This is a genomic window from Verrucosispora sp. WMMA2044 (genome assembly GCF_027497155.1).
GTDB lineage: Bacteria > Actinomycetota > Actinomycetes > Mycobacteriales > Micromonosporaceae > Micromonospora > Micromonospora palythoicola.
Map to the genome: position 1 here is coordinate 2,352,122 of NZ_CP114913.1, position 57,671 is coordinate 2,409,792.

Genomic DNA, 57,671 nt, shown 5'->3' on the forward strand with positions numbered 1-57,671 from the left:
CGTCACCCACGTCGTTCGGCGAGGCCCCACATGAAGACGAAACAGCCGGGAATGTGCGGCGCTCCGCTGCTCGCCCAGCGGCGCTGGAACTCACTCGGTGTCTCACCGACCACGGCGCGGAAACGGCTGCTGAACGAGCCGAGACTGGCGAACCCGACGGCGTAGCAGACCTCGGTCACCGTCAGGTTGGTGCTCCGCAGCAGGTCCTGGGCCCGCTCGATGCGCCGCCGCGACAGGTACGCCGCCGGGGAGCAACCGTAGGTGACGGTGAACAGGCGCTGGAAGTGGTACTTGCTGACGCTGGCGACAGCCGCGACAGCGGTGAGATCCAACGCCTCGGTGTAGTGGCGATCCATGTGATCGCGGGCGCGTCGCAGGTGAACCAGCAGGTCACCGGAGGCGCGGCGGGGTGGAGCGCTCATCACGGGCAAGCTTATGCCGTGGTCGGTCCGGATGCCTCGGCACAATCCGGCCTCGGCATCGGGAAGGGCTGCCGGATCAACATGAGCATGATCTTCGGTGTTGAGCGGGGGCCGACGACAGCAGCACCAACCGAAAGTGACGGTGACAATACGTGCTCGTAGCGCCTCCCACCACCTCGTCCCCATCCACGCTTTGCTCTGCTTCACTCCACGCACAACCGACATGAGCTGGGGTTGTACGGCGCCACCGCCCGGCACGTAGGTTGCGGAGCGCAATCAATGCGTGGGGTGAAGCAGAGCAAAGGACGTAGGCTTAGTCCTAGGTTGCGGCCGGAGTGTCACTGAGTGTGAGAGGCCGGGAGGTGGAGATCGTCACGGATCAGCGGCTCACCTGAGTGTCGCCGGTCGGCGGCGCGGACCCGCCTTCCGGGCCGCGTCAACGCAGCTGGCGGGCGGGGAACCTCGGCGGTGGGTCGGCGATCGCGGTCTGGGCGGCGACCAGTTGGAGTTCCCTAGTGCCGGCCGCCAGGGTGGCCTCCAGCACCGCGAAGATCGAGGCGGTGGTGCGTTCCAGCGCCGTGGCCGGCGATCCGGTCGTGGACAGGTGCGCCAGGTACAGGGCGGCGGTGACGTCGCCACCGCCGTTGGGGTTGATCGGCAGCAGCGGGGTGGTCACCGCCCAGGCACCGGCGTCCGAGACGGCTACCACCTCCAGTGTGTCCGCCGGCAGGTCGCCGTGCAGCACGCTGGTCACCAGGACGTGCCGGGGCCCGGTGGCGCGTACCGCGTCGACGGCGGCCAGCAGATCGTCGATCGTGTTCGTCGGTCGGCCGGCGAGAAACTCCAGTTCGAACTGGTTCGGGGTGACGATGTCGGCGCGGGGCACCACCACGTCGCGCAGGTACTCCGGGATGCCGGGCCGGACGAACATGCCCCGGCCGACGTCGCCCATCACCGGGTCGCAGCAGTAGAGGGCGTCGGGGTTGGCGGTCTTCACCAGGGTCACCGCGTCGAGGATCACCGCGCCCATCGCCGGATCTCCCTGGTAGCCGGAGAGCACCGCGTCGGCGTCACCGAGCACCCCACGGTCGGCGATGCCGGCGATCACCTCGGCGACGTCGGTGGGGGCCAGCAGCGGTCCGCGCCACGCGCCGTAGCCGGTGTGGTTGGAGAAGTGCACGGTCAGCACCGGCCAGACCTCGTGGCCGAGCCGTTGCAGCGGGAACACCGCCGCCGAGTTGCCGACGTGGCCGTAGGCGACCGAGGACTGGATGGACAGGATCTTCACCGTCCCATCATGGCGGTCGGCGGCCCTCGATGGGCCGGGGTCCCGCCACCAGCCGGTCGGCCCGGTGTGCCGACGCTGTCGAGCTGACCGTACGGACGGATCGCGCCGGATCCCGCTATCGCCCGTCGCGCAGGGTGAGCACGTACCTGGCGATGGCCGCGACGGTGCGGTCCGCGTCCTCGGACAGCTCGGTGAGGGCCCGGGTGGCCGTGGCCCCGGGGATGTCGGCGAGCGCCTGCGTCAGCCGGCTGCGTACCGGCGGCCCGACGGCGCTGCCGGTGAGGCGCTCGACGAGCCGGGTGGCGATCTGGTCCGCCAGCGCGGGCTCACCGGCCAGCGCGGTCAGGGCGTCGGCCGCGTCGGCCTCGTTTGTCTCCTCGACGACCATCTCGATCAGGGTCGGGATCGCCTCGGACACGCCACGTGCCCCCAGCGCGAGGGCCGCGTACCTGCGGACGACGGGGTCGGGGTGGGTGAGGGCGTCCCGCAGCAGCACGGTCGCGGCACCGTCGGGGATCTCGGCGATGGACCGGACGGCGCGTTTGCGTACCTCGGCGTCGGGTGCGTCGAGGCCCACCGCCAGCAGGGCCGCCACATCGCCGGCCGACTGCGCCAGCGCCCAGCGCAGCGCACCGGCGACGTTCGGGTCCGACTCGCCCAACACCGCCTCGACGAGTGCCTCCGCCGGCATCGTCGGGTCACCGGTCGAGGACAGGGCGGCATGCTGACGGTGCCCGGCGTTCTCGGAGCCGAGCGCCTGGAGCAGGGCGACGACCTGGAGCACGTCCGCCCAGTCGGCGGGTTGCGCGGCCCCGATCCGCCGCAGCCGGGTGAGCAGCTCCGTCTGCGCCGCTATCCGCTCCCGGGTCTGCTGGATCAGGTCTGCCACGAGCTGCGCGGGGGTGAAGGCGGGATCGTCGAGCGCCCGCCTCACCTCCCGCAGCGACAGCCCCAGCGACCGCAGGCTCTCGATGTGGAAGATCCTCCGGATGTCGTCGCTCGAGTACTCCCGGTAGCCGACCCCGCTGCGGCCCGTCGGCTCCACCAGACCGAGCGACTCGTAGTGCCGGAGCATCCGGGCGCTGACGCCGGAGCGTCGGGCCACCTCACCGATCAGCACCGTCGGTCACCGGATCCGGTCGTTCTCGCCGAGGGCCACCACGCGTTTGGCCTCCTCGATCGCGAACTCGAAGCCGGCGTCCGGGTCGTCGAGCAGGCGTTGCGTGGCGATCGCGTGCTGCCGCACGCCGGGGTCGGGATGCGTCCCGGCCGCGTCCAGGACCGGAGTGATCACCTCGCCGAGCGCGACGAGTGCCCGGCTGAGGCTCAACCCCGTCTCCCGTCCGCCGCGCCCGAGCTGGGTCGCCAGCACGGCGGCCAGCGCCGGCCGGTCACCGTCGGGTGCCAGCACCACCGCCGCCCGCCAGGCGCTGCGGGCCACCTCGTCGTCGGTGTCGGTCAGTAGCGCCCGCGTGATCGCCGGCCACGCCCGCCGGTCCCCGATCTTGGACAGGGTGTGCAGCGCCTGGCTGCGGGCCTGGGCGGTTTCCGAGCGCAGCTCCGCCACGAGCCCGGGGACGGTCAGTGCGGCCGGGTGCCGGGTGAGGGCCCAGGTGAGCATCTCGCGTACGGAGAAGTCGGGCTCGACCGCGCAGCGCTCCACCAGCTTGTCGATCAACTGCGGGTCGGGGGTCGTGCCGGCCGCCAGCGCGGCCCGCAGCCGCACCGACGCATCGCCGTGCGCCAGCCCACGCAGTATCCGTGCCGTCTGCGTGGCCTCCTGTGACGTGTTCATCCGGATCACCTCCTCGACACAGTGAAGACCTTGTCACTCTGTCAAGGTCAAGCCGTGGGTGCCGGCGATTGGCCGGGCACCCACGGCCCGCGGAAGGCCCGTCGGTCAGCGCTTCGGTGCCTTGACCTTCTGCTTGTTGTGGTTGTTGCCCCGGCCGTCGGGCTTGTAGTTGCGCTCCACGTTGCCGGCCGCGTCCACGGAGAACCAGTGCACGGTCGTGCCGACGGGGATGGTGAGCGTCTCACCTCCCTCCCGGATGCCGGCCGAGCCGTAGAGCGTGGAGGCGTAGGTGGGTCGGCTCCGGTCGAGGGTGTAGAACACGGCCGCCGGTTCGCTGGTGGAGAAGGTGACGTCCACCATGCCCGGGGTGGCGCTCGCCCGCACCGACAGCGAGCTTCTCGGTCGCTTCCGGTCCGTGTCGAAGTCCCGGGCCACCCGCAGCATCTCGGTCAGGCCGTTGGCGAACTCCATCGTCTCGGCGTGCGCCTCCTGCCAGTCCGGCTGGAACGAGGTGCCGACCTCGAAGTTCCAGGCGTAGATGCCGTACTTGTACCAGAGCATGTCTCCGGAGTTGCCGGCCGCCGAGTAGAGCACGTCGGCGATCGGGCCGGTCCGGGCCGGGGTGACGGCCAGGTTGCGGTGCCGCTTGATGGCGGTCAGGATCCGCGACGACGCGCCCCAGAACAGCGACTCCTCGGCCAGCGTCGGCCGCGGTGCCGAGACCCGGCCGGGGAGGGCGTACGAGCCGGGCGACCACATGAAGTAGTTGCCGGACGAGTGCAGGTTCATCGAGAACCTGATGTTCGGTCGGGAGGCCAGCCAGTCGACGTTGCGGTTCTCCGGCTCGGACAATTCGCCTGGGCCGGCGTACGTGCCGCTGGTGCAGCTGGTCGACGCGCCCGCGTACCCGTCGAACAGGCTGTACTCGGTGTAGTTGCGGTTGTTGTCCACGCCCCACGAGTTGCGGCCGAGGAAGTCCGCCGGCGCCTGCGGGGCGCAGTGGTTGGTCATGTTCTTGCGCTGGGAGTTGAAGTCATAGAACGAGTAGTGCCCGCCGTCCGGGTTGATCGACGGAGCGATCCAGATGTCGAGGTTGTCGACCAACTCACGGGTCTTGCGGTCGTGCGCGTAGTTGCGCAGCAGCCGTTCGGCGGTCTCGATGGTGACCAGCGGCGGCACCCACTCCCGGGCGTGTTCCTGGGCGTACGCGAGCACCCCGAGGCGGGAGCCGTCGCGGTGCTTGCCGATGCGGATGGCGTACACCGGGTGCGGGTCGCGGGAGACCGACGCCGGCGCGGCGAGGCCGTCGGAGAGCGCGGTCCGCGCGGCCGGCGCGACCACGCCGGTGCCCGGGCTGCCCCGATAGGTGTACGCGGTCAGCAGCGTCCCCGCCTGCGCGTTGAGCGCGGCGACGACCTGCTCGGCGGTGCTGGTGACGGTGCCGCTGCCGTCGGTGGCGAGGTCGACGCGGACTGCGGTGCCGGTGACGGTCACCGCCAGGGGTGCGTCGGCAGTACCGGGATCGGCGAGTTCGACGGAGATGTCGTTGCCGCCCTGGTGACCCCAGGCCAGCGAGTCGACCGCGACCCGACTGGCGTCGACGGTGCCGAGCACCGCCTGCGCCTTACGCCGGTAGCCGTTGGTCCGGTGCGGCAGTTCGACGATCTCCGAGATTTTCGGGTACTGCGCGGACAGTGCCTTGATCCGGTCGTACAGCTCGGTGGGGGTCAGGTAGCTGGCCACGAAGTCCTTCATGTAGCCCGGCCCCTCGGGGTCCTTCGGCATGATGGGCAGCCACTCGTTGACCTTGGCCACCGCCACGTCACCGCTCGGACTGGTGATCCGCACGTACGCCGGACGGCTGCTGACCTGCGCCGCGCCCCGGTGGTAGAGGTAGACGCCGGCGTCGACGAACCGGGAGATGGTCTGGGTGCCACCGGAGCCGATCTCGGTGCCCGGCCCGCTGTCCCGCTCGACGGTCAACGGGCTGGCGTCGGCCTGTCCCTGCGCCCACTTCGCCTCGACCGAGAGGACCTGCGTGTCGCCGGAGGTGTAGTAGTCCGCCCGGATGATCCTGACGTCGGAGACTGTGGACCGGGCGGAGAAGTCGGCGGCGGCCGCGTACTCCCGGTTCTCGGCCAGGTGGGCGGCGATTGTCGCCTCCCGCTCGGCCACCCGCTGAGCCGCGTCCTGCGGTGTGTGCAGCACCTTGCCGAAGGTGAAGCCGGCCCGGGTCAGCGTGGTGACCTCGTTGCCGGTCACCACGGCGTGCACGACGATGCCGTCCCCGGTGTGGGTGATGTGATGGTCGAGGTCGACGCCGGTGGCCACCAGAGCGTCCAGCTCGGCGTTGTCGGCCAGGATCACCTCGACCACGCTGGCCCGCTCGTCGGCGAGCCGGCCGAGGTCGGCGGGCGCGGTCACCGGCGCGGCGGCCTGCGGCACGATCGCCGCAGCGGGATTGACAAGCAGCAGCACGGCCGCGAAGGCGGCCAGTGCGGTGGCGGCGGGCAGCTGGGGTCGCCAGCGCAAGCCCGTACGGACCTTCGACATGAGGCGGTCGCCCCTCTTCTCGGCGCGCGGCGCGGAGGCAGCGGGTTCAGCGCGGATCCACCGGGCCGCCCAGCCTGCGGGACAGCCACGGCGACGCGCTCGGCGGTCGACGCTGCCCGCATCGCCGATTACGCAGCGTCGCGCATCCGGGTCGTAGGAGTGATCGAGATGCCGACATCCTTCGCCCACAGATAGGGATCTGTCAATCATCGGCGGCCCCGCCCCCGGTGACCGCGCCCACCTCGCCCGACCGTCGCGGAACTCGTGTTTGACCTGCGTGCAGACTGGAGATCAAGAGCGTGAGGCTCGACTACGAGGGGGATCACGCGTGTCCGAGAACGCCACCGACCGGCACCACCAGACCGCCGACCGTCCGGCCGGGGTCACCGACCCGCTGCTGTGGCGGCTCGCCCTGGACGTCGCCGACGCGCACGCACCGGGCGAGGACGGTGGCTGCACCCACCTGCTGTGCGCCGGCCAGAACTGGCCGTGCGAGCCGTGGCAGCAGGCCCAGCGGGCACTGAACCTCGCCCAGGGCGGCACGGCCGACGAGACGTCGGCATCCGCCGCCCCGCAGGAAGGCGCCTGGGCAGCCCCGGCTGGCCGGTCGACCTGGTCGACGGAGCGGTCCCGCCACGAGTCCGCAGCTGCCTGAGCGACCGACCGCCCAGCAGATCGTTGGTCATGTCGCCGAAGGCCAGCACCTCCGGCGGCTGACCGACCGGACCGGGTTGCTGTCAATGTAGCGTTGACGCGTGGGTGACCCGCTCGATCAACTGGCCGGCGTCCCGGCCGCGCGGGACCGGCTCGACGAGACCGAACTCGATCTCATCGACCGTGCCCGGCTGGCCGGTGCGACCTGGGCCCAGGTGGCCGAGGCCCTCGGCCTGGCCAGCCGGCAGGCCGCCGAGCAGCGCCGCCAGCGCCTGGCCGCCGCACGTGCGGCCCGTCGAGCGGCGGCGGACCGGGGCTGGCCGGCCGAGGTCGCCGTGTTACGCGGCCTCCTCATCGACCTGCGGCGTTGGATCGACGCCGACCGTCGCTGGGATGCCCGCTTCGACCGGGCCGCGTTGACCCGCCGTACCACGATGCTCGCCCTGGAGGCCGAGCCCGGCGGCCTGTACGACCTGGCCAACCGGATCCGCGCCGACCTACCGACCAACGATCCCGAACTACCCGCCCCGGTACGCGCCGTCGCCCGCCATCTCGCCGAGGCATTGTCAACGCGGCGTTGACATCTACCCGGAGTATTGCCTCGAAGTAACTCAAGAATGGACGCTGTGAGCCTCCCTGACTCGTTTCCGGAGGGCCCATGCGGCGCAACGCGGTCCTGTTCGTGGCGGTGTCGCTGCTGTCCGGCCTCAGCGGCAGCGCGATGGCCCTGGTCACCGGCATCTGGATTCTCGACCTCACCGACTCCCCCGGTCTGGCTGCGCTCGCCGGCCTCTGCGCCTACGCGCCCACCCTCGCCGGCCCGTGGCTCGGCGCTGTCGTCGACCGGCTGCCCCGACGCCCGGTCGTCGTCGCGGCCAACCTGACCCTCACCGCCACCCTGCCCACCCTGCTGGCGGTGCGTGGCCCCGGCCAGGTGTGGCTGCTGTTCTGCGTGGCCACGGTCTACGGCATCGCGTACGTCCTGATCGACGCGGGCGAGAGCGCCCTGCTGCCGGCCGCACTGTCGGCTGTCCACCTCGGACGGGTCAACGGGTGGCGCTCCAGCGCCCAGGAGGGCGTCAAGCTGGTCGCCCCGCTGGCCGGTGCCGGCCTGTACACCTGGCAGGGTGGTCAGCTGGTCGCCCTGCTCGCCGCCGTCCTGCCGGCCCTCGCCGCAGCCGGCTACGCGGCGCTGCGCCTGACCCGCACGCCGCCGCCGGCCGCGCCCCGGAACCGGGGAGTCCGAGCCGGCCTGGCCGTCCTGTTCGGCTCCCCGTCCATCCGACGACCGGTCGTGCTGGCCGGGGTCGCCATCGGCATGTCCGGCTTCGTCACCGCCGCCGGCTACGCCGTCGTCACCGACACGCTCGGCCTGCCGGCAACGTTCCTGGGCGTGCTGCTCAGCGCCCAGGGCGCCGGCTCGGTCGCCGGTGGACTGGTGGTCGGCCGGATGATCGCCTGGTTCGGCCCGACGGCGGTGGCCCTGGCCGGGGCCGGACTCTTCGCCGTCAGCTGCCTGGGCAGATGCCTGCCCTGGTGGCCAGCGGTCGTCGCCGCGTCGGTGGTGACCGGTCTGGGGTTGCCGTGGGCGCTCGTCGCGGCCGTCACCGCCGTCCAGACACACAGCCCCGACGCGCTGCTCGGCCGGGTCGCCGCCACCGCCAACACGGTCTTGTTCGGGCCGATCGCGGCGACGACGCCGCTCGGCGCCGCCGCCGTGCTGCTCGGCCCCCGACCACCGCTGGTCCTCGCCGCCGCCGGCTGCCTCACCGCCTGCGCGCTGACCTGGCGACGTCGGCGCGACCGGACACCGTCACACCCCTTCCCCGTGTCGGCCGCCCCGGGCTGACGTCGCGGGCCGAGACGCCGGACGGCGTCAGTGCGAGAAGGGCTCCAGGCACCCCAGTTCGCAGCCGAGCCGGTGACCTCGACTATGACTCGCGTTCGTTGGCGCGCTGGTCGCCGGGTTGGAGCAGTACCTGCGAACCGCCGAAGCCGCCCCACCCGCGACCCGGAGACGTAGCAGCGCCGCTCGGAATGGATTTTGGAACGTGGATAGGGTGGGGCGTGACGACAATCCTGGTGCCCTACCACCAAGATGAGCGGCTGCGGGACGACGAGATCCCGGTGTCGGCAGACATCACTGTCCGGTCACAGGTGCTCGACGGGGATGCCTGGCGGCGCGTGGCGGGAGTGTGCTCCGCAACTGCGGCGGCAGTGTCGCCGGTGGTGACGGCCGGCGGCATACCGGTGGTGGTTTCCGGCGACTGCATGGTTGCCGGCGGCACCGTCGCCGGAGTGCAGGGAGCGGGAGTCGACCCGGCGGTTGTCTGGTTTGACGCCCACGGTGACATGCACACCGTGCAGACGAGCACATCGGGCTATCTGGGCGGTCTTTCGCTGCGGCTGCTGAACGGTGCACATCCCGACAGGTACGCCGACGTGATCGGGTTGCGGCCGGTGCCGGCGGAGCGCACGGTGTTGGTCGACGCGCGGGACCTGGATCCCGCCGAAATCGAGTATCTGGCCGGCAGCGCGACCCGCCGGATCCCGGTCCCCGAGGTTTCCGCGGACACCGTGCCGTCCGGTCCGCTGGTCCTGCACATCGACGTGGACGTCATCGACTCGGACGAGGTGCCCGGTCTGCGTTACCCGGCGCCGAACGGCCCGTCGGCGGATGCCGTCCTGGGCGCCTGCGCGCGGCTGTTCGCGACCGGCCGGGTGGTGGCGTTCGATGTGGCATGCCCATGGTTGCGGATTGAGGACGAGGGCCAGCGGGACATCCGTACGGAACTGCTGTCCCGGCTGACGGCTCTCGCCACCCGCTGAGCCGCAGTCCAGGCTTGTGGGCGGTAGAGGGCAGGTTGTCCGGCGGTGATCGGACGCCGCGATCGGCTCCGATGGCATCACCTGGGAACGTCGCGAAGCTCCTTGACCAGGAACAGACAGCGGTCGGCGACCTCGTGTCGGGTGCCTCGCTCGTCGATGTAGTGGTACCGGTCGAGGTAGCGGTAGCCGGTGTCCTCGTAACCGAGCCGAAGGTAGAGCGCACCCGCCCGGGAGTTGTCCTCGCCGACGCCCATCCCGATCCGGTGGTGGCCGCGCCGCAACGCGAGTTCCTCGGCGGCGCGGATGATCGTCGTTCCGACGCCTTGAGACCGATGGTCGGCGGCAACGGTCAAGCCGTTGATTTCCGGGCATTCGGGGAACCGGCCACGGACATCCGACTCTTTGGCTCCCTGCCACAGGATCTCGCCGCAGCCAGCCGGAACGCCATTGTGGTAGGCGATCAGAAAGGTGCTGGTGCCCTCGCTCTGACGGCGATAGCGGGCCTCGTGGTAGCGGCTCCGACCGGTGGGTACAGACTCCTCCAGAGCGGCGACGTCCCGCTGTCGGCATTCCCTGACGACTATCCGCGAAGGTCCGTCGCGCACAGCGGACACTGTAGTGACAGCGGCAAGCCCCGTCCCAGCTACCCGGCTGCTTCATCCGGACGCCCGCAGCGACATCGTCGATCGACCCTCGATAATGGCCGGTGTGGATGAGGTCACCGTCGTCGTCGCCCACAGTGAGCGCGCGACCCTGCGGGTCGGTGACGTGTTCCTGAAGGTCGACAGTGATCAGGCGCGCATCGATGTCGAGGTCGAGGCGATGCGGCTGGCGCCCGTCCCGACCCCCGAGGTCCTGTGGCGCAGGCCGCCGGTCCTCGCGATCGCCGCCGTACCCGGCCGGGCGCTCGGCCGTCTCGGTGAGCCGTCGCCCGCGTCACCGGCGGCGTGGGCCGCGGCCGGCGCGGTGATCCGGGAACTGCACGACGCGCCACCACCTCCGTGGGCCGGCAGGAAGCTCGTCGGGCTGAACGCGCAACTCGAACGCGAGTGCGCCTGGCTCGTCGACAGCGGCGCCCTGCCCGCCGACCTGGTCGAGCGCAACCGCGAGATCGCCGAGGCCGCGATTCGGCCGTGGACGCCGGTGTTCATGCACGGCGACCTGCAGATCACCCACATCTTCACCGACGGCGACGAGGTCACCGGTGTGATCGACTGGTCCGAGGCGGCGCCCGGCGACGCGCTGTACGACCTGGCCATCCTGACCCTCGGGCACGAGGAACGACTCGACGATCTCCTCGCCGGTTACGGCACCGACGTCGACCGGGACGTGATTCGCGCCTGGTGGTCGCTGCGCAGCCTGCTGGCGTCCCGCTGGCTGATCGAACACGGCTTCGACCCGTCCGCACCAGGCTGCGAGTTCGACGTCCTCAGATCGCGGATGTGAGGCGACATCGACCCGATGTCGGCGGGATGTACGGCGGCCGGCCCGGGCTCACTGCGGCGCGTCCTCGGCGTCCCGATCCGGGCAGCATACGGTCAGGGCGGCGGGCACGGCGCGCACCTTCAGTTTCCGGGCCGTGCCGCGGGCGCCGCCGTCAAGCTCGTACGTCTTGGCGTCGGCGAAACGGACCTTGACCTTGCGGCCCCGGGTGATCCGCACGAACTTGGAGTCCTCGGACCGACCGGTGGCCATCTTGCCGAGGGCGCGGGCCCAGTCGACGGCACCGCTGGCGGTGGAGACCCCGATCTCCAACGCGCGGCTGTCGGGGCGGGCGTCGTCGAAGGCCGGGATGCCGCCGGTGATGGTGCCGACGTTGCCGAACAGCACGCAACTGGCCTCACCGTCGAACCACCGGGCACCGTCGACGGTGATCCGGGTCCGGGTCAGCTCGCCACGCACGTGACGCAGCCCGGTCCACACGTAGGCGAGCCGGCCGAGACGCCCCTTCATCTCCCGGTCGGCCTCACGGATGAGGTCACCGTCGAAACCGGCACCGGCCATCACCGCGAAGTGCTCACCGTTGAGCTTGCCCAGGTCGAGCCGGCGGCGCCGCCCGTGCAGGCCGATCCGGACCGCCTCGCGCAGATCCTCGGGAATACCCAGGTTGGTGGCGAACAGGTTGGCGGTGCCGGCCGGCAGGATCGCCATCGGTACGCGGGATCCGGCGAGGGTGTCGGCGCAGCGTTGGACCATGCCGTCGCCGCCCCAGACGAAAACCAGTTCGGCACCCTTGTCGAGCGCCTTGCGGACCTTCTTCGGTGCCTTGCGACTCTTGGGCACCTCGTACCAGAGCAGGTGTTCGACACCCGCGCCGACGAGGGCGGCGCGCAGCTCGTCCAGGCCGCCACCGAGGTTCTTCTTCCGGTGGGCCACGACCGCGATGGTGCCCACCGCCACTGCGGGCGCAGGCCGGTCCGGGTCCACCAGCACACTCGCACTCATGTCGGCGATTGGTACCCGTCGGCCCGCACTTTCACGCCTTGGTTCCTGGCCGCTTTCGCCTCGCAGCCGTGCCGTAGGCGGCCAGCTGCCCGGCCGAACGGGGCCTAAAGGACGTCGAACTCGTTGCCCTCTGGGTCGGCCATCGTCACGTGGTCAGGCGTACCATCCGATTCGTCCACCCGGAGCACGGTGCCGCCCGCCGCCACCAGCTTGTCGATCACCGCCTGGACCCGTGGCCAGCGCAGCTCGAACGGCTCCTGCCGGCCGCCGCCGACGTGGATGTCGAAGTGCATGCGGTTCTTGACTACCTTCGGTTCAGGCACCTTGAGGAACGACACACCGGGCCGGGCGCCGTTCGGGTCCTCGATGAAGGCGCCGTCGTCCCACTCGTCCTCGGGAACCTTGAAATGGGTCCGCCATGCCTCCCAGGTGGCGAACCCTTCTGGTGGGGCGGCCGGGACGTACCCCAGCGCGAGGCACCAGAACGCGGCCAACTCGCTCGGGCGCGCGCAGTCGACGGTCAGGGACCATTGCTCGGACATCGCCACACCATAGGCCGCCGACGGTCACACCGAGGGCCGGGCGGGTCCGGTCCGGCTACGCACATTCGCCCGACGTCTCGAACGAGCCGCAGCCCCGACAGGTTCCTGACGCCCACCGCCACGGTCATGCCCGCTGCCGGGATCGAGTGGCGTCCGAGCCAACTCGATCCCGGCAGCGGGCGCGATTCCGACAGCCGGTGCGACTACAGGGTGCGGGCGAGGCGGTCGGCGAGGATCCGGGCGAACCGCGACGGGTCGGTCAGGTCACCGCCCTCGGCGAGCAGCGCGGTGCCGTAGAGCAGCTCGGCGGTCTCCGCCAGGGAGTCGCCGGTGGCGCCCTGCTCGTGCGCCTTGCGCAGGCCGGTGACCAGCGGATGGGTCGGGTTGATCTCCAGGATCCGCTTGACCTTCGGCACCTCCTGCCCCATCGCGCGGTACATCTTCTCCAGGGTGGGCGTGAGGTCGTGCGCGTCGCCGACCACGCAGGCCGGCGAGGTGGTCAGCCGCGACGACAGCCGGACCTCCTTGACGTTGTCGGCCAACACCTCGCCCATCCAGCCGAGCAGGTCGGCGTACTCGGTGCGCTGCCGCTCCCGTTCGGCTTCGGCCTCGGTGCGCTCCTGCTCGGTGTCCAGGTCGACCTGCCCCTTGGCGACCGAACGCAGCGTCTTGCCCGCGTAGCTGCCGACCCGCTCCACCCAGACCTCGTCGACCGGGTCGGTGAGCAGCAGCACCTCGTAGCCCTTGGCGCGGAACGCCTCCATGTGCGGGGAGTTCTCGATGGTGGTCCGGTTCTCGCCGGTGGCGTAGTAGATGTCCTGCTGGCCCTCGCGCATGCGTTCCACGTAGCCGGCCAGGTCGGTCTGCTCGGCCGGGTAGTTGGTGGAGGCCACCGAGAGGATCTCCAGCAGGGTGTCCTGGTTGTCGGTGTCCTCCAGCAGACCTTCCTTGACCACCGGCCCGAACTCGGTCCAGAAGGTGCGGTAGCGCTCCGGCTGCTCGGTCTTGAGATCCTTGACCGTGGCGAGGATCTTCTTGACCAGGCGACGGCGGACGGCGCGGATCTGGCGGTCCTGCTGGAGGATCTCCCGGGAGATGTTCAGCGACAGGTCGTGGGCGTCCACCACACCCTTGACGAACCGCAGGTAGTTGGGCATCAGCGCGTCGCAGTCGTCCATGATGAACACGCGCTTGACATAGAGCTGCACCCCTCGGCGGCCCTGGGGAGAGAACAGGTCGAGCGGCGCGTGGGTGGGGATGAACAGCAGCGCCTCGTACTCGAAGGTCCCCTCCCCCCGCATGTGGATGGTCTCCAGCGGGTCCGCCCAGTCGTGGCTGACATGCTTGTAGAACTCGTGGTACTCGGTGGGCTCGACCTCACCGCGCGGGCGGGCCCACAGCGCCTTCATCGAGTTGAGGGTCACCGTCTCGGTGGTGGCGGGGGCGTCGTCGGTGCCGGGCCGCTCGACGGTCATCCGGATCGGGTGGGCGATGAAGTCGGAGTAGCGCTTGACGATCCCCCGGATCGTCCACTCGGCGGTGTAGTCGTGCAGGTTGTCCTCGGCGTCGGCGGGCTTGAGGTGCAGGGTCACCGCCGTGCCCTGGGGGGCGTCGTCCAGCTCGGTGATGGTGTAGGTGCCCTCGCCGGTGGACTCCCAGCGGGTACCACCGGTCTCGCCGGCCCGCCGGGTGACCAGCTCGACCCGCTCGGCGACCATGAACGCGGCGTAGAAGCCGACGCCGAACTGACCGATCAGCTCCTGTGAGGCGCCGGCGTCCTTGGCCTCCCGCAGCTGCCGCAGCAGCTCCGCGGTGCCGGACTTGGCGATGGTGCCGATGACGGAGACCACCTCGTCGCGGCTCATGCCGATGCCGTTGTCCCGCACGGTGAGGGTGCGGGCGTCCCGGTCGACCTCGATGGCGATGTGCAGGTCGCCGGTGTCGACGGCGAGGTCCTTGTCGACCATCGACGCCAGGCGCAGCTTGTCCAGCGCGTCTGAGGCGTTCGAGATCAACTCGCGGAGGAAGACGTCCTTGTTCGAGTAGATCGAGTGGACCATCAGCCGGAGCAGCTGACGCGCTTCGGCCTGGAACTCCAACGTCTCGGCCCGGTCGTTCACACCAAGTCCTTTCCGGTCGTCGGCACGACGGTTCGCGGAAAGGATACGAGTCGTCGCGCTGCGCGTGCGTCGGGTGTCTGTCTCTGATCAGCGCGGATTGATCAACACGGCGTAGTCGGCAGCGGTGAGCGGTCCCGACGACAGCGAGCCGTCCGCCCGGGGGACGCTCAGCGGCGTGCCGCCTTCCAGGAACAGCACCGCCGTGACATCGGTGCGGGCGGTGAGCGTGCAGACGATCTGACCGTACGCCAGCCGGCCGTCGCTGCGGCCGGTGTCCACCGCCGTCAGCCCGACGGTGACCCGGGCCAACCCGTCGACCAGCTCGACCACCGCGCTGGTGAAGGCTCCCGGCAGGGCACTGGTCAGTCCGTCGTCGCGCTCGGTCGGGGTCGGCCCGGCCAGCAGCGCCCGCAGCTGCGCGTCGAGTGCGGGCACCTGGTCGGCCCGGCGGATCACCGGCACCAGGCGTTCGTCGCGGGCGAAGTAGAGCACCTCGGTCACCGCGCCGGTCTCCGCCGCCGTCGGCGCGGCCGAGGCGGTCGCCGGGAAGGGAACCGGCGGCGGGGTGACCGCGCGGGGTCGATCCTCGGCCGGCACTCCGCACGCCCCGAGCAGGGCGAGCACGGCGACGATCGCCGCGATCGCGCCCATCCGCGTGGCCTGGACGGTGCCGGGGCGGGTCATGGCAGGCTCCCGGGCAGGGTTACCCGGAACCGGGCACCGCCCTCCGGGCGGTCGCTGACCGACGCGTCTCCGCCGTGCGCGGCGGCGTGCTGGGCCACCAGGGCCAGGCCCAGGCCGGTGCCGTCGCCGCCACCACGGTAGTTGGCCGCCCGCCCCCGGACGAAACGGTCGAAGATCGCCTCGCGGTCCTCCATCGGCACTCCCGGGCCCTCGTCGTCGACCTCGATCACGCCCGTGTCCGCGTCGTGGGACAGCCGCACCGCGACCGGTCCCGCACCGTACCGCTCGGCGTTGTCCAGCAGGTTGGCCAACACCTGGGCGACCCGGCGACGGTCCACCCGCCACCCGGGTGGCGTCCCCGCCGCCAGCTGCACCATCGACTCCGGCAGGTCCCGGTCCCGGCACGCCTGCCGGGCCAGCTCGGGCAGGTCCACCGACTCCCGGTGCACCGGCTGGTCACCACGGGCCAGGTCCAGCAGGTCGTTGACCAGTTGCTGAAAACGGTCGATCTCGTCGGCGACGAGCCGGGCCGCGGTGGCGGTCCGCTCGTCCTGGTTCTCCCGGCGCCGGGACAGCACACTCGCGGCGGCGGCGAGGGTCTGCAACGGCGACCGCAGTTCGTGACTGACGTCGGCGGCGAAGCGCCGGTCCCGGTCGATCCGCCCGGCCAACTCGTCGACCATCCGGTTGAAGGAGGTGGACAGACGGGTCAGGTCGGGGTCGGTGTCGGGGGCGAGGCGGGTGGTGAAGTCGCCGGCCGCGATCCGCTCGGCGGCGTCGGCGACGGCGGTCAGCGGACGCAGCCCGTGTCGGGTGGCGTACCAGCCGAGGGCCGCCCCGGACCCGGCGATCATGATCGCGACCGCGGTGAGCGCCAGCGCCAGCACCTGGAAGGTCTGTTCCAGTTCCCGCAGCGAGGCGATCTCGTAGAAGGCGGTCGACTCGGACAGCGGCACGCCGACCAGCATCACCGGGGTGTCGTTGACGCGCACCCGCTGCACCGCCGGCTCCCCCGCCGCGACCAGGTCCTGAAGCCGGGCCGGAACGATCGTGGTGAGCCCGTTGTCGGCGCTGCGGGCGTACCACTCGCCGTCGAGCAGCACCAGGGGTCGCCGTCCGGTGCCGGTGTCCAACGCCCGCAACGCCTCCGCGACGTCCGGGTTGTCGGTGTCGAGCCCGGCGCGGACCACCGCCGCGTCGTAGTACGCCGCCCGCAGCACGGTGCGTTCCCGCTCGTCGAGCAGGGTGCGGCGGGTCAGCTCGTACGACACCAGGGCCATCGAGGCGGACAGCAGCAACGCACCGACCGCGAACGCGGCGGTGACCCGGGCACGCAGTCCGAGGCGTCTCATCGTTGCAGTTTGTAACCCAGCCCGCGCAGCGTCACCAGGTGTCGGGGGTTGGCCGGATCGGCTTCGATCTTCTGGCGCAGCCGACCGACGTGCACGTCGACAAGCCGTTCGTCGCCGCTGTCGTACCCCCAGACCCGGCTGAGCAGCTGCTGCCGGGAGAGCACCCGGCCGGCGTGTTCGGCCAGCTCGCACAGCAGCCGGAACTCGGTGCGGGTGACCGCGACCGGCTCACCGGCGCGGCGCACCTCCCCCGCCTCGGGGCTCACCTCCAGGTCACCGAAGGCGAGCACCGGCACCGGCTGCGGGCCGTCCGACGCGGTCGTGGTGCGCCCGCGTCGGCGCAGGGCGCGCAGCCGAGCGGTCAGTTCCTTGATCGCCACCGGCTTGACCACGTAGTCGTCGGCGCCGGCCTCGAGGGCGGCGACGATGTCGTGGGTGTCGTCGCGGGCGCTGACCACGACGATCGGCACGTCGTCGTCGCGGCGCAACTGGAGGATGCCCTCGAAGCCGTCGATGCCGGGCAGCATCAGGTCGACCAGGACGTAGTCGGCGGGATCCCGGCGCTGCGTGCGCAGCCCCTCCTCGGCGGTGGCCGCTCCCCGGGCCTCGTAGCCCTCGTCCTCCAGAGCGAGCAGCAACGCCAACCGGATCCGGTCGTCGTCCTCGATCACCAGTACCGCTGTCATACCGGAATCATCCCCAAGCCCTGACCGCCGGGCCAACCACGATCGACAACAGGGGGTTTTGTCACGCAACTGTCATCCGTCCGCGCGGTGGCCGCCAACCCCGCTGGGCAGGGTGAGAGCCACTCGGAGACCGCAGGAGAGGGGGCCTTGGCCGTGACCGCACCACGACGCCCCGAGTGCTCGGTGCCGCTGGTGGAGGTGTCCATCACCGAGTTCGATCTGAGCTGCCTGCCGGAGACCGGCGCGGTCCTCGATCAGCTCCTGGCCCTGCGTCCCGGTCAGGTCGTGATCGACCTGGCGGGTTGCCGGCACATCGACGCCGCCGCCATCGGTCTGCTGCTCGACGTGCACCGCCGGATGGTCCGTGCCGGTGGTGTGCTGGCCGTCCGCAACCCGAACCCGCGCATCACCCGCATCCTGCAGACCGCCCGGCTGGACCAGATCCTGCCGGTGCACACCGACGCCGCCTCGGCCCCGGTCGCCGAGGCGATCACCGCCGCGCCGGGTGTCCCGCCGGCCGACGGGACACCGGCACCGGGTACGGTCCCGCGCGCTGCCGCGTACGGCCGCGCCGCCGTCACCGTGCGCACCTGACACACCGCAGCCGACGCATCTGACCGCGAGCACGAGGAGCAGCATGACCAGCGCCGGGATCGTCACGGCCCTCGCCGTCGGCCTCGCCGTCGGCGCGCTCGGCCGGCTGGTCCTGCCCGGCCGCCCGGGTGCGCCGCTGTGGCTCACCATGACCATCGGTGCCGTCGCCTCGTTGCTCGGTGCCATCACCGCCTGGCTCGCCGGCGTACAGGGGTTCAGCATCCTGGGCCTGGTCGTGCAGGCCGGGCTCGCCGCGGTCGCGGTGGTGATCGTGGTCGCCACCACCGGCAAGGAACGCTCCGACTCCCTGTGAGGAGTCCGTACGGCGAGGGTGTCTCACCCGCCCCCGCCCCGAGTCCCGCACCGCGGCCGACCGGCCGCGGTACCGGAGAGGAAGCAGGATGACCGTCGTACCGGACGACAACCTGATGACCCTGATCTGCGACGTCTGTGGAGACACCACCACCGGCACCGCCTGCGTGCTGCCCGACGCCGAGGTCGTCTGGACGCTGGTCTCCGACCACGGATGGAGCGGGTCACCGTTCGCCACCGGCCCGCACCGCTGCCCCCGGTGCAGCGCGCTGCCGCCGGGCAGCTCCCTCGGTGACGGCGACCGGGCTGGATCGGGCCTCGCCGAGGCGGCGGTGGTGCCCGTCGACGGCAGCGGAGACCAGGACACCGGCGACGCGCTGCGGGCCGCGCTGCGCGGCGCGTTCGACGTGGCCGGGACGGTGGTGGTGGACCTGACCCAGGTGCAGGTCATCGACTCGCTCGGCCTGGGCATGCTCGTCCGGGCGCACCGCGACGTACGCGAGCGTGGCGGGCGGCTGTGCCTCGCCGCGCCGTCGAGGTTCATCCGCACCGTGCTGCACACGATGAAGCTCGACGGGGTTTTCCCGATCTTCGACAGCCTCGACGCCGCCCTCGATCAATTGCGGAACGCGGCGTCACAGGACGCCGTCTCGGCCGGCGTGTCGCCGGTCGACGTGACACCGTCCGACCTACCGCGTCCGGCCGCCGAGGTGCCGTCGATGCCCATGGCCCGCCGCCGTGCGGCCAGCCGCGTCACCGTCTGACCCCGGCTGCGTCAACGTCTGAACCCGGCCGCGCCGCCGGTCGGCCCACGGCTGCGCCGGCCACTCGGGACCGACGGCGTCGCGTCACTCCACCACCGAATCCGCCCACTGCCGCCACCAGGCACCGTCGGTGAGCTCACCGGCGGCGCGCAGTACCGCCACCAGCGCGCCGGTGGTGACGTCGGAGTCGCCGGGTCGCAGGTCGGCCAGCATCCGCTCCAGTTCCTGTTGTCGGGCTCGCATGCCCAGGCCGACGAGTTCCTTGCCGGCGACGGTCAGCCCGACCCAGGCAGCCCGACGGTCCGCCACCCGCTCGTGCCGTGCCACCAGCCCCTTGCGGACCAGTCGGTCGCACATCCGGGTGGCGGTCGACGACTGCACGCCGAGCAACTTCGCCAGGTCGATCACCCGCTGCGGGCCGGGCACCAGCACCACGAGCGTCCGGAACTGCTGGAGCGTCACGTCGGCGTCGATGCGCGCCAGCGTCCGCATGGCGACGGCCACCATGACCCGGCTCAGCGAGACGAGGGCGCCGACGAACTCGTCGGCCGGCTCACCGCGTACCTCGTCCGTCGACGCCATCGGGTCGGACTGGATGGTCATGTAGTCCATGCTGGCACAACACGGGCCGGATCGGGCCGACCGGTCCACATGGGGCACATCTACGGCACCGACAGTGACCGAGGGGATCGATCCGGGCCGGTCGGCGCGTGCCGGGGTCGCGGTCGCGTACGGGTAGTCGGATACCGATTCGAGAAACGGCGCAGCTCACGCCCGATCCAGCCCGCCGTCGACCTCAGTCGAAAGGCGATGGGCGGGCATCGCTCCCGATCCTAGCATTTCCGTGCGGCCCGGAGCGTTACGGAGAGATTGCCAGCAATTCACGGAACAATACGCTCGGTTAATTGCTGAAGTCGGGTCGGCCGCTGCGCCGTGCCGGCCTGGCGCGGACAGCGCCACCGCCCGGCGGATCCGACGACGCGGTGCGCGTCACCCGCGACCAGCGATCCGCCAAAACGGCATTGAGCTGCTGAAAGGCGATGGCAAGCGGTCCATTGGGGAGTACCGACGCCGGCCAGTTGATCACTTAGGGTGAGCCTAACATCCCACAGGGCGATCGGGCAACGCCCGTCGGCTGACTGACCGATCAGAGCCCACCAAATCGGTAGCAAACAGGGTGAGCTGCCCGGAGGCAGCAATTCATAACCACTTACCGAAATGAGTCATATAATTGACGGTTGTCACCCGGGAAGCACCCTTGTAGATTTCGGTGGTCGCCAATTCGCCGACGTTCTTCTCGTCTCGGGACAGCTCGGAGGTCGGTCATCCATGCCCGAATCCCGCACTGCCGACACAACATCCGCGAAACACCGCGGGACACTCGGATTCCTGCTCGGCGTGGCGTTGGTGACGGCCGGCGTGCTGTTCCAACTGCCCGACGTGAAGATGATGATCGACCATGCCCGGATGGGGTCGGCCGAGCCCGGCATGGACGACATGGACGACATGGACGACATGGAGAGCATGCCGGGCATGGAGGGCATGAGCCCCGGCGAGCCGATGGACATGTGGACGCCGACGATGATCCTCGGCATGCTGCTGCTCGTCGTCGGCCTGGTGGTGGCCGGGCGGGCGCTGTTCGCGGGGGTCCGACGACCGGACTCCGCGAGCGTCACCGTGGAGTCGATCGAGCACGGGCGGCTGCGACCCGCGTACTGGATCACCTGCGCGGTGCTGACCATCGCCCTGGTGGTCGACATCATGAAGCCGCTGACCCTCGGCTTCGTCATGCCCGGCATGAGCGACGAGTACGGCATGTCCCTCGAATCGGTCTCGATCCTGCCCCTGGTGGCCCTCACCGGCACCGCGGTCGGGTCGGTCGTCTGGGGCCTGCTCGGCGACCGGTACGGTCGACGGACCGCCCTGCTCCTGGCCACCCTGCTGTTCATCGCGACATCGGCGTGCGGGGCCATGCCCACCTTCGAGTGGAACCTCGTCATGTGCTTCACGATGGGCACCTCCGCCGGTGGCCTGTTGCCCCTGGTGTTCACGCTGATCGCCGAGCTGACCCCACGCCGGCACCGCGGCTGGGTGGCGGTGACCGTCGGTGGGATCGGTGGCCTCGGCGGCTACCTGGCGGCCAGCGAGGCGGCACGCCACCTGGAGCCGGCGCTGACCTGGCGCGCACTCTGGTTGATCGGGCTGCCCTCCGGGCTGCTGCTGTTGCTGATGGCGCCGTTGATCCCCGAGTCGCCGCTGTACCTGCTGCGCGCCGGGCGGCGTACCGAGGCGGAGGCGGTGCTCCGCCGCTACGGGTCCCACCTGGGTGCCACGCCCCCGGCCGCCGACACCGCCGCCGCCGCGACGCGTCCCGGCGTGGGGGCGATGCTGCGGGCGTATCCGGTCGTGACATCGGTGATCGGCGTGGTCGGTGTCGTCTGGGGCCTGGTGAACTTCGGCTTCCTGGTGATGCTGCCCGCGCAGCTGCGCGAGGCGGGCCTGGCCGGCGGTGTCGCGAGCGGGCTGCTGGCCGACTCGGCGCTCTACTCCACCCCGGCCCTGGCGCTGGTCGTGCTGCTCTACGCGGCCTGGAGCGGCCGCCGCGCGCTGGCGCTGTTCATCGCGATAACCGCGGTCGGGCTCGGCGGAGTGGCCCTCTGGACCACCGACAGCGGCGGGACGGTGCTGCTGCTGGCCTCCATCGGCCTGCTGGTGCTGTCGTTGTCCGCGGTCAACGCGATGCTGCTGCCGTACAGCGCCGAGATCTACCCGACCGCGATGCGGGCCACCGGTTCCGGCTTCGCCGGGGCAGCCACGAAGGTCGGTGGCATCCTCGGACCCTCCGCCATGCTGCTGATTCTCTCCCTCGGCGGCGGGCTCGTCGCGCCGGCCATCGCACTGGGTGTGCTGTGCCTGGCCGCCACCGTCCTGCTGCTGGTGTTCGGGCCGGAGTTGGGTGCCTCGGTCGGGCCGCTCGCGCGTCGCGGCGTCGGCACCGTGCCCGTGTCCCGGACCGGTCCCGCGCCAGGCACCGGCCCCACCGACACCGAAAGCCCGGCGTCGGTGGCGTGGTCGGCGACCGGCAACGGTGTGCCGGCGACCCGGCCGGCGGTCTCCGACGACGACGATCCGCGGGATGCCCGCACGCCCGCGACACCCAGCCGCACGTAGTTGCGCAACCACTGTCGGCACGGAAGCCTCTACCACGGCAACGGGCGTGACAACCAGAAAGAGCGAGGAGTGTCGATGGCCACTGAGGACGAAGGTCGACCACGGGGCGCCCGGCTGGTGCTGCTCATCCTCCTGGTGGCACAGGTCATGGCGACGATGGACAACTCCATCGTCGCCGTGGCCACCAAGACCATCAAGGATGACCTGCAAACCTCCGGCGCCGTTCTGCAACTGATCCTGTCCGGATACACGCTCATGTTCGCGGTGCTCGTGGTCACCGGCGCGCGACTCGGCGGCGACGTGGGGCACCGGCGGCTGTTCATGATCGGGCTGACCGGCTTCACCGCCAGCTCGCTGCTCTGCGGGATCGCCCCGACCGCGGGCACGCTGGTCGCCGCCCGCCTGCTGCAGGGGGCGTTCGGGGCCATGATGGTGCCGCAGGTGCTCTCGGTGATCCAGATCGTCTTCACCGGGTCGGCCCGGGCCCGCGCCATCGGGCTCTACTCGATGGTGCTGGCGCTCGGAGTTGCCGCCGGTCAGATCGCCGGCGGCGTGATCGTCAGCGCCGACGTGCTGGGCAGCGGCTGGCGGGCCGCGTTCCTGGTCAACGTGCCGATCGGGCTGGCCCTGCTGGCGGCGGCGCCGCGTTACCTGCCGGGGCACACGCCCAGCTCGCGGTTCCGGCCCGACATCGTCGGCATCCTGCTGCTCGCCGTCTCGATGGGCGCGGTGGTAGCACCGCTGGTCTTCGGGCGGGAACAGGGCTGGCCCGCATGGGCACTGGCCAGCATCGCCGCCGGCACGGCCGGGCTCGTCGTCTTCGTCCGGTACGAGCTGCGGCTGGGCGCCCGGGGCGGACAACCCGTGCTGGAGATCGACGCGCTGCGACCGCGAGGCGTCAAGTCGGGACTGCTTGCCTGCTGCATCCTCAACTTCGCCTTCGCCGGGGTGCTGTTTCCGCTCACCCTGCACGTGCAGAACGGGCTGGGCTACACACCGTTGCAGGCCGGGTTGATGTTCATCCCGTACCCCGTGGGTTTCGCGGCCGTCAGCCTCACCTGGACGCGGCTGCCGAAACGTTTCCACCGCCCGCTACCGGTCGCCGGCCTGCTGGTGTTCGCCCTGGCCCTGGCCGCACTCGCGGTCGTGGTGGCCGGCGGCTGGCCGATCGCGGTGGTGTCGGCGCTGCTGCTGCTCGCCGGCGCGGGGATGGCGGCCGGTTTCAGCACGCTCGTGGAGCAGACGGCCGCGACCGTGGGCCCCCGCTACGCCGCCGCCCTGTCCGCCCTGGTCTCGACCGGAACGCTGCTGGCCAGCGTGGTGAGCGTGGTCGTCGTCGGCGGCGTCTACCTGGCGACCGCCGAGAACGACCCGAGCCGTTCCGCGCTGGGGTTGAGCCGCAGCCTCTGGGTCGACGCCGGTCTGCTGATGCTGGGATTCCTGCTGGCCTACCGGACCTGGCGGCTGTCCACCCGGGTGTCGGCCGGGCCGGCGCCGAACGGCGACGCCGCCGAGCAGGTCGAGGCCGTGGCGGCGCCGGGCAACGCACCTCCCGGTGAGGTCGAGGTCGAGCCGGCAACGGGCCCGGTCGAGGAGTCGTCCGCGCCGACCGGAGCGCGTTCCGCACCGAGGTGACCGGGCTCGCCGCCGGTGACGATGCTCGCCCGGGGCCCGCCCAGCCGATGGTCTGGGCGGGCCCCGGTGCCGGTCAGCCGAGGTCGAGCACCCGTGCCACCTGGCCGTCGATGAGGGCTGCCAGCGCGGGCAGGTGCTGCGGGGACCACATCGAGTAGTGGTCGCCCGGCAGCGTCACCACCTCCATCGCCGGACTCCACCGGCGCCACGCCGCGCGGCTGGCCTCCCGCTCCGCCTGCACCAGCACCGTCCGGCCGGCGTACGGTGCCGGCTGGTAGCCGTAGATGGCCCGCATGTTGGCGCGGAACACCGCGTACCGGTTGGCGACGAAGTCGGCCCGCACGTCCGACGGGATCAGTCCGTGCCGGACCAGGAACCCGGTGAGCGCCGCGATCGGGTCGGCCGCGTCGACCACCTCGGCGTCCAGCGGCGGTGCCGGTGCCGCGGAGAGCCCGGCCAGGTCGGCGACGAAGGTCTCCATCACCTGTCGCTCGCTCGGCAGCGGCAACGGGCCGGGCTCATTGGAGTCGATCATCACCACGAGGTCCGGTGCGGCACCCACGGCGGCGAGCTGCCGGGCCATCTCGAAGCAGAGGAAGCCCCCCATCGACCAGCCGGCGAGCAGGTACGGCCCGTGCGGCTGCCGCTCGCGCAGCGCGGCGACGTACCGCCCGGCGAGCGTCACCAGGTCGTCGACCGGCTCGATGCCGCCCTCCAGTCCCGGCGCCTCGAAGCCGTCCACCGGCTGCTCCGGATGCAGGGCCCGGCTCAGCGGCAGGTACCAGTACGGCGAGCCGGAGACCGCGTGCGGGCAGTAGAGCCGGGGCCGCGAACCGGTGGCCTTGAGCGTGACGAGTGGCGAGGCGTCCACCACCGGCCCGTGCTCGACGAACCGGGCCACCGCCCGGACGGTCGGGGTGGCGTAGAACTGCTTGAGCGACACCGACGTGCCGATCCGTCCGGCGATGCGGGCCAGCACGTGCGCCGCCTGCAACGAGTGCCCACCGAGGTCGAAGAAGGACGTCTCCGCGCCCACCCGCGCCACCCCCAGCACCTCCGCGAAGATCTCCGCGACCTGGCGCTCGGCACCGGTGGTGGGGGCCGCGCCGGTGTCGTCGGTGTCCGCCGCCTCCGGTGCCGGCAGCGCCCGCCGGTTGACCTTGCCGCTGGTGGTCAACGGCAGGGCGGGCAGTCGGACGAACCGGCCGGGCACCAGGTGGGCGGGCAGCTCCGTGCTCAGGTGCGTGCGCAGGTCCGCGTCGCTGGCCGGCTCGGCGGCGTTCACCACGTACCCGACGAGGCGCTGCACCCCGTTGCCGTCGCGGACCACGGTCACGGCGGCGCGGGCCACCCCGGAGTGCCGGCTCAGCAGTGCCTCGATCTCGTCGAGTTCGACGCGTAGGCCGCGCAACTTGACCTGGCCGTCCAGCCGGCCGCCGAAGTGCAGCCGGCCCTGCGCGTCCCAGTGACCACGATCGCCGGTGCGGTAGACCCGTCCCTGCGGATCGAACGGATCCGCGGTGAACCGGCGTCCGGTCAGCTCGTCGTCGTTGAGGTAGCCGGTGCTCAGCGCCGCGCCACCGACCAGGACCTCCCCCGGCACCCCGACCGGCACCGGGTTGTCCCAGCGGTCGACCAGGTAGGTGCGGCGGTTCGGCATCGTCGCGCCGATCGGCGGTGGGGTGGCTGCCGACCAGTCCGTGCAGTCGTGGGCGAGGCAGCCCACGGTGGCCTCGGTCGGGCCGTACAGGTTGACGAACCGACGCCGCCCCGGGCGCGCCCACCGGGTCACCAGGTCGGCGGGGCAGACCTCGCCACCGACCAGCACCTCCCGCAACGCGTCGAACCGGTCGGTGTCGTCCTCGACCAGACCGAGCGTGGTCGGGGTCAGGAACAGGTGCGTGATCCGTTCGGACGCCAGGACCTCGGCGAGACCGCCCGGCGAGAGCAACCGGTCCTTGCCGATCACCACCACCGTGGCACCGGAGGTGAGCGCCGCCAGCACCTCACCCGCCGCCAGGTCGAACACCGGCGCGCAGCCGTGCAACACCCGGTCACCGGGCCCGCAGCGCCACTGGTCGCGCATCCAGTCCAGGTAGGTGACGAAACCCCGGTGCGGCAGCTGGACACCCTTCGGGTCACCCGTCGTGCCCGAGGTGTGCAGCACGTACGCCAGGTCGTCCGGGCCGGTGGACGGCTCCGGGGCGAGACCGGCGGCGGAGTCCAGGTCGCCGGTGTCGAGCAGGAGGGTCCGCCACGGGCCCTCCGGCACCCCGGCGGCGTGCTCGGTGCGGGTGAGCACGAGCCGGGCGGCACAGTTGGTCAGGATCCGGCGCAGCCGGTTCGGCGGGGCGGCGGTGTCCAGCGGCACGTACACCCCACCGGCGTGCCAGATCGCCAGCGGCGTCAGCACCTCGTCGACGCCCCGGTCCAGCAGCGCCGGCACCCGGTCGCCGGGTCGCAGGCCCGCGTCGCGCAGGCCGGCCGCCCGCCGCGCGGCCCGGTCCAGCAGCTCCCGGTAGGTCAGCTCGTGATCGCCGTGCCGGACGGCCACCGCGTCGGGGTTGCGTTCGGCCTGCGCCCGGACCAGCTGGTGGACGGTGGCCGGGGCCACGTCACGTCGTTCGCCCGCGCCGAGGGCCAGGACCCGCTCGCGTTCGGCGGGGTCGAGCATCGGCAACCGCGACAGCGTCGTAGCCGGGTCGGCCAGGCCCGCGTCGAGCAGCCGGGCGACGTGGTCGAGCATGGCGCGTACCCGCCGGGCGTCGAACAGGTCGGTGGAGTACTCGGTGAGCACCGAGTACCGGTCGCCGTGGTCGACGAGGCTGACCATCATGTCGAAGCGGGACCGGTCCAGCCGCAGGTCGACCGGGGTGCTGTCGGTGCCGGGCAGCGTCGGTCCGCCCCAGGTGGAGCCGTCCAGCAGCTGCACGGCAACCTGGAACAGCGGGTTGCGGCCCGGGTCGCGGGGTGGGGCGAGTCGCTGCACCACCCGCTCGAACGGGGCGTCCTGGTGCTCCCACGCGCCCAGGCAGGTGTCCCGGGCCCGATCGACCAGGGTGGCGAAAGTGGGGTCGCCCGAGGTGTCCAGACGCAGCACCCCCATGTTGGCGAAGAACCCGACCACACTCTCCAGCTCCGGGCGACTGCGCCCGCTGAAGGTGGTGCCGACGGCCAGGTCGTCGGTGCCGGTGTAGCGGGCGAGCATCGCCGCGAAGGCCGCCACCAGCACCATGAACGGGCTCGCGCCGGTTTCCTTGGCCAACGCCTGCACCCCGGCGTGCAGCTGCGGATCCAGTGGTTGCTCCAGCAGCGCACCCCGGAACGACGCGGTGGTCGGCCGGGGTCGATCGGCCGGCAGTTCCAGGGTGGGCAGGTCGGCCAGCCGCTGCGCCCAGTACCTCAGGTGGTTGTCCAGTTCGGCGGTGGCCAGCTGCTGATGCTGCCAGCGGGCGAAGTCCGGGTACTGGAGGGCGGGCGGGTCCAGCCGCGCTCGCGTGCCGTGCCGGTGGGCGTCGTACGCGGCGGCCAGTTCCCGCAGGATCAGGCCCATCGACCAGCCGTCGACCACGATGTGGTGCGCCGCGACGGCGAGAGCGTGCTCGGTGGGACCGAGCCGGACCAGCCGGGCCCGGAACAGCGGGCCGGTGGCCAGGTCGAACGGGCGGTGCACCTCCTGCTGCTGGAGCAGGGTGAGCGCCGCCGGCCGACGCTGCTGCTCGGGCAGCCGGGACACGTCGTCGACGACCAGGCTGGCCGGCCCCGGCGGCAGCACCCGCTGGTACGCCACGCCGTCGACGCTCTCCACGACCGTGCGCAACGCCTCGTGCCGGGCGACCACGCCGTCCAACGCCCGCCGCAGCGCGGCGGGGTCCACCTCGCCGGTCAGGTACGAGGCCTGCACCAGGTTGTACGTCGGCTCGGCCGGCGCGAGCTGGGCGAGGAACCACAACTGTTCCTGGGCCCGCGACAGCGGCACCCGCTCGTCGCCGGCCGGGCGGGCGCCGATCGTCGCCGGTGGCTGCCGGCGCTGTTGCCGCATCCGTTCCAGCAGCAGCCGCCGGCGCTCGTCCAGTCGGGCTACCCTGCCGTCGAAGGTCTCGTCGGACATCTCACTCCTTTCAGGACACCGCCGGCCCCGCCGCGCACGGCGGCGGGGCCCGCGGACGCGACCGGCGATCAGTCCGCCGCCAGCAGCCGTTCCACCTCGTCGTCGCTGAGCTGCTCGATCTCGTCGAGCAGTTGCCACTGCGCCGCCTGCTCGGCGGCCCGTCGGCGTCCGGCCAGCTCGGCCAGGGCCGCGACGGTCGGTGCCGCGTAGAAGTCCCGCACGGTCAGCGGCACACCGAGTGCGTCGTTGAGCCGGCCCACCGCCCGGATCGCCTGCAGCGAGTTGCCGCCGCTGAGGAAGAACTCGTCCTCGCGGCCGGCCCGTTCCAGACCGAGCAGGTCGGCGAAGACCCCGGCGATGAGCCGCTCGTCGTCGGTGCCGGGCGGCACGTACGCCGCCTGCCCGGCACCGGACTCGGGCGCGGGCAACCGCTTGCGGTCCACCTTGCCGGTGCGGGTCAGCGGCAGCTGCGGCAGGCGCAGCACCACGTTGGGCACCATGTACCCGGGCAGCTTCCCGGCGAGCGTCGTCCGCAGGGCCTCCGCGTCGTCGTCAGACAGCTCGCCGACCACGTACCCGACCAGGACCGCCTCGGCGCCCGTGCCGTGCACCGCCGCGGCGGCTCCGGACACGCCGGCCGCCGTGCGCAGGGCATGCTCGACCTCACCCAGCTCGACCCGCAGCCCACGCAGCTTGACCTGCCCGTCGCGGCGGCCGAGGAACTCCAACTGGCCGTCCCGGTTCCACCGGGCCAGGTCACCGGTGCGGTACGCCCGTCCCTCCCCGGCCCGCTCGTCGGCGCCGAACGCCGAGTCGGTCAGCTCGGGTCGGTCGAGATAGCCACGCGCCACCCCGTTGCCGGCGACGACCAGCTCACCGGGCACACCGACCGGCGCCAGGTCGCCGCTGTCGTCGACGACGTACACCCGCCGGTTCGGCATCGGACGACCGATCGGTACCGTCGCCGCGGGTGCGGTGCCGGCCGGGCACTCGTACCAGGTGCAGCCCACCGTGGCCTCGGCCGGACCGTACAGGTTGAGCACCCGCCGACCGTCGACGTGCCAGGCGGCCACCAGCGACGGCGGCGCCGGCTCGCCGGCCATCATCACCGACCGCAGTTGCGGCAGTTCGGCCGGATCGAGCAGACCCAGCACGGTGGGAGTGGTGAAGATGTGCGTCGCGCCGGTCTCGCGGGCCAGCGCGGTCAACGCACCCGGGCGGTGCACGTCGTCGTGACCGGCCACCACCACGGTCGCACCGGCGGTGAGGGCACCGAACAGTTCACCGACGGCCAGGTCGAACACCGGCGCGCAGCAGTGCATCATCCGGGACCGTGGCTCGATGCCGAAGTCCGGCACCATCCACTCCAGGTAGCCGGCGACCATGCCGTGCTCGATGAGCACGCCCTTGGGCTCGCCGGTGGAACCGGAGGTGTACAGCACGTACGCCAGCGAAGCGGGGGTCAGCTCGGCCAGCCACGGCTCGTCGGCCGCCTCCGGCAGCTCCGCCGCCGGGTCCACGATGGTCACCCCGGCCACGGTGCCGAGCCGCGCCGGGTCGCCCACCACCACCCGGGCACCGGTGTCGCCTACCTGGAAGGCCAGCCGGCTCGGCGGCGCGGCCGGGTCCATCGGAGCGTACGCGGCACCGGCCCGCAGCACGGCCAGCACGCTCACCACCTCCGCGAGGCCGCGCTCCAGCAGCACCGGCACGACGTCCCCGGTGCCCACCCCGGCGGCGCGCAGCCGCGCGCCGAGCCGACGGCTGCGCTCGTCGAGTTCGGCGTAGCTCAGCGTGCCCTCGGCGGCGATGACCGCGGTGGCCTGCGGGGTGCGGGCCACGCTCGCCGCGAACAGCTCCGGCAGGGTCGCCGGCCGGTGGGGTCGTCGCTCCCCCTGGGCCAGCGCCAGCAGTTCGGTTCGCTCGGTGTCGTCGAGCAGTGGCAGGGCCGACAGCGGCGTCTGCGGTGCCGCCACCGCGGCCCGCAGAACCCGCTCCAGGTGGCCGAACATCGCCTCGATCCGGGCGGTGTCGAACAGATCCGTGGCGTACTCGATCCGGAAGGTGATGCCGTCGGTCTCCTCGTACGCGTTGATCGCCATGTCGAAGCGGGAGACGCCGGGATCGACGTCGAGGAACTCGGCGGCCAGCCCGGGGAACCGGAAGTCCACCAGGTCGCCGCTGAGCAGGTCGATGGAGACCTGGAAGACCGGGTTGCGGCTGGCGTCGCGGCGTCGACCGAGCCGCCCGACGACCCGCTCGAACGGCGCGTCCTGGTGGTCCCAGGCGGCCAGCAGGGTGCCCATGGTGCGGCGGACCGCCTCACCGAAGCTCGGGTCGCCGGAGAGGTCGGTACGCAGGGCCAGCATGTTGACGAAGAAACCGACCAGATCCTCCAGCTCCGGACGGCCGCGACCGGCACCGGCGGTGCCGACCACCACGTCGTCGACGCCGGTGTAGCGCATCAGCACCGTCTTGAAGCCGGCGAGCAGCACCGCGTACGTGCTGGCCTGCTCCTGTTGGGCCACCCGGCGCAGGCCCTCCAGCACGTCGGCGGGCATCCGACGCACCAGCAGGGCGCCACGGTTGGTGGCCGTGGCCGGGCGGGGCCGGTCGCTGGGCAGGTCCAGGGTGGGCGCGTCGGCCAGTTGCCGCGCCCAGTACGCCAACTGCGACTCCAGGTCACCGGCGTCGAGCTGCCGGCGCTGCGCCAGCGCGTGGTCGGCGTACTGCAACCGCAGGGCGGGCAGCTGCGGCTGCCGGTCGTGCCGCAACGCGTCGTACAGCTCGGCGAGATCACGCACCAGCAGCCCGGCCGACCAGCCGTCGGCGCAGATGTGGTGCAACACCATGCTGAGCACGTGCTCCTGGCCGTCAAGGCGGATCAGCCGGGCCCGCAACATCAGGTCGCGACCCAGGTCGAACGGTTCGGTGGCGTCGCGTTCCAGCTCGACGCGGAGCGCCTGCTCCCGGTCGTCGGCTGCCGTCGCGTCCAGCTCGTGCACCGGCAGCGGCACCTCACCGACGGGTGACACCAGTTGGTACGGGGTGTCGTCGTCGGTGCCGAACGTGGTGCGCAGCGCCTCGTGGCGGGCCACCACGGCGGTCAGCGCCCGACCGAGCAGGTCGACGTCGAGCGGTCCGGTGAGCCGTACCGGCACCGGGATGTGGTAGGTCGGCTGGCCGGGTGCGAGCTGTTCGAGGAACCAGAGCTGCTCCTGCGTCGGTGACAGCGGCAGCCGTTGTCCCTCGTGCCCGCCGGACACCGGACCGTCCTGCCCGGCGAGGGCCGCCCGCGCGGCCCGGAGCCGCTGTTCCAGGTCGGCGATCTCCTGCTCCAACCGGGCCCGGGTCTGGTCGGCCACCGGTGCCGCGTCGGTCGGGGTCGCGGTGTCGGTGCTCGACGGTGTGCCGGCGAGCAGCTGCGCGATCTCGCTGACCCGCGGCTTGGTGTAGAAGTCCCGCATGGTCGCGCTGGCCCCGCCGAGTTCGGCGATCCGGGACAGCACCCGGGCCGCCATCAGCGAGTTGCCGCCCAGCTCGAAGAAGTTCGCGTCGGCGCCGACCCGCTCGACACCGAGCACCGCGGCGAAGATCTCAGCGACCCGTTCCTCCTCCGGGGTGCGCGGTGCGACCAGCTCCACCTCGGCCGACCCGGTCTCCTCGGGAACCGGAAGCCTGTTGCGGTCCACCTTGCCGACGCTTGTCAGCGGCAGTACGTCCAGGGCCACGAAGACGTGCGGCACCATGTACGGCGGCAGGTCGGCGAGCAGGTGCTCGCGCAGTTCCTCGGTCGGTGGTGCCGCCGCGCCGGCCGGGACCACGTAGCCGACCAGCCGCTTGCTGCCGGGGCTGTCCTCGCGCAGCGCCACCGCCGCCTCGGCGACGCCGGGATGGGCGGTGAGCGTCGACTCGATCTCCTCCAGCTCGATGCGCAGCCCGTTGAGCTTGACCTGGGTGTCGATTCGGCCGAGGAACTGGATCTGCCCGTCCTCGGTCCACACGCCCAGGTCGCCGGTGCGGTACATCCGCTCCCCCGGCCGGTACGGGTTGTCGATGAACTTCTCGGCGGTCAACTCCGGCCGGTTGAGGTAGCCCCGGGCGAGACCCTCACCGCCGGTGATCACCTCACCGGGCACCCCCACCGGTTGCAGGTTGTTCCACCGGTCGAGCACGTAGGCGACCCGGTTGGGCATGGCCCGCCCGATCGGCGGTTGGCCGATCCAGGTGCGGTGCTCGCACTCGTAGAAGATGCAGCCGACGGCGGCCTCGGTCGGTCCGTACCCGTTGATGAACCGGCGACCCGGGGTGTTCCAGCGGTTGATGAGATCACCCGTGACCGCCTCACCTCCGGCGATCATGTACTTGAGGTCGGGGTAGCTGCCCGGCGGGATGCGGCCCAGGATGGCCGGCGGTCCGCCGATGTAGGTGATCCTCTCCGAGACCAGCAGCTGCCCGATCACGTCCGGGTCGGTGCGGTGTTCCTCCGGTACGAAGACCATCGTCACGCCACGGGTCAGCGCGGTGAAGATCTCGCCCTCGGCGAAGTCGAAGATGGGCGCCATGTGTTGCAGCAACCGGTCGCCGGGGCCGAAGTCGAAGATGTTGCCGAGCCAGAGCAGGAACGTGTTCAGTGCGTGATGCTCGATCATCACGCCCTTGGGTTTGCCGGTCGAGCCCGAGGTGTAGAGCACGTAGGCCAGCGAGTTCTCGTCGGCCAGTTCGTCGAGCGGCGCCGCACCGGCGGCCGCCGCCGACAACTCGTCCCACTCCGTGTCGACGAGCACCGGCGTGGCGGCGGCACCCTCGGGCAGCCGGTCGGCCAGCGCGCTGCGGGTGACCACCGCCTTGGCCGCGGTGTCTTCGAGGATGAACTCGATGCGGCGTACCGGGTGGCCCGGGTCCATCACCACGAACGCGCCGCCGGCCTTCTGCGCGGCGACCATACCGACGATCAGGTCGAAGCCCCGTTCCAGCAGCAACGCCACGATGTCGTCCCGGCCCACGCCGAGCGCCCGGAAACGGTGCGCCAGCACCCCGGCGCGGCGATCCAGCTCGCCGTAGGTCAGCTCGGCACCGTGCAGGGTGGCCGCCACCAGGTCGGGTCGTTCGGCGGCCAGCCGCGCGATCTGCACGTGCACCGGTTCGCGGGCGCGCTCCCCCTGCGGTCCCTGCCAGGTGTGCAGCAGCAGCGTCCGCTCCTCCTCGTCGAGCAACGGCAGCGCCGACAGCGGGGTGTCGGGGGCGTCGACGGCGGTCCGCAACACCCGTTCCAGGTGCCGCAGCAGCCGCGCCATCCGCGGCTCGTCGAACAGGTCGACCGAGTAGTCGGCGACCAGCCGCAGCTGGTCGGGGCTCTCGGTGCAGGTGATCGACAGGTCGAACGGGTGCCCGCCCGGGTTGGCGTCAAGCGAGGTGACGGTGAGCCCGGGCAGGTTCGGCTCGGTGCTCTGGGTGGCGCTGCCCAGCAGTTGCAGGCCCACCTGGAACAGCGGGTTCCGCGAGGGGTCGCGGACCGGCTGGATCCGCTCGACGACCTTCTCGAACGGCACCTGCTGGTGCTTCCACGCCTCCAGCACCACGCCGCGCACCCGGGTCAGCAGTTCGCCGAAGGTCGGGTCGTCGGCGACCTCGGTCCGCAGCACCACCATGTTGACGAAGTAGCCGATGAGGGGCTCCAGCTCGGCCGGCTCCCGGCCGGTGGTGGTGGTGCCGACGACGATCTCGTCCTGTCCGCTGTAGCGGGCCAGCACCGCCTGGTACGCCGTCATCAGCGTCATGAACAGGGTGGCGTTGTTGCGGGCGGAGAGCTGACGCAGCCGGTGCAGCAGATCCCCGTCGAGGGTGCGGGACACCGCGGCGCTGCGGTACGACATCGTGGCCGGTCGCGGTCGGTCGGTGGGCAGTTCCAGGGTGGGCAACCCGCTCAGCCGCTGCTGCCAGTGGTCGAGCTGGTCGGTGAAGACCTCGTCGCTGAGCTGGTTGCGCTGCCAGGCCGCGTAGTCGCCGTACTGCACGGGCAGCGGTGCCAGCGCCGGTGGGCGGCCGGTGTGGTGGGCCGCGTACAGCTCGGACAGCTCGTTGGTGAGCACCGCCTGCGACCAGCCGTCGGAGGCGATGTGGTGCATGGTGACGGCGAGCAGGTGGTCGGCGTCGTCGAGGCGGACCAGCAGCGAGCGGAACAGCGGCCCCTCCGCCAGGTCGAACGGTCGCCGGATCTCCTCCTGCACCCGCCGCTGCGCATCCGCCAACCGCACCGCCGGGTCCGCGACGTCGCTGAGGTCGTCCACCACCAGGTGGTGCGGCTGCTCCCCCGGCTTGGCGATGTGCTGGTACGGTTCGCCGTTCTCGGCCCGGATGGTGGTCCGGAGCGCCTCGTGCCGATCGACGATGTCGGCCAGCGCGCGACGCAGGGCCGTCAGGTCCAACGGCCCCTGCAACCGGAACACCGACGGCACGTTGTACGTGGACTGTCCCGGCACCAACTGGTCGAGGAACCACAGCTGTTCCTGCAGGTAGGACACGGGCGCCCGGTCCGCGTCCCCGACCCGGCGGGGAATCCGGGTGGACGGACGTTGGCGTTCGGTCAACTGCGCACCGACCTGCTTCAGCAACAGGGCGCGCTGCTCGGCGGTCAGAGTGGAGAGGCGTTGGGCGTGCTGGTTCATCTCGCTCCTCGGCACGGACTGCGGTGACGACTGTCGGATCGGTTCGGAGGTCATCGGTAGTGGCTGCCTATGACGGACAACGCCTCGTCGAGGATGTCCAGGCCCTCGCGGATCTCCCGCTCGGTCGAGGTGCACGGCGGCACGACGTGGATCCGGTTGGTGTGCAGGAACGGCCAGAGGCCGCGCTTACGGCAGGCCGCGGCCAGCTCGTCCATCGGACCGCCGGGCGTCCCCAGCGGCGGCAGCATCTCGCGGGTGCCCCGGTCCCGCACCAGCTCCAGCGCCCAGAACACGCCCAGTCCGCGTACCTCACCGATGACCGGGTGGCGTTCGGACAGCTCCCGCAGACCGGGGCCGAGTACCTCGGCACCGAGGTGGGCGGCGTTCTCGACGATCCCTTCCTCGCTCATCGCCGTGATGGCGGCCACCGCGGCGGCGCAGGCCAGCGGGTGGCCGGAGTAGGTCAGGCCGCCGGGGTAGGGCCGGTCGGCGAAGGCGTCGAACACGCGCGGACCCATCAGCACCCCGCCGAGCGGGACGTAGCCGGAGTTCACCCCCTTCGCGAAGGTGATGAGGTCGGGTACGACGTCCCAGTTCTGCACCGCGAACCAGCGTCCGGTCCGGCCGAAGCCCGCCATCACCTCGTCGGCGATCAGCAGGATGCCGTGCCGGTCACACAGCTCGCGTACGCCGGCCAGGTAGCCCTCCGGCGGCACCAGCACACCGTTGGTGCCGACCACCGGTTCCAGGATCACGGCGGCGACGGTGCCCGGCCCTTCCAACGCGATCACCTGCTCGAGGTGGGCCAGCGCCCGCTGGGCCTCCTCCGGTTCGGTGCGCGCGTGGAACGCGCTGCGGTACAGGTAGGGGCCGAAGAAGTGGACCACGCCGGCCGCGCCGGTGTCGATCGGCCAGCGACGCGGGTCGCCGGTCATGTGCAGCGTCAGGTGTGACCCGCCGTGATAGGAGCGGTACGCGGCGAGCACCTTCGGCCGCCCGGTGACCAGGCGGGCCATCCGTACGGCGTGTTCCACCGCGTCGGTGCCACCGTTGGTGAACAGCACCCGGTCGAGGTCGCCCGGTGCCCGTTCGGCGATCAGCCGGGCCGCCCGCGCCCGCTGGTCGTTGCCGAACGCCGGGCTGACCGTGCACAGCCGTTCGGCCTGGCGCTGGATCGCCGCCACCACCTTCGGGTGCTGGTGACCGATGTTGACGTGCACGAACTGGGAGGCGAAGTCGAGGTAGCGGTTGCCGTCGTAGTCCCAGAAGTACGAGCCGAGCGCCCGCGCCACCGGCATCGGCGACAGTTGTCGCTGCGCGGACCAGGAGTAGAACATGTGGGCCCGGTCCTCGGCCAGGATGCCCTGCGCCGTGTCGGGCAGCGGATCGCTGTGGTGGTCGTGCGCGCTCACGCGGCTGCTCCCGTCGGACTGAAGTGGTGGATACTGCCGGGCATCGATGACCGAGAGGGGTGATGGGCGTGCCGAAGCTGGCCGTGGTTTCCGGAGGTGGCACCGGGATCGGGCGGGCGATCGCCGAGGAACTGGCCGCGGAGCACGAGGTGGTGCTGCTCGGCCGGCGCGCCGAGGTGCTGCGACGCACCGCCGAGGAGTTGTCCGGCGAGCACCGTCTGGTCCGGGCGGTGGTCGCCGACCTGTGCGAACCCGACGAGGTACGCCGGGCCGCCGACGAGATCACCGCCGGGGACCGTACGGTCGACGTGCTGGTCAACAATGCCGGGGGCAACTTCGCGCCGCAGCCCGCCGAGGATCTGTCCACCCTGCGCGAGCAGTACCTGCGCAACCTCGGTGGCAACGTGTTGCCGGTGGTGCTGCTGACCCAGGCGCTGCTGCCCGCCCTGCGACGCCCGGGTGGGCGGATCGTCACGGTGACCTCCATCGCGGCCTTCCGCGGCAACGCCTCCTACGGGGCCGCCAAGGCGGCGCTGCACCCGTGGTCCACGGAACTGGCCGCGCGGCTGGCCGGCGCGGGCATCACGGTGAACGTCGTCGCGCCCGGCTACGTGGGCGGCACCGAGTTCTACCGGGACCGGATGACACCGGAGTTCCACCGGCAGCGTTCGGCGCAGGCGCCGGTCGGTCGCGGCGGCACGGTGGCCGACGTCGCCGGCCTGGTCGGCTACCTCGCCGGTGCCACGGCGGGTTTCGTCACCGGCCAGATCATCCAGATCAACGGTGGCGCGTTGATGGGCCGGGGCTGACCCGGGACCGGCCGGCGGCCGCCGGACGGGCCCCCGGTGGGGTCCGCCGCCGGCTCGCCGGCGCGTCGGCCGGTCGTGTCGTCGTGCACCGGTCACCCGCGGCCTGCCAGCCACTTGCGCGCCTCCGCCACGGCACGATGGGTCAGGTCGGTCGACGCACCGAGGTAGCGGGCCGGATCGAAGATCACCTCGACTTCGTGGTCGGGCAGCAGGCGGCGTAGCTCGGCGCAGCCGTCCAGGGACTCCCGCAGCGAGCCACCGGCGTCGTGGGCCTGCTGGCTGAGTTCGTAGACGCGCTCGTGGGCGGTCTGTTTGCCCACATGCGCGCCGAGGGCGAGCATCAGCCGCTCGGAGGCGAGCTGGTCGGCGACGACCCGGGTGTTCTCCCGCAGCCGGTCGACGTTGACGGTGAGGCCGCTGACCAGCTCCCGGGTGATCTCGCAGGCGGCCAGGGTGTAGTGGGACACGTCCGGTACGCACGCCCACTCCACCCGCAGCGCCCGCGAGTCCCGCTCGTGGTCACCGATCATCCCGCCGTACGCGATGCCCGCCTGGGCGGCGGCGAGCTTCGCCATCACCACCACCTGCTCGCACCGCTCCGGGTTGCGCTTGTGCGGCATGGTGCTCGACCCGACCTTGCCGTACCGCCACGGCTCGGTGACCTCGCCGAACTCGGGCCGGCCGATGGTGCGGATCTCGTCGGCCACCCGGCCCAGGGTGCCGGCCACCATGGCCAGGGTGGTGACGAACTCCACCACCCGGTCGCGGGCCACGTGCCAGCCGATCGTCGGTACGCCCAGACCGAGCCGCGCGGCGAAACGCTCCAGCAACCCGATGCCCTCGGTGCCGAAGCCGGCCATGGTCCCGGCACCGCCGAACAGCTGGGCCACCACCACCCGGGACCGGACGGTCGCCAGCCGCTCGGTGTGCCGCAGGATCTCGTCGATCCAGCTGGCGGCCTTGAGGCCGAAACTCATCGGCAGCGCCGCGCGGGCGTGGGTGCGTCCCACCGCCACCGTCTCGGCGTGTTCCTCGGCCAGCTCCACGAGGCAGCCGAGAATCTCCGTCAGCTCCCGGTCGATCTCGTCGAGGGTGTCGCGGATCTCCAGCGACTGCCCGGTGTCCTGGATGTCCTGCGTGGTGGCGCCGAAGTGGATGAACTCCCCGGTGCCGTCCGGGCAGGCCGCCTGGAACACCCGCAGCAGGCCGACCAGCGAGTGCCCGGAGCGTTCGATCTCCTGCTGCACCGCGTCCAGGTCGATGTGGTCCAGCCGGGCCGCCGACACGATGCCCTCGACCGCCCTGGCGGGGATCATGCCCAGCTCACCCTGCGCCTGGGCCAGCGCCGCCTCGATGTCGAGCCAGCGCTGTTTGCGACAGACGTCGCAGTAGATCCGCCGGCTGGCGGCGGTCGCGTAGCGGTTGCCGTAGAAGCGGGAGTCGGTGATGTGGCCCCGCTCGTGGCGGCAGGTCTCGACCGAATGGGCGTGGGTGACGGACATCGGTGCCTCCGTGGTTCAGCGACGAACGGGTCGGCTGGTCGCGGTCAGTGGTCGGGTGAGGAAGGGGCTGGTGCCGTACGGCGGCTGGTCGGGGGTCACGCGGGCGGCGGCGGCCGTGTCGTACGCCACCTGGCGCAGCGGCAGGCCCCGGCGGCGGGCCTCGTCGGTGAGATGGTCAACGAGCTGACGCATCAGCTCCGTCACGCCGTCGAGCACCCCGCGCGGGCTCGGACAGCGGGTGGGCCCGAACAGCGCCTCCATCGAGGCTGAGCCGCCGATGCCGCCGACGAAGTCGGGCACCACGAGCACTCCCGCCCGGTGCAGCGCGTGCTCCGCCTGCGGGCTGAGCCCGCAGTTGGCACCGACCACCACCACCGGTGCCGGCAGCCGTTCGGCCCGCTCCGCCGGCAGCCCGTCGGCGCCGGCGGCGAGCAGGACCAGGTCGGTGGGGAGGTCGAGCAGCGCGGCCGCCGGCATCCGTCGGACGTGTCGAGCCATTTGCGACACCGGGGTGCCGGCCGGCTCGGCCAGCATCGCGGCGACGTCAAGTCCGCGCGGGTCGGCGACGCAGCCGTACTCGTCGGCGATCCCGGTGATCCGTACGCCCTCCTGCGCCAGGGTGTACGCCGCCGCGCGTCCCAGGTTGCCGAACCCCTGCAGGGTGCAGGAGAGCGGACCCGGCAGGGCACTGGCGCGGGCGGCCATCACCGCCGCCTGGGCCAGGGCGTGCCCGGCGCGGCGCTCGGCCAGGGTCAGCGCGCCGACGTGCTGGTCGAGCAGGCCCATCCGCGCGACGAACTCCGCCTCACTGAACTCCTGGGCGCCCCGGACGGCGTACTTGATCGACGGGATGCCCTCCAGCAGGGCGAGCTGTTCCAACTCGTCCCACTGGGTGCCCATGTCGCAGCCCATGCTGAACCGGGTCATCAGCTGCCCGCGCAGGAAGCGCAGGAAGCGGCGCAGCGCCGCCGCCTTGCCCGGTGCCCTCGGGTCGTAGTCGATGCCGCATTTCGCGCCGTCGACGTTGATGCCCAGCAGCCGCTCCTTGAGGGTCATCCGGGAGGCCAGTTCGCCCAGCTCCGCCGCGGTCAGCCCGGGTTTCACCCGGCAACCACCGGCGGCCAGCCGGCAGTCCAGCCCGTCGTAGACCAGCCACCCCCGGAACCCCTCGATCGGGTCCACGTACTCGATGACAGCGTTCACGGCTTCCCCCGCGATGATGGTGCGGACCCGCTCGCGCCCCCACCCTCGCCCAGGTACGCGACCAGGCAGCGGGCGGTCAGCAGGCAACGCGGGAGTCCTCCGTCGACCACCAGCACGGCGGTCGACGGCTCGGACAGCATCGGAACCACGTCCGGCAACGGCGTGCCGGCGCCGACCTGCGGCGGCGGCGGGCTCAGGTGATCGCCGACCAGGTCGTCGGCACCGGCACCGGCGGCGTACGCACCGGCGAGCGTCGCCTCGGTGACGCACCCCAGGATCTCCGCCAGCCGCAGCGGCGGCGCCGCCGCACTGACCAGCAGGTGCGTGGTGTCGGCGTCACGCAGCAGCTTCGCCGCGTTGGCCAGGGTCTCGTCCGGCCGGATCAGCGGCGGATGTCCGCCGGTCGCGGCGTCGCGCACCCTCGGCTGGTCGGTCGGTGGGTCGTACAGGCCCAGGCCGGCGAGCCAGTCGTCGTTGAAGATCTTGGACAGGTAGCCACGGCCGGAGTCCGGTAGCAGCACGACGACGAGTGCCTCCGGCCCGGCCGCGGCGGCGACCCGCACCGCCGCGGCGGCGGCCATCCCACCGGAGCCGCCGGTGAGCAGGGCGTCCTCGCGGGCCAACCGGCGGGTCATCAGGATCGACTCCTGGTCGGTGACCGCGATGACCTCGTCGACCACCGTCGGGTCGTAGGAGTCCGGACAGCTCGGCTGACCCACCCCTTCGACCAGGTACGGCCGCCCGGTGCCACCGGAGTAGATCGAACCGTCCGGGTCGACGCCGATGATCCGTACCGTCCCGCCGGAGACCTCCCGCAGGTAGCGCCCGGCACCGGAGATCGTGCCGCCGGTGCCGATCCCGGCGACGAAGTGCGTCAGTCGGCCCTCGGTCTGCCGCCACAGCTCCGGTCCGGTGGTGTGGTAATGCGACTCCGGGTTGCTGCGGTTGGCGTACTGGTTGAGCTGTACCGCGCCGGGCCGCTCGGAGGCTATCCGGGAGGCCACGCTGCGGTACGAGTCCGGGTGCTCGGGCCGTACGGCGGCGGGGCAGACCACCACCTCCGCCCCGTACGCCCGCAACACGTCGATCTTGTCGCGGGACACCTTGTCGGGGCAGGTGAAGACGCAGTGGTAGCCCTTCTGCTGGGCCACGATGGCCAGCCCCACCCCGGTGTTGCCGGAGGTGGGCTCGACGATGGTCCCGCCGGGACGCAGCAGGCCGTCGGCCTCGGCCGTCTCCACCATCCGCAGGGCGATGCGGTCCTTCACCGAACCGCCCGGGTTCAGGTACTCCACCTTGGCGTAGAGCGGGGCCGAGCCGGGCGGCACCACGCTGCGCAGTCGCACCAGCGGGGTGTCACCGATCAGCTCGGTAAGTGATTCGTGCAGGTTCACCCGACACCCACCTCCATGCTCACCGGGCCGCTCACGCTCAGCCGGCGGTACGCCGAGATCCAGGACAGGCTCGTGCGCACGTCGACCACCACCGGCCCGCCGTGGGCCAGCGCCCGGGCCAGGCACGGCTCCACGTCCTGCTCCGTGGTGACCGCGAGCCCCAACGCGCCGTACGCGCGGGCGAGCGCGACGAAGTCGGGATTGTCGAGGTCGGTGGCGATGACCCGGCCGGGGTACGCCCGCTCCTGGTGCGCCCGGATGGTGCCGTAGCTGCCGTTGTTGGCGATCACCACGATCAACGGCAGGCGGCGGCTCACCGCGGTGGCCAGTTCGGAGCCGGTCATCAGGAATCCGCCGTCGCCCACGATCACCACCGTCGGCCGGCCGGTACGCAGCGCGGCGGCCACGCCACCGGGCACCCCGAAACCCATGGCGCTGGAACCGACGCCGAGCATCCGCGCGTCGCCGGTCAACCGCAGGTAGCGGTAGAGCCAGCTGGTGAAGGTGCCGGAGTCGAGGGTGACCACCACGTCGCCGCCGGTCAGTTCGTCCAATCCGGCGACGAGCGCACCGAAGGCCAGGCCGTCGTCGGCGGGGTGCGGCGCCCACCGGGCCTTGGCCACCTCCAGCTGGTGCAGCTCGTCGACCCAGCCGACCCGCCCCGCGTCCACCCCGGCCGGTGCGAGATCGGCCAGTTGCCGCAGGAACTGCACCGGGTCGGCGGCCAGCCCGACCGTCGGCGGATGGGTGCGGCCGATCCGCTGCGGGTCGGGGTAGACGTGCACCAGTGCCTGTGCGGGGTTGCCGGGCCTCGGCAGCCGCCGCGACAGCGTGGTCACGTCGTCGAGTCGGGTGCCGACCGCCAGCACCAGGTCGGCGCGGTCGAGCAGGGTCCGCTGCCGTTCCTGGGTGTTGTTGTGCAGGTGGCCGGCGTAGCACGGGTCCCGGTTGTCGAACAGGTCCTGCCGCTTGTTGCTGGTCAGCACGGGCAGGTGATGCCGGTGGGCGGCGGCGGCCAACACCCGCCGCCCGGCCTCGCCGCCGAGCGTGCCGCCGGCCAGCAGCAGGGGACGTTCCGCACCGTGCATCAGCTCCCGTACCCGGTCGAGGTCGGCCGGGGCGGCCGCGGTCGCGCCCGGCTGCCAGCGGGTCGGTGCCGCGCCGACCGGATCCGGCAGGTCCAGCACGTCCTCGGGCAGCACCAGCACGACCGGGCCCGGGGTGCCCGACTGGGCGGTGCGGAACGCGCGGGCGACGAACTCACCGGTGCGGGCCGGCTCCAGCAGCACCAGCACCTCCTTGGCCAGCCCGCTGAAGGCGCGTGCGTAGTCGACCTCCTGGAACGCCTCGGTGCCGAGGTCGCAGCGGGGCACCTGGCCGATCACCAGGACCAGCGGTGTGGCGTCGTACCAGGCGGAGTGCACCGCGATGCTCGCGTTGGTGGCCCCCGGGCCCCGGCTGACCAGGCACACCCCCGCTCGTCCGGTGAGCTTCGCGTCGGCCACCGCGGCGAAGCCGGCGGAGGCCTCGTGCCGGCTGGTGACCACGTCGACTGTCGACGCGGCGTGCAACTCGTCCAGCACCGCCAGGTAGCTCTCCCCGGCGACGCAGAAGACCCGGTCCACGCCGTGGGCGAGCAGCGTGTCCACGACGGTGGCGGCGACGGTGCGCGGTGTCGGCGACGCCCGGTCCGCCGCCGGCGGGGCGGTTGTCACGGCAGTTCCCCGTCGGCCGTTGAGGGCCGGAACTTGCTGTCGGCCAGGGCCGGCGGGTAGATGATCGCCGCGTCGTCGAAGGTCTGCCCGACCGTCTGGTACTGCATGACCACCAGCTCCGGCGGGTTGTGGTGCCAGTGCTCGGCGCCCCGCTCGAAGCGCAGCGGGCCCCGCCAGGTGTCGAACTCGGTGGACTCCAGGGCGTCGAGCAGGCCCTCGCGGCTGTCCGTGCCGGCCACCTGCAACGCCTGGCCGATGATGGTCACGTCGGTGAAGGCGCTCAGGCAGGTGTCCGGCGGCGCGAAGCCGTAACGCTGCATGAACCGGTCGGTGAACCAGCGTCCGATCGGCGTCATCTCCGACCACGAGGGACGGAACTTCGTGGCCGGCCACATCACCCCGTTGCCGCCCGCGCCGGCCATCCGCCAGTAGTCCTGCGAGCGCATCGGGAAACCGAAGGTCACCATCATCGGCACCGCGGGCAGCAGACCGATCTCGATGGCCTGCTGGAGGATGTGGTAGCTGTTGCCGACCGGGCCACCGCCGGCGACGACGTTGAGCCCGCCGTTGATGAACGCGTCCGGCTGCCACTGCTTGATCTGCCGCAGCTGCTCCCGCCAGTCGAGCGCGACCTCCTGCTCGAAGTCGAACCGGAGGAACTCCATGCCGTGCCGCGACTCGCCGTACTGCTGGAGGGTGTCGGCCATGGTCTTGCCGAACACCGTGTCGGGCGCGATCATGCCGATGCGGCGGGCGCCGATGTCGGCCAGGCAGTCCATCATCAGCGGTACCCGGTCGGCGATTGAGAAGTAGGTGCGGAAGATCGTGCGCCGCCCGTGGGTCACCGTGCTGTGCCCGTTCTCGACGAACATCGGCACGCCGATCTTCTCGCACATCTCCGCCACCCACGGGGTGGTACGCAGGTGCCACTGGCCCAGCACGGCGAGCACCTCGTCGACCATGGCGAGCTTCGCCATGCCCGCGACGGCGGAGCGCGGGAAACCCTCCTCCGCGGCGGTCGCCATGTCGTTGTACGCGATGAACGAGACGTTGCGCCCACCCAGTACGCCGCCGTGTTCACGCAGGTACTCGGCACCCAGGCGGGCACCTCGCGAGACCAGTACGCCGGCCATCGCGTCACCGGGGCGGCTCATCGGCGACAGGATCCCGATCTTGATCGGGTTGTCGCCGGCGACCGAGTTCACCGCCTCGATCTCCTGCAACGCCAGCTCCATCGGAGTGCTCGCCGGTGCGGTCGGCTGCGGGTTGCGCGGCGCGGGAACCTCGGCGTTCGTCGTGGTGGTCACGGCATCTCTCCTTCTGCGGTCGGCTCGTGCCAGATGGGACAAGGTCACAGTCGGTAGTCGGCCCGGTAGTCGGCGAAGCGACGGCGCAGGCCGTCCGCGTCGAGCCCGTAGTCGCTCAGTCGGTACTGGTGGCGGCCCGGAGCGGTGTGCGCGGCGGTGCGGATCGCCGACCGCACCGCGTGCTGGGCCGCGGCGTCGAACGGCAACCCGGCGAACTCGCAGACCCGGCCGAGGACCGTCACCGGGTCGGCGACCAGGTCCCGGTAGCGCAGGTCGAGCACCGGCAGACCGGCGAACGCCTCGGGGTCACGCAGGCCCGGCAGGGCGGCGGCGGTGCGGTCCAGCCAGAAGGCACCGATCTGGTACGGGTCGACGTGCCGGGAACGCGCCGCCCGCACCGTCCGGGTGAGACTGCACACCGAGGCCACCGTGGTCACCGGATCCCGGTGCAGCCGGACGACCCGGGCCTGCGGGTAGGTGCCGGCCAGGTCCGCGGCGTGCCACAGGTGGAACGGGCACTTGAGCACCACGTGCTGGCCCGCGCCGGAGCCGACGATCGCGGCGAGCTGTTCCCGGTGCAACGCGTACGCCGCGGTGTGGTCCTGGCGGGACAGCCAGTCGAGGTATCCGGGCACGTGGTAGCGCAGGCCGAAGATCTCGGAGTGGAAGCTGTTGGCGATCAGCCGGTGGCACTCCTCGGGCTTGCGAGGATGCAGCGGATGGATCGCGGCGAAGGCCGGGGCGGCCCGGTGGTACTCCGCCACGTAACGGTCGGCCGCGGCCACCAGTTCCTCGGGCGGCTGCGTCGCGGCCGGTGCCAGCAGCTCCCACAGCTGCGGCGCGCGCACCCGCGGGTGCGCGGCGAGCAGCAGTTGCAGCAGGGTCGTCCCGGTGCGGTGCAGTCCGGTCACCACGGTCACGGCCGGCGGCCGGTCCGTCGACGGCCGCTGTCGGGCGGCCAGCCGCTGCTGGACGCGCAGCGCGTTCACCAGCGAGTCGCGCGCCACCCGCGCCCCGTCGGGCGTGAGCTGCGCCTCCTCGTTGATCGCCCGGACCAGCCGGTGCAGCGCGGGCTGGAAGCGCAGTCCGGCGGTGGCCGCCTCGCCCTCGCCGAGCGCGGCCCGGGTCACCTCGTCCGGATCCAGCAGGACGGTGGTCATCGGACACCTCCCGAACTCGCGGCGGCACCCGGTCCGGTGTTGGCCGGGCCGGGGCACTCGACCGTCGCGCGGTCCGCCTGGAACCGTCGCTCCGCGTGCAGGAAGAAGTTGATGTCGGAGCGGATCTCGTCGATCAGCCGGCGGCTGAGGCTGGCCCGGTCCACCCGCAGGCACTGCTCGTTGCGGCGCAGGGTGGGCCGGCTGAACGGCAGCCGGCCCGGGTTGAGATAGCGGATGGCACCGGTGGCGTCCCGCTTGGGGATCACCTCCGATCGGGCGTGCACGCTGGCACTGAACGGAATGTCGAGCCGTCCGTCGGCGAAGGCGTCGACGATCGCCGCCGCAAGGTCCGGGGCGGCCAGCACCGGTTCGACCAGTTCGGCGACCTCGCGTTGCAGCCAGTAGGTCTCCTCCTCGACCGTCGCCTCGTCGACCCGTACGAAGTCGAGCAGGTCGGTGCAGGCCAGCGCGGCGGTGCGGATCCCGGCCACGTTGGCCTGCGCGTCGGGGATGCCGCGGGCCTCCTGGTTCGTCTTGTTGATCACTTTGGCGGCGCCGCCGAGTCGGGCGGTGAGCCCGCCGTACAGGATCAGGGCGTCGGCGACGTCCGGGTCGGCCGGGAAGACGCCCATGAACTCGTGCAGGACCGGGAAGATCTCCACGTTCTCCGGCAGGTACCGGCGGGCCAGCACCGGGATCGAGCGCAGGGCGGCGATGTCCTGGTGCACCTCGCCGCCCTGCGGATACGCGATGGACAGGCAGCGCACCCCGGCCAGGCTCGCCGCGCGCGCCTCTAGGACGCAGACCGCCAGGCTCACCGACGGGGGCACCAGCACGGCGGTGAGGGTGCCGAACAGTTCCCGGTCGACGATCACTCCCTCCTCGGCGAGCAACCCGCAGAGCCGGTCGACCTGCGCCCACGCCGCCAGGGACCGGGTCAGCGACACGTCCTTGGAGTACGGCAGGTTGTAGTCGATGCCGCCGCCCTCGAACGAGGTGAACCCCGAGGCCAGCGAGACCGCGAACAGCTCACGCGGGTCGGGTGAGCCGTGCCGGACCTCGATCGGGGCGTCCACCGACTCGTTGAGTTCCCGGCCGCGCCGCCAGCCGTGGGTGACCAGCGGATAGCCGTTGAGGTCCGCCGGCTCGCGCTGCAACGTCTGGGCCGCGGTGCGGAACTGCTTGAGCCGGGTGAACGAGTCGATGGTGATGGTCAGGATGCCGGGCCGGGCGCGCCGCTCCAGAGTCGTCAGCAGGGTCCGCATCTCGTCGTGTCCGCCGACGCCGCAGCGGGGCTGCACCACCGGCCGGCCGCGCGCGGCCGCGGCCCGCAGCACCTCCACCGGTGCTCGCTTCGGCGACTTGCGGATGTACTGCATGGTCTCCGTCCAGGGCGGCAGCATGGCCGCGACTCGTGGCTCGACGTCGAGCTCGGGTAGGTCAGACACCGGTCAGCGGGGTGGCCCGGGCGGCGTGCAGCAGGTCCAGCAGCAGCGGGATCTGGTCGGCCTCGTCGAGGATGTGGTCGACGCCGAGGCTCAACAGCCGCTCCCGCTCGTCGCCGTCCTTGTGACTGCCCACCGAGAGGTTCCCGCCGACGATCAGTGGGCAGTGCAGGCGTCCGGCGGCCCGCAGCGCCGGCAGGTCGCGCAGATCCTCGTACGCGTGGCCGTTGAGGCTGCCGATCAGCACCGCCTCGGCGTCCGGGTGGGCGACCAGCGCGTCGGCGAAATCCTCCAACGGTGTGCAGACGCCCAGGTTGACCACGCAGAAGCCGGCTTCGCGCAGCCGCATCGCGATGAGATGGTTGGCCACCGCGTGGGCGTCGCTGCGGGCCACCCCGATGATGACGGTTCGTTGGGTCTTGCGACTGGACATGTCGTCGTACCTCCCGATGTGCGCAGTGCGTGCCGGCCGTCAGTCGTCGAAGGCGGAGAAGACGCTGCGCCCGCTGACCTGAGCGATCCGGGCCCGGTCGTACTCCTGTGGATCGGCCCGGCCCAGCGAGTCGAAGACCAGGTTGATCGCCGGGACGAGGCCCCACACCTCGCGGTACGGCGGCCATCCGCGATGTCCCGCCTCGATGTCGGCGTGCCGGGCGAAGATGTAGTTGGCCCAGTCGCGACTCATCGGATGCCGGTGGTGGAAGTCGTGCACCACCGTGTCGCCGGTGAGCACCAGGTACCGTGCCGGCAGGTGCACCACCAGCATCCGCAGCGACCAGTGCAGCCACCGGGCGGCGCGGCGCAGCGGCCCACCCGACCGGTCGGCTGGCGCGCGCTCCCCGATCAGGATGGCGTTGGTGAGACTGGCGAAGTACTCCCGACCGCGCCGCTGGGTGACCTCCGGGCCGGGGAAGGTGTGCTTGACGCACAGCCGCAGGGTGTTGCTGATCTGGTAGAAGACCGTCATCGGCAGCACCCAGGCGACCAGCAGGAAGACCCACATGTCGAGCAGGACGGCCGACGCGACCACGGTGGCGTAGCCCGCCACGGTCGCCACCCGCAGCGTCCGGCTGGCCGGGGCGAAGTAGGACTGGATCCGGCCCAGCAGGAAGTTCAGGTGGAACGCCGGGGACAGCAGCTTGTGCCGGACGAGGTGCCGCCACATCTGCCGGCGGGTCATGCCGGGCCGCAGTTCCAGGCCGATCAGGAACGCCTGGACGGTGGGGTCGCGGACGGTCATGTGATGCACCGCGTGGTGGTCGATGACGTGCTCGGTGCTGTAGCGGTCGAAGTCCTGCACCATCAGTGCGGCGGCGACCAGCCGACCGACCACCCGGTCCCGGCGGGGGCGGGCCCACATGTTCCGGTGCGCCGCCTGGTGGTACATCATCATCCGCAGGTTCCGGGCCCCGTGCAGGGTCATCGACCAGCCCAGCAGCAGAAGCACCAGCCACCAACCGCCGGTTGCCAGCGCGACCCAGCTGACCGCCAGCCCACCGAGCATCGAGGCCGTCGCCGCCCAGAGATGGAACCCGGGCGTGAGCCGGACCGGCCGCTGACCGGTGTGTGGCTTGCCGGTGAGGAACGTCAGCGGCATCGCCAGCACCCGGGGCAGGGCGTTCATCGAGTCACGGATCGACACCGACTCGTCCGCCGGTGTGTAGGCGAGGGTCGTACCGTGTTGCTGCATCACCATCGTTGCGCTCCCTGACGGATCTCTGCGGAAGGGGCGTCAGGACCGGCCCGCCGCCTCCAGCGCCGCACCCGCGGCCAGCACGTCGTCGATAACCTGGTCGAGCTGCTCACCGGTGGTGTCGGGGTTGAGCAGCATGAGCTTGAGCCACACGTCCTTGCCGCCGCCGGGGCGCGGCAGGAAGACCCGGGCGAGCATGGCGTGCCCGTCACGCATCAGCTGCCGCCGTAGGCTGCTGTTGAACGCGTCGAGGTCGCTCCCGTCGCCGGGCAGGTAGCGGAACAGCACGGTGCTGAGCACCGGCTCCGCGGCCAGTTGGAGCTTCGCCTCCCGGGCGACCCGCGCCGCGCCGTACCGGGACAGTTCGTGGCAGGCGTCGACCATGGCGCCGATGCCGTCGCGGCCGTACGCCCGCAGGGTGGCGGCGATCTTGAGCGCGTCGCAGCGGCGGGTGGCCTGGATGGAGTGCCCGTAGCGGCCGACGAAGCCCTCGGCCACGTCGTCCGGCGAGTTGAGGCTGGTCTGCTGGACGGCGAGATGGTCCAACATGGCCGCGTCCCGGGTCAGGAACACCCCGGCCGACGCCGGCACCCAGCCGAACTTGTGCAGGTCGAGGGTGACCGAGTCGGCCTCGGCGAGCCCGTCGAACAGCGGCCGCAGCCGCTCGGAGAACAGCGCCCCACCGCCGTAAGCGGCGTCGGCGTGCAGCCACACGCCATGCTCGCGAGCCACCCGCGCCAGCTCGGGCAGCGGATCCACCCAGCCGAAGTCGGTGGAACCGGCGCAGACGAAGAGCATCACCGGCAGGCAGTCCGATGGCAGCTCGCGCAGGATCCGGTCGGCCTCGGCGGGGATCATCCGGCCCAGCTCGTCGGCGGGTACCCGGATGATGCCGTCCGCGCCGATGCCCGCGATGCTCGCGCCACGGTCGACGGAGAAGTGCACCGTCTCGGTGCACAGCACCACCGGACGGACGCCACCGACGGCCAACCCGCTGTCGAAGGTGGACCGGCCGAGGCGACGGCGGTACGCCTCGTCCCGGGCGATCAGCATGGCCATGACGTTGGAGATGCTTCCGCCGGCGGTCAGGGTGCCACCCGCGTCGGCGCCGTAGCCGACCAGGGTGGCCAGGTCCTCGATCAGCCGACGCTCCAGTTCCAGCGCGAACGGGCCGGCCTCCCACGCGTGCATCGACTGGTTGAGCGCGCCGGCGACCAGGTCGGCGGCGACGGCGACCGCGGTGGGTGGGCACTGCATCCGGGCCACCGTCGCGGGGTGGCTCACGTCCACCGACCAGTTGGCGTACGCCTCGACGAGCTTGCGCAGCACCTCGGCGGGGTTGCCGCCGCCGGTCGCCGGCAGCAGCGGCTCGGCGAGCACGTCGTCCGCGTACGCCCGGACGGCTGTCGGGCCGCCCGGCGCCACCGGGTTGGCCCGTCCCTTGCCCACGTCCTCCAGGACGCCCAACACGTCGTCGATCAACGTCCGGAGCTGTCGCATGCTGTCGTGGTCAGCGGTCGCCACGAAGGTGGGTGCGTCGCCGACGCTCGGCACTGACACGGCTTTCCCCTTTCTGGTTCAGCAGCGGGAAAGGGCATTCGGGTACGGCCCTCCACCGAACCGAATCCACCTTCGTGGAGTCGGCCCGAAACCGCCGTCAATTATGTGACCGAAAGTAGTCGCCGAACTGGACTGCCAAACATGGGCGTACCAGGAAGCGAATGTCTCATCGCTGCTCATCGCGCTCCGACAACGACGGTACAACCGACCGGCCCCTTGCGCCAGTGGAGAATCGAGGAACTAGAATCTCCGGCATGTCCGATTTGAAGAGACTAAGTACGACCAGTTGGGAACGGTCCGACCGACTGTTCCTGGAAATGGGCAAACTCGACCGGACGCCGACCGGCTTCCGGCTGTCGGGAACCGCCCTGTACCGAGGCAGGGGCGGGCCGACCAGCGCCACCTACCTCGTCGAGACCAACGCCTCGCGGCGGTCCCGGTCCGTCCGGATCGAGGTGGACGAGCCGACCGGGTTACGCACGCTGGCGCTGCACGCCGACGACGAGGGTCGCTGGCACTCCGCCGACGGCCCCCTCGACCTGCCGTTTCCCTGTGAGGACGTGGATCTGGCGGTTACCCCGGCCACGAACGGCCTGACCATCCGGCGGCTCGATCTGGCCGTCGGCGCCCAGGCCACCGCCCGGGTGCTGTGGATCCAGGTGCCCTCGTTCGGCGTACGCGCCGTCGAACAGGGATACCAGCGGATCGACCGCGACACCTATCGGTACAAGGGCCGATACGGCAGCTACAAATTGACGGTCGACGCCAATGGAATGGTGCTCGACTATCCCGGCGGCGGGTGGCGCTCAGTGGCGCACAAGGTTAGCCGTCGGGTGCCGTGACAATTGTGCGGTCGGGGTGGGTGCGGCACTCCCCACCCCGACCCGCAATTGCGGCCTCAGCCGCCGATATCTGCGAACATACGCTCCAGCTCCTCCGCGGGAATGGCCTCCAGCATGCGCTCCTCGATACGCGTCGCGAGCGCTTCCAGAACGGGTACCTCAAAGATGTCCTGAACTGCCAGGTCGACGCCGAACCGCATGCTGACCGCCGCGATCATCGGTACCGCACGCAGCGAGTGGCCACCCAGCTCGAAGAAGTTGTCGTCGAGACCGACCGACGGTACACCGAGGATCTCCTGCCAGATCTCGGCGACGGTCTGCTGGGTACCGGTCTCCGGCGGTCGGTGCGCGCCGCCGGCCGCCAGCTCCGGCGCGGGCAACGCCCGGAAGTCGACCTTGTTGTTCGGAGTCAGCGGGATGGTGGGAATCGTGACGTAGTGGGCCGGCACCATGACACTGGGCAACGCGGCCGCCACCCGGGCCCGCACCGCGGCGGGGTCGAAGGTGTGCCCCTCGGCCGGCACGACGTACGCGACTAGCGTGCGTCGCGTGCCGATCACCGGTGCGGTCACCACCGCGGCGGCGACCGACTCGTCATCGGCCACCGCGCTCTGGATCTCGCCGAGTTCGACCCGCAGCCCGTCGATCTTCACCTGGGTGTCCAACCGGCCGTGGAACTGGATGGTGCCGTCGGGCAGCCAGCGGCACCGGTCGCCGGTGCGGTAGAGCCGGTTCCCGTCGCCCGGGCGGAAGGTGTCCGGCAGGAACCGCTCGGCGTTGAGATCGGGGCGGTTGTGGTAGCCGAGCGCCACGCCGGGACCGCCGAGGTACAGCTCGCCCCACACGCCGACGGGTACCGGTTGGCCCAGCGGGTCGAGGATGTAGGCGGTGGTGTTGTGCATCGGCCGCCCGATCGGGATCGACGGCCAGTCCGGGTCCACGTAGGTGATCCGGTGGCTGACGCTGAAGGCGGTCACCTCGGTCGGCCCGTACCCGTTGACCATCGACACGTGTGGCAGCCGCTCCAGCACCTGACGGATGTGCGGCAGCGACAGGACGTCCCCGCCGGCCATGAACTGGCGCAGGTCGCGCAGGTCCTCCAGGTGGGTGTCGATGGTGAGGTTCGCCAGCGGTGCGACCAGCCAGAGGGTGTCCACTCCCTGCTCGCGGACGGTACGCGCGACCCGGGCCGGGGTCGGCACCCCGGGCGGCAGCAGCACCACCCGTCCGCCGTTGAGCAGCGGTCCGAAGATCTCCAGCGTGCAGGCGTCGAACGAGAGCGGGGATATCTGCAGGTAGCTGGTCCGCTCGTCGAGTTGGAGGATGTCCGTGTTGATGACCAGGCGGACGACCCCACGGTGGATCGTCTCGACTCCCTTCGGCCGGCCGGTCGAACCCGAGGTGTAGACGATGTAGGTCAGGTCGTCGGCGGTGTTGACGTTCACCGGGTTGTCGGTGGGCTGCGCGGCCAGCGACGCGGCGTCGGCGGGGTCGTCGAGCACGAGCACCGCGACGTCCTCGCCGACCGGCGCCAGTTCACGCAGCCGCTGCTGGGTGACCAGGAAGCGGGCCTGGGTGTCGGCCAGCATGAAGGCCAGCCGGTCCGTCGGGTACGCCGGGTCGAGGGGCACGTACGCGCCGCCGGACTTCAGCACCGCCACGACGGCGACCATGAGTTCGAGCGAGCGTTCCAGGCAGAGGGCGACCAGGGTGCCCCGCCCGACGCCACCGGCGCGCAGCCGGTGGGCGAGCCGGTTGGCCTGCTCGTTGAGCTCGCGGTAGGTCAGGTGTCGCCCCTCGATGGTGACCGCCCGGGCGTCCGGCGTGCGCAGCACCTGCTCCTCGAACAGCTCGTGCACGGTGACGTCCTGCGGGAACGGCGCGTCGGTGCGGTTGAACTCGTCGAGCAACCGGGCCCGCTCGGCATCGTCGAGGATGGCCAGTCGGTGCACCGCGGTGTCCGGATCGGCGACCGCGGCCCGCAGCAGGTTCACGTAGTGGCCGAGCATCCGCTCGGTGGTCGTCGGGTCGAACAGGTCGGCCCGCCAGGTCAGGGTGAGCCGGGTGCCGCCCGGGTCGGGCTGGGCCAGCAGCGCCAGGTCGGGCAGGGTGGCCGCGGCCGGTACGAGGGTCTGCGCCAGCACCGTCAGCTCGCCGAAGCAGTCGGTCGCGGCGGTGGCCCGGCGGGCGGTGAACGCCGCCTGGAACAGCGGGCTGCGGGCCGGATCGCGAGGTGGACGTACCTCCTCGACCAGCGTCTCGAACGGCAGCGGCTCGGGGGTGTCGGATGGGGCGCACAGCGCGGCGAACGGGGTGTGCTCGTCGGTCTCGCTGCGCAGCACCCGCCAGGTCGCCACCGGTCCGACCAGGCCGGCGGTGTCCGGCGTCCGACGCTCGTCGCTGACACCCAGTGCCAGCACCGGTTGGCCGGACCAGCGGTGCAGCAGGGACTGGAAGCACGCCCGCAGCACGTCGGCCGATGCCACGCCGAGCCGGGCGGCCAGGTTCTCCACCTGCTCGTGCAGCACCGGCGGCAGCCGCAGGTCGGCGGTGCCGGCCGCGTAGTGAGGCTGTGCCGGACGGATCCGGTCGGTCGGCAGCTCCAGCGGGGCGACGTCGGCGAGGTACTCCCGCCAGGCGGCGCCGGCGACCACCCGGGCCGCCTCCGCCGCGGCGCGTTCCCGCTGCGCGAAACCGGCGAACTCGTCCCGGACGGTGGTGTCGGCCGGTCCGGACGGTTCGGCGAGCCGGGCCCGGTAGGCCGCACCGAGGCGGGCGACGACGAGCGTGAGGGAGGCCGGGTCCACCACGGCACGGTGGGCGATCAGCAGGAGCAGGTGTTCGTCGGCCGCCAGGCGCAGCAGTTCGGCGCGGATCAGCGGGCCACGGCCGAGGTCGAACCGGGTCTCGGTGGCCCGCCCGACGGCTCGCCGGACCGCCTCCTCCCGTTCGGTGTCCGACAGCCCGGACAGGTCCGCGCCGGCCAGCGCCGCCGGAACCGGTGCCGCCGACCGCCGGTCGGCCCGGCCCTGGGCGGTGCCGATCGCCAGGCCGAGCACGGCTTCGGCGGCGACCACGTCACCGAGCGCGGCGGCGAGCGTGGCCGCCCGCAGCGGCCCACGCAGCCGCACCTGCTCCACCAGCACCTCTACCGGCGCGTCCACGTACTGATCGATGAACCAGGACCTCTCCTGCCCGAGCGACAGGCTCGGTTCGGTCTCCCCCTGCTGCATCTGCTCGTCACTCCCGTCTCGACATGCGGTGGTCATACATACGGAATGGAAGGTCAACGTGGACACGACGATGCGGCCTGTCCCTGCCTGTCGGGTGCCACCCGCCGGCCGGTCTGCTCACTCCTCGGCAGCGATCACCTCCCGGCGGGTAGGCACCGAGGAGACCGGGTAGGAACCGGCGGAGTGCGCGTTGTGGAAGGCCATCGCGATGCCCAGCAGGATCACGCAGCCGAGCAGGACAGGTACGAAGAGGAACAGCCACCCGGGTTGGGCCAGCATCACCAGTACGGTGTCGCCGCCGGCCGGCGGGTGGAACGACCGGGTCAGTCCCATCAGGGCCATGGCCAGGCCGACCGCGGCGGCGATCGTCCACGGGGCGTTTCCCAGCACGCGTACGCCGAGCAGGCCGACCACGGTGCAGATCGTGTGTCCACCGAGGACGTTGCGTGGATGGGCGAACGGTGCGTGCGGCGCCCCGAAGATCATCATGCAGGTGGAGCCCAGCGGAGCGATCAGCAGGGGCGTACCGACCAGCAGCGCGATGGAGCCCACCGCTCCGATGCCCAGGGTGCCCCCCACCCCGGCGAGCACCGCCGTCCGAGGCGGCCACGGGCGTCCGACTCCACGCACCAACGACCGTACGACAAGCACGCGCTTCCCCCAGCCATGCCTTGATGTTGCCGTCGCGTTAACGAAACCGCGCCCGAGAGGGCTCTCGATCCCACGAAATCCGACCCACGGAGCGGACGCCGGCCCGCCCTCCAGCCTTCGATTGGCACCCCGGACAGCTCGACTACCAGGCAAGACATTGGCTCCGCGGCCCCCGTACCGGCGGATCCAACGACCGGAAGCTTATCGCTTTGGATGCATCCTGTCACTGGATGACATGTGACATGGAAGTGACATTCGCCGATGTTGCCGATTACGGTTATCCCACGCGAGGGACGAGAAAACATGGCCTAACCGGGCACTGGCGACATCCCGCGAGAGGTTTCCTGGCGCCTGATTGAACCCATCCACCACCTCCGCCCGTACCTCTGTGCGAAGGGAGTGGCCCATGAAGCGCCTGACCCCGTTGCTCACCCTCCTGTCGGGGGCGGTGACGGCTGCCGTGCTGTTCACGATGAGTGCACAGGCATCCCCGCCGGGCACCCAACCCGCCGCCGGCGGCGGTGCGCCGGCCGCCGCGCCGGCCCCACCCGCCGACGCGGCGGCGGACGCCGACGCCGAGGCGGACCCCGACGCGGCTGCGCCCGACGAGGAACCGAGCGACGCCGACGCCCGCCGACCGGCCGGCACCTCGCCACCGACGGACCCGGACAGCTCGTCGGCCGGCACCGAGGTGACGTCGGTCGAGCAGAACTGGATCGGTGAACTCGAGAACGGGGCCACCATCGCCATCACCGTCAAGGACGGCAAGGCCGAGGCGTACGTCTGCGACGGTCGGAGCATGGAGCTGTGGCTGTCCGGCACGGTGCGCGACGGCAAGATCGAGCTGACCGGCAAGGACGCGAAGCTGACCGGCGTCATCCGGGGCGACCGCGCCAGCGGCGAGATGATCGTCGGCGTACGGCGTTGGAAGTTCACCGCCCGACCCGACGACACGTCGACCGACGAGGCGGTGGTGAAGTCCGGCTCGGGCACCGCGCCGGCGATCTACCGGGTGACCGACGAGACCCGTAAGGCCGGCTTCGACGGCGGCTGGATCATGCTGCCCGACGGCACCCAGATCGGCATCGTCACCTGGAACGGCAAGCCCATTCCGGCTCCACCGCTGGACCCCGCCTTCAACAGCACGGTGGTCGACGGCGTAACCCTCGTCGCCGAACCGGTCATCCCCGGGGCGCGGTGATGTCCCAGCATCGGCAGGGCGGGGCACGCACCGTGCCCCGCCGGGCCTCCGAGCCCACCATCGAGGTGATGCGCGACTTCGGGGCCCCGCCGCCGAGCCCACCGAGACGGCGGCCCTCGCTGCTGGTGCCGCTTGTCGTCGGGGCCGGGGTGGCGGTGGCGCTGGGCGTCTACGGACGCACCCACACTCCCACCGGCATCGCCGTGAACGTGGCCGGCTTCTCCTCGCCGCTGACGGTGAAGGTGTGGCTCGGCACCGGGGCGGCGTTCTTCGCCGTCATCCAACTGCTGTCCGCGCTGGCGATGTGGGGTCGGCTCGGTGGCTTCTCCCCGTCCTGGGCCGGCGCGGCGCACCGCTGGTCGGGGCGGATCGCGTTCCTGCTCACCGTGCCCGTCGCGGTGCACTGCCTCTACGCGCTCGGCTTCGCCGACTACGACACCCGTACGCTGCTGCACTCCCTGCTGGGCTGCTTCTTCTTCGGGGCGTTCGCCACCAAGATGCTGACCCTGCCCAAGCGGGGCCTCGCCGGTTGGGTGCTCCCCACGGTCGGCGGGGCCGTGTTCGTCGCCCTGATCGGTGTCTTCCTGACCTCCTCGGTCTGGTACTTCACCACGTTCGGCATCCAGTTCTGATCCCCGGAAAGGCGAGGCACCGCAGATGAACCACGAGCAGGCTGGCTGCTGCCGGTCGCGACGCGCCCTGCTGGCCGGTACCGGCGCGGTGGGCGTGGCCGCGTTGGCCGGTTGCGCGACGTACGGTCAGCCGACAGCGGCGCCACCGGCCGCACCGCCCGCCGGCACCGCCGGTGCCGCCGACCCGTCGGGCACCTCCGGTGCCGATCCCTCCGGCACCGCCACCCCGGGCGACGACGGCGCGGACGCCGGTCCACCGGCACTGGCCACCCTCGCCGACATCCCGGTCGGTGGCGGCGCGATCTTCGCCGACGCCGGCGTGGTGGTGACCCAGCCGACCGACGGGATCATCAAGGCGTACTCGGCGACCTGCACCCATCAGGGCTGCACGGTGACCTCGGTCTCCGACGGCACCATCGTCTGCGCCTGCCACAACAGCGTGTTCGACATCGCCGACGGCTCGGTACGCAGTGGCCCGGCGGGGGCGCCGCTGCCCGCCGCGAACGTCACCGTCGACGGTGACGCCATCCGGTTGGCCTGACCCGACGCTCGGCGATGCGAACGCGGTGACGCGGCCCACCCAGGCCCGGGCCGCGCGGGGCCGTCCGAGGTGGCGTCACGCCCCCGGACGGCCCCTGCTCCACCCACGATCCGCAGGTGGAGCAGGGGACGCGGCCGGTCAGGACGCGGTGCAGGTCAACCCGGAGGGCGTACCCGATCCGCTGCCGGTCAGCCCGAACGTGGTGCTGGCGTCGGCGGCGAGCTGCCCGTTGTAGGGCTCGTTGCGCACCGTCACCGTGGTGCCGGAGGTGGTGAGCCGGCCGTTCCACAGTGACGCGATCGTGGTGCCGGCGGGGGCGGTCCAGGTGACCGTCCAGCCGGAGATGGCCGCCGTACCGGTGTTACGGACGGTCACCTCCGCCTGGTAGCCACCCTGCCACGAACTGGTGACCCGGTACGTCGCGGCACAGCCGGCGTCACCGTTGCCGTTGCCGGCGGGGGTGGTGACGGTCAGCGCCGGCGAGGCCGCCGACACGTTGCCGGCCGCGTCGCGGGCCCGCACGGTGAAGGTGTAGCTGGTCGAGGCGCTCAGCCCGGTCGCCCGGTAGGTGGTCCCGGAGACCGTGCCGACCACGGTGGCCGCCCCGGATCCGGTGGCCCGCAGCACCTCGTACGAGGTGACACCCACGTCGTCCGTGGCCGCCGCCCAGTTCAGCGTTGCCGAGGTGGCGGTCACGTCGGTGGCGGTCGGCCGTCCGGGGGCGGTCGGCGCGGTGGTGTCGCCGG

At 71.8% G+C, this 57,671-nt stretch carries 44 protein-coding genes (1 of these 44 cut by a window edge); 15 read left to right on the forward strand and 29 right to left on the reverse strand.

Annotation, left to right across the window (positions count from 1 at the left end; all coding sequences use genetic code 11):
• Window positions 1-2: 2 nt before the first annotated feature.
• The 5 genes from O3597_RS10615 to O3597_RS10635 all read right to left on the reverse strand — a co-directional run bounded on the left by O3597_RS10615 (window position 3) and on the right by O3597_RS10635 (window position 6,058).
• Window positions 3-422 carry an AraC family transcriptional regulator gene (locus O3597_RS10615; protein ID WP_166458385.1) on the reverse strand — a complete coding sequence of 140 codons (420 nt, stop codon included), beginning with the start codon at window positions 420-422 and terminating at the stop codon, window positions 3-5.
• A 436-nt stretch (window positions 423-858) separates the two neighbouring features.
• Window positions 859-1,710, reverse strand: a complete 852-nt coding sequence (pdxY, locus tag O3597_RS10620; RefSeq protein ID WP_281604026.1) for a pyridoxal kinase PdxY — start codon at window positions 1,708-1,710, stop codon at window positions 859-861.
• Between the two features lie 115 nt (window positions 1,711-1,825).
• Complete coding sequence (locus O3597_RS10625) at window positions 1,826-2,830, reverse strand: HEAT repeat domain-containing protein (protein WP_281604027.1); 1,005 nt, start codon at window positions 2,828-2,830, stop codon at window positions 1,826-1,828.
• A gap of 6 nt (window positions 2,831-2,836) precedes the next feature.
• A complete protein-coding gene (locus O3597_RS10630) occupies window positions 2,837-3,505 on the reverse strand; it encodes a HEAT repeat domain-containing protein (protein ID WP_164446889.1) in 669 nt (222 codons plus the stop codon).
• Between the two features lie 105 nt (window positions 3,506-3,610).
• On the reverse strand, window positions 3,611-6,058 hold the full coding sequence (locus O3597_RS10635; RefSeq protein WP_281604028.1) for a M14 family metallopeptidase: 2,448 nt from the start codon (window positions 6,056-6,058) through the stop codon (window positions 3,611-3,613).
• A 328-nt stretch (window positions 6,059-6,386) separates the two neighbouring features.
• Here O3597_RS10635 and O3597_RS10640 point away from each other — a divergent pair, with 328 nt between their 5' ends.
• From O3597_RS10640 to O3597_RS10655, 4 genes are all read left to right on the forward strand, one after another.
• On the forward strand, window positions 6,387-6,713 hold the full coding sequence (locus tag O3597_RS10640) for a hypothetical protein (RefSeq protein ID WP_281604029.1): 327 nt from the start codon (window positions 6,387-6,389) through the stop codon (window positions 6,711-6,713).
• A 100-nt stretch (window positions 6,714-6,813) separates the two neighbouring features.
• Window positions 6,814-7,293, forward strand: a complete 480-nt coding sequence (locus O3597_RS10645) for a hypothetical protein (protein WP_281604030.1) — start codon at window positions 6,814-6,816, stop codon at window positions 7,291-7,293.
• A 77-nt stretch (window positions 7,294-7,370) separates the two neighbouring features.
• The gene (locus O3597_RS10650) at window positions 7,371-8,561 is read left to right on the forward strand and encodes an MFS transporter (protein WP_281604031.1); all 1,191 of its coding nucleotides are present in this window, start codon (window positions 7,371-7,373) and stop codon (window positions 8,559-8,561) included.
• 218 nt (window positions 8,562-8,779) lie between these two features.
• Entirely contained in the window at window positions 8,780-9,541 is a 762-nt protein-coding gene (locus O3597_RS10655; RefSeq protein WP_281604032.1) for an arginase family protein, read from the forward strand.
• A gap of 77 nt (window positions 9,542-9,618) precedes the next feature.
• On the opposite strand, the gene O3597_RS10660 is transcribed toward O3597_RS10655, so the two are convergent.
• Window positions 9,619-10,146, reverse strand: coding sequence for a GNAT family N-acetyltransferase (locus tag O3597_RS10660; RefSeq protein ID WP_281604033.1), 528 nt, complete (start codon window positions 10,144-10,146; stop codon window positions 9,619-9,621).
• A gap of 94 nt (window positions 10,147-10,240) precedes the next feature.
• On the opposite strand from O3597_RS10660, the gene O3597_RS10665 reads away from it, so the two are divergent.
• A complete protein-coding gene (locus O3597_RS10665) occupies window positions 10,241-10,987 on the forward strand; it encodes an aminoglycoside phosphotransferase family protein (RefSeq protein ID WP_281604034.1) in 747 nt (248 codons plus the stop codon).
• 48 nt (window positions 10,988-11,035) lie between these two features.
• Here O3597_RS10665 and O3597_RS10670 read toward each other — a convergent pair whose 3' ends face one another.
• From O3597_RS10670 to O3597_RS10695, 6 genes are all read right to left on the reverse strand, one after another.
• Window positions 11,036-11,986, reverse strand: coding sequence for a diacylglycerol kinase family protein (locus O3597_RS10670; protein WP_281604035.1), 951 nt, complete (start codon window positions 11,984-11,986; stop codon window positions 11,036-11,038).
• Window positions 11,987-12,090: 104 nt separating this feature from the next.
• Window positions 12,091-12,528: a VOC family protein gene (locus O3597_RS10675; protein ID WP_164446894.1), complete on the reverse strand. Its 438-nt coding sequence runs from the start codon at window positions 12,526-12,528 to the stop codon at window positions 12,091-12,093.
• 203 nt (window positions 12,529-12,731) lie between these two features.
• On the reverse strand, window positions 12,732-14,648 hold the full coding sequence (htpG, locus tag O3597_RS10680; protein ID WP_281604036.1) for a molecular chaperone HtpG: 1,917 nt from the start codon (window positions 14,646-14,648) through the stop codon (window positions 12,732-12,734).
• A gap of 87 nt (window positions 14,649-14,735) precedes the next feature.
• Window positions 14,736-15,299, reverse strand: coding sequence for a GerMN domain-containing protein (locus tag O3597_RS10685; RefSeq protein ID WP_164447355.1), 564 nt, complete (start codon window positions 15,297-15,299; stop codon window positions 14,736-14,738).
• Window positions 15,300-15,328: 29 nt separating this feature from the next.
• Complete coding sequence (locus tag O3597_RS10690) at window positions 15,329-16,684, reverse strand: HAMP domain-containing sensor histidine kinase (protein WP_164446896.1); 1,356 nt, start codon at window positions 16,682-16,684, stop codon at window positions 15,329-15,331.
• Complete coding sequence (locus O3597_RS10695; protein ID WP_281604037.1) at window positions 16,681-17,370, reverse strand: response regulator transcription factor; 690 nt, start codon at window positions 17,368-17,370, stop codon at window positions 16,681-16,683. The genes O3597_RS10690 and O3597_RS10695 overlap by 4 nt, the downstream gene beginning before the upstream one ends.
• Before the next feature lie 153 nt (window positions 17,371-17,523).
• On the opposite strand from O3597_RS10695, the gene O3597_RS10700 reads away from it, so the two are divergent.
• The 3 genes from O3597_RS10700 to O3597_RS10710 all read left to right on the forward strand — a co-directional run bounded on the left by O3597_RS10700 (window position 17,524) and on the right by O3597_RS10710 (window position 19,040).
• Window positions 17,524-17,964: an STAS domain-containing protein gene (locus tag O3597_RS10700; RefSeq protein WP_281604038.1), complete on the forward strand. Its 441-nt coding sequence runs from the start codon at window positions 17,524-17,526 to the stop codon at window positions 17,962-17,964.
• Between the two features lie 43 nt (window positions 17,965-18,007).
• Window positions 18,008-18,277 carry a GlsB/YeaQ/YmgE family stress response membrane protein gene (locus O3597_RS10705; protein ID WP_164446898.1) on the forward strand — a complete coding sequence of 90 codons (270 nt, stop codon included), beginning with the start codon at window positions 18,008-18,010 and terminating at the stop codon, window positions 18,275-18,277.
• An 88-nt stretch (window positions 18,278-18,365) separates the two neighbouring features.
• Entirely contained in the window at window positions 18,366-19,040 is a 675-nt protein-coding gene (locus O3597_RS10710) for an STAS domain-containing protein (RefSeq protein WP_281604039.1), read from the forward strand.
• Between the two features lie 84 nt (window positions 19,041-19,124).
• Here the strand turns inward: O3597_RS10710 and O3597_RS10715 are convergent, their stop codons facing one another.
• Complete coding sequence (locus tag O3597_RS10715; protein ID WP_164446900.1) at window positions 19,125-19,643, reverse strand: MarR family transcriptional regulator; 519 nt, start codon at window positions 19,641-19,643, stop codon at window positions 19,125-19,127.
• A 795-nt stretch (window positions 19,644-20,438) separates the two neighbouring features.
• Between O3597_RS10715 and O3597_RS10720 the strand changes: the two genes are divergently transcribed.
• Window positions 20,439-22,211, forward strand: a complete 1,773-nt coding sequence (locus O3597_RS10720; protein WP_281604040.1) for an MFS transporter — start codon at window positions 20,439-20,441, stop codon at window positions 22,209-22,211.
• A 75-nt stretch (window positions 22,212-22,286) separates the two neighbouring features.
• Complete coding sequence (locus O3597_RS10725) at window positions 22,287-23,846, forward strand: MFS transporter (protein ID WP_281604041.1); 1,560 nt, start codon at window positions 22,287-22,289, stop codon at window positions 23,844-23,846.
• A gap of 73 nt (window positions 23,847-23,919) precedes the next feature.
• Here O3597_RS10725 and O3597_RS10730 read toward each other — a convergent pair whose 3' ends face one another.
• From O3597_RS10730 to O3597_RS10740, 3 genes are all read right to left on the reverse strand, one after another.
• Window positions 23,920-27,957: a non-ribosomal peptide synthetase gene (locus O3597_RS10730; RefSeq protein ID WP_281604042.1), complete on the reverse strand. Its 4,038-nt coding sequence runs from the start codon at window positions 27,955-27,957 to the stop codon at window positions 23,920-23,922.
• Between the two features lie 68 nt (window positions 27,958-28,025).
• Window positions 28,026-34,625, reverse strand: a complete 6,600-nt coding sequence (locus tag O3597_RS10735) for a non-ribosomal peptide synthetase (RefSeq protein WP_281604043.1) — start codon at window positions 34,623-34,625, stop codon at window positions 28,026-28,028.
• A 50-nt stretch (window positions 34,626-34,675) separates the two neighbouring features.
• The gene (locus O3597_RS10740; RefSeq protein ID WP_281604044.1) at window positions 34,676-36,037 is read right to left on the reverse strand and encodes an aspartate aminotransferase family protein; all 1,362 of its coding nucleotides are present in this window, start codon (window positions 36,035-36,037) and stop codon (window positions 34,676-34,678) included.
• A gap of 68 nt (window positions 36,038-36,105) precedes the next feature.
• Here O3597_RS10740 and O3597_RS10745 point away from each other — a divergent pair, with 68 nt between their 5' ends.
• The gene (locus tag O3597_RS10745; protein ID WP_164446905.1) at window positions 36,106-36,846 is read left to right on the forward strand and encodes an SDR family oxidoreductase; all 741 of its coding nucleotides are present in this window, start codon (window positions 36,106-36,108) and stop codon (window positions 36,844-36,846) included.
• Window positions 36,847-36,938: 92 nt separating this feature from the next.
• Here the strand turns inward: O3597_RS10745 and O3597_RS10750 are convergent, their stop codons facing one another.
• From O3597_RS10750 to O3597_RS10795, 10 genes are all read right to left on the reverse strand, one after another.
• Window positions 36,939-38,348 carry an adenylosuccinate lyase family protein gene (locus O3597_RS10750; protein WP_281604045.1) on the reverse strand — a complete coding sequence of 470 codons (1,410 nt, stop codon included), beginning with the start codon at window positions 38,346-38,348 and terminating at the stop codon, window positions 36,939-36,941.
• 15 nt (window positions 38,349-38,363) lie between these two features.
• Window positions 38,364-39,551, reverse strand: a complete 1,188-nt coding sequence (locus O3597_RS10755; protein WP_281604046.1) for a Glu/Leu/Phe/Val dehydrogenase dimerization domain-containing protein — start codon at window positions 39,549-39,551, stop codon at window positions 38,364-38,366.
• Window positions 39,548-40,945 (reverse strand): pyridoxal-phosphate dependent enzyme, encoded by a 1,398-nt coding sequence (locus O3597_RS10760; protein WP_281604047.1) that lies wholly within the window; start codon window positions 40,943-40,945, stop codon window positions 39,548-39,550. The genes O3597_RS10755 and O3597_RS10760 overlap by 4 nt, the downstream gene beginning before the upstream one ends.
• A complete protein-coding gene (locus tag O3597_RS10765) occupies window positions 40,942-42,660 on the reverse strand; it encodes a thiamine pyrophosphate-dependent enzyme (RefSeq protein WP_281604048.1) in 1,719 nt (572 codons plus the stop codon). Before O3597_RS10765 ends, O3597_RS10760 begins: the two co-directional genes overlap by 4 nt.
• Window positions 42,657-43,895, reverse strand: a complete 1,239-nt coding sequence (locus tag O3597_RS10770; RefSeq protein WP_348650359.1) for an ABC transporter substrate-binding protein — start codon at window positions 43,893-43,895, stop codon at window positions 42,657-42,659. Before O3597_RS10770 ends, O3597_RS10765 begins: the two co-directional genes overlap by 4 nt.
• Window positions 43,896-44,011: 116 nt before the next feature.
• Window positions 44,012-45,127, reverse strand: coding sequence for a sulfotransferase (locus O3597_RS10775; RefSeq protein ID WP_281604050.1), 1,116 nt, complete (start codon window positions 45,125-45,127; stop codon window positions 44,012-44,014).
• Complete coding sequence (locus O3597_RS10780; protein ID WP_164446910.1) at window positions 45,124-46,575, reverse strand: methylaspartate mutase; 1,452 nt, start codon at window positions 46,573-46,575, stop codon at window positions 45,124-45,126. The genes O3597_RS10775 and O3597_RS10780 overlap by 4 nt, the downstream gene beginning before the upstream one ends.
• Window positions 46,568-47,005 carry a cobalamin-dependent protein gene (locus O3597_RS10785; RefSeq protein ID WP_164446911.1) on the reverse strand — a complete coding sequence of 146 codons (438 nt, stop codon included), beginning with the start codon at window positions 47,003-47,005 and terminating at the stop codon, window positions 46,568-46,570. The genes O3597_RS10780 and O3597_RS10785 overlap by 8 nt, the downstream gene beginning before the upstream one ends.
• Window positions 47,006-47,044: 39 nt before the next feature.
• Window positions 47,045-48,268, reverse strand: a complete 1,224-nt coding sequence (locus O3597_RS10790; protein ID WP_164446912.1) for a stearoyl-CoA 9-desaturase — start codon at window positions 48,266-48,268, stop codon at window positions 47,045-47,047.
• Window positions 48,269-48,304: 36 nt separating this feature from the next.
• Window positions 48,305-49,825: a pyridoxal-dependent decarboxylase gene (locus O3597_RS10795; protein ID WP_281604051.1), complete on the reverse strand. Its 1,521-nt coding sequence runs from the start codon at window positions 49,823-49,825 to the stop codon at window positions 48,305-48,307.
• A 254-nt stretch (window positions 49,826-50,079) separates the two neighbouring features.
• On the opposite strand from O3597_RS10795, the gene O3597_RS10800 reads away from it, so the two are divergent.
• A complete protein-coding gene (locus O3597_RS10800; RefSeq protein ID WP_281604052.1) occupies window positions 50,080-50,667 on the forward strand; it encodes a putative glycolipid-binding domain-containing protein in 588 nt (195 codons plus the stop codon).
• Between the two features lie 56 nt (window positions 50,668-50,723).
• Here O3597_RS10800 and O3597_RS10805 read toward each other — a convergent pair whose 3' ends face one another.
• Window positions 50,724-53,900 carry an amino acid adenylation domain-containing protein gene (locus tag O3597_RS10805; RefSeq protein WP_281604053.1) on the reverse strand — a complete coding sequence of 1,059 codons (3,177 nt, stop codon included), beginning with the start codon at window positions 53,898-53,900 and terminating at the stop codon, window positions 50,724-50,726.
• Window positions 53,901-54,017: 117 nt separating this feature from the next.
• Entirely contained in the window at window positions 54,018-54,530 is a 513-nt protein-coding gene (locus O3597_RS10810) for an HPP family protein (RefSeq protein ID WP_281604054.1), read from the reverse strand.
• 427 nt (window positions 54,531-54,957) lie between these two features.
• Here O3597_RS10810 and O3597_RS10815 point away from each other — a divergent pair, with 427 nt between their 5' ends.
• The 3 genes from O3597_RS10815 (at window position 54,958) to O3597_RS10825 (ending at window position 56,925) form a co-directional block, all read left to right on the forward strand.
• Complete coding sequence (locus tag O3597_RS10815; protein ID WP_164446915.1) at window positions 54,958-55,752, forward strand: hypothetical protein; 795 nt, start codon at window positions 54,958-54,960, stop codon at window positions 55,750-55,752.
• 68 nt (window positions 55,753-55,820) lie between these two features.
• The gene (locus O3597_RS10820; RefSeq protein WP_164447359.1) at window positions 55,821-56,384 is read left to right on the forward strand and encodes a DUF6529 family protein; all 564 of its coding nucleotides are present in this window, start codon (window positions 55,821-55,823) and stop codon (window positions 56,382-56,384) included.
• 25 nt (window positions 56,385-56,409) lie between these two features.
• Complete coding sequence (locus tag O3597_RS10825; protein ID WP_281604055.1) at window positions 56,410-56,925, forward strand: Rieske (2Fe-2S) protein; 516 nt, start codon at window positions 56,410-56,412, stop codon at window positions 56,923-56,925.
• Window positions 56,926-57,063: 138 nt separating this feature from the next.
• Here the strand turns inward: O3597_RS10825 and O3597_RS10830 are convergent, their stop codons facing one another.
• A protein-coding gene (locus tag O3597_RS10830) for a cellulase family glycosylhydrolase (protein WP_281604056.1) crosses the window boundary here: on the reverse strand, window positions 57,064-57,671 show its final stretch. Its footprint extends 1,369 nt past the window's final position; the window shows 608 of its 1,977 coding nt (coding positions 1,370-1,977); the start codon falls outside the window, past its right edge — the gene reads right to left on this strand; its stop codon occupies window positions 57,064-57,066.

Coding starts and splice junctions, on each gene's coding strand:
- O3597_RS10695 (WP_281604037.1), bottom strand. CDS start 17,370: ATGACAGCGGTACTGGTGATCGAGGACGACGACCGGATCCGGTTGGCG.
- O3597_RS10715 (WP_164446900.1), bottom strand. CDS start 19,643: ATGACCATCCAGTCCGACCCGATGGCGTCGACGGACGAGGTACGCGGT.
- O3597_RS10670 (WP_281604035.1), bottom strand. CDS start 11,986: ATGAGTGCGAGTGTGCTGGTGGACCCGGACCGGCCTGCGCCCGCAGTG.
- O3597_RS10730 (WP_281604042.1), bottom strand. CDS start 27,957: ATGTCCGACGAGACCTTCGACGGCAGGGTAGCCCGACTGGACGAGCGC.
- O3597_RS10790 (WP_164446912.1), bottom strand. CDS start 48,268: ATGGTGATGCAGCAACACGGTACGACCCTCGCCTACACACCGGCGGAC.
- O3597_RS10705 (WP_164446898.1), top strand. CDS start 18,008: ATGACCAGCGCCGGGATCGTCACGGCCCTCGCCGTCGGCCTCGCCGTC.
- O3597_RS10630 (WP_164446889.1), bottom strand. CDS start 3,505: ATGAACACGTCACAGGAGGCCACGCAGACGGCACGGATACTGCGTGGG.
- O3597_RS10800 (WP_281604052.1), top strand. CDS start 50,080: ATGTCCGATTTGAAGAGACTAAGTACGACCAGTTGGGAACGGTCCGAC.
- O3597_RS10820 (WP_164447359.1), top strand. CDS start 55,821: ATGCGCGACTTCGGGGCCCCGCCGCCGAGCCCACCGAGACGGCGGCCC.
- O3597_RS10675 (WP_164446894.1), bottom strand. CDS start 12,528: ATGTCCGAGCAATGGTCCCTGACCGTCGACTGCGCGCGCCCGAGCGAG.
- O3597_RS10725 (WP_281604041.1), top strand. CDS start 22,287: ATGGCCACTGAGGACGAAGGTCGACCACGGGGCGCCCGGCTGGTGCTG.
- O3597_RS10710 (WP_281604039.1), top strand. CDS start 18,366: ATGACCGTCGTACCGGACGACAACCTGATGACCCTGATCTGCGACGTC.
- O3597_RS10635 (WP_281604028.1), bottom strand. CDS start 6,058: ATGTCGAAGGTCCGTACGGGCTTGCGCTGGCGACCCCAGCTGCCCGCC.
- O3597_RS10770 (WP_348650359.1), bottom strand. CDS start 43,895: ATGGAGCTGGCGTTGCAGGAGATCGAGGCGGTGAACTCGGTCGCCGGC.
- O3597_RS10785 (WP_164446911.1), bottom strand. CDS start 47,005: ATGTCCAGTCGCAAGACCCAACGAACCGTCATCATCGGGGTGGCCCGC.
- O3597_RS10805 (WP_281604053.1), bottom strand. CDS start 53,900: ATGCAGCAGGGGGAGACCGAACCGAGCCTGTCGCTCGGGCAGGAGAGG.
- O3597_RS10750 (WP_281604045.1), bottom strand. CDS start 38,348: ATGTCCGTCACCCACGCCCATTCGGTCGAGACCTGCCGCCACGAGCGG.
- O3597_RS10690 (WP_164446896.1), bottom strand. CDS start 16,684: ATGAGACGCCTCGGACTGCGTGCCCGGGTCACCGCCGCGTTCGCGGTC.
- O3597_RS10650 (WP_281604031.1), top strand. CDS start 7,371: ATGCGGCGCAACGCGGTCCTGTTCGTGGCGGTGTCGCTGCTGTCCGGC.
- O3597_RS10815 (WP_164446915.1), top strand. CDS start 54,958: ATGAAGCGCCTGACCCCGTTGCTCACCCTCCTGTCGGGGGCGGTGACG.
- O3597_RS10735 (WP_281604043.1), bottom strand. CDS start 34,625: ATGAACCAGCACGCCCAACGCCTCTCCACTCTGACCGCCGAGCAGCGC.
- O3597_RS10685 (WP_164447355.1), bottom strand. CDS start 15,299: ATGGGCGCGATCGCGGCGATCGTCGCCGTGCTCGCCCTGCTCGGGGCG.
- O3597_RS10615 (WP_166458385.1), bottom strand. CDS start 422: ATGAGCGCTCCACCCCGCCGCGCCTCCGGTGACCTGCTGGTTCACCTG.
- O3597_RS10775 (WP_281604050.1), bottom strand. CDS start 45,127: ATGACCACCGTCCTGCTGGATCCGGACGAGGTGACCCGGGCCGCGCTC.
- O3597_RS10825 (WP_281604055.1), top strand. CDS start 56,410: ATGAACCACGAGCAGGCTGGCTGCTGCCGGTCGCGACGCGCCCTGCTG.
- O3597_RS10665 (WP_281604034.1), top strand. CDS start 10,241: ATGGCCGGTGTGGATGAGGTCACCGTCGTCGTCGCCCACAGTGAGCGC.